This window comes from Paenibacillus sp. J31R120 (genome assembly GCF_056269225.1).
The window spans coordinates 57,672-115,342 of the sequence record NZ_JBWDNN010000010.1; the positions used below are offsets into that span (position 1 = coordinate 57,672).

The window sequence follows — 57,671 nt, forward strand, 5'->3', positions numbered from 1 at the left end:
CGTGATGGTGAAGTACCAGGAGATCGAACGGGATTTGCTTGCCATATAAGCGTGCATCTCATCCAGTCCGTTGTTTTTGGCGGCGGCGCGTCTGCCGAAATACCATCCTGCTATTCCGAACAGAAGCCCTCCGTATATGCCGAGATAAACCATCTACTTCTCCCCCTTTTCTTCAAATAGAAATACATCCTCGATTTGCATACGGAACGCTTTGGCGATTTTGAACGCGAGCTCCAGAGACGGGTTGTATTTCATCGTTTCGATTGCGATGACCGATTGTCGGGAGACACCGATGATTTCACCAAGCTGCTCCTGCGTCATGCCATGATCGGATCGCAATGACCGGATACGATTTTTAATAAGGAATCCCTCCAATCACCGAAGTTTCATGAAATGTAAAGCGAACTTTACGTAAAGTGTACTTTACATTCATACTCCATGTCAATCTTTTCCTGATTCAGGTTCTCATGCCGGATAAAAAACAAATAACGGGATACCTCGATTAGAGGCATCCCGTTGTTGATGAAGGCGATTAATCTGCCTTATTCGAGAATGTAGCATGAATGAGAACAACTTCCGCTTGCGATCCGATCCGAATCGGAGGTCCCCAGAAGCCGAAGCCGGAGGAGACGATGGAATGAAGCTGATCCTTTTGCAGGTAGCCCCAATCATTTTCGAATAATCGCTGGGTAACCAGATGCGCAGGCGCGATCTGTCCGCGATGGGTGTGGCCGGAGACGACCAGGTCGATGCCTTGCCGCTGCGCGATATCGAAGCCAATTGGCTGATGGTCCAGCAGCATCAAGGCATTCGAAGAATTGACGCCCTTGGTCAGCTCCGCGAGCTCAGCGCGCTCCTTGTCACTATAGTCTTTGCGGCCAATCAAGGTAAGCCAGTCCTCAATTTCCACGTATTCGTCGTACAGCACCGTCATGCCGCTTTCTTCCAGAAGATCGATCAACTCCTGCATCTCGCCGTTGAACCGGTCATGGTTCCCCAGCGATGCATAGACGCCATAAGGCGCCTTGATCCCGGCGAGTATCTCGCCGATCCCTTTCTTCTTGTAAGGCACGATATCGTCATCGATAATGTCCCCCGGGAATAGCACGATATCCGGCTGCAGCGCATTGATCTCCTCGACGAGCCGGATGGCGTGTTTTTTGCCAGACAAGTAGCCGAAGTGCATATCCGAAGCCATCGCGATTTTCAGCTCGCCGCTTTCGGGACCTGGCTTGTCGATGCTGATATCGTAAGAGCGAACGGTAGGCGTATACGCATTGTAGCTGCCATAGCCAATGAGCAGGAGCAACGCTGTGAGTGTGACGATGCCGGCCCACTTCTGTACATGATGGCGAGGAAGGGAGGTTAGTCTGGAGAGCCAGACGATCAGATGAACGACGGGCAGCATCAGCACAAGCAAGCTGAAGATAGCCAGCCAATAGGAGCCGATGATGTTCAGAATGGCCGAGCCGGCGAACACTCTGGCGAGAATAAAGGAAGCAGCCAGGAAGATAAGTGCGGCAATATAGAGCAGACGGAATCGCCGGGATACCGAAGGCCTCATCCAAGACCAGCCGCTCCAGCCTATGTAGAACACAATAAGTCCGTATAACAACAGAAAAACAATGCCGATTGCAATAAACATGGTGCCCTCCTTTAGGATGTTAGTCCCATTATATCATCCGGCATGCAAGAACTGAAAATTTGCCTGTCTCCAGAGGAGGCAGCGGTCTTCATGCATCGCAGCATGATACCGTGTTTGTGCCATTCACTTCTTCTCGCAAGTGGTTCACCTTCTATCCTGTTATAGCGGCTCCTTCATCGCAAGTCGTTAAAAATGAGCCAGTACAAGAGTCATTGTAAATGTTCAGCATACCGTACTTGAAATCAATCAGCATCAAAAAAGCCCAAGAAATCGCTGCCTGGCGAATTTCTCGGGCTTTTTCATTTGAAGTATTTAGGATGCTGTCTTATTGGACCTGCGCTTTGCCAAATGCGCTTCTGAAGTAAAGAATCGAGCATGCGATAGCGGCCAACACAACAACGGTCAATCCCCAGTAAATATTGCTGTAGGCGTGGGAGAGAGACAGGTTCTTCTGCCAGACCAGCGCGCTTGCCGCTATGGCCACGCCGAAGGCGCCGCTGAAAAATTGCAGGAGCTGGAACAGGCCAAGTCCCGAACCGATCTGGGACGGCTCCAGAATACGGGACATCTCGTTCGAGACGCTGCTGGATAGAATCGTAAAGCTTGTGCTGAGCAGCATATAGATGAACAGGATCGCCCAGTAAGACAACCCTTCGAACAGGGCGAACAGCACGACCGCAGCCAGCAGGAACAGCGGGATATAGCGGATGATGGTGCCGTTGCCGTTCGTATCAATATATTGGCCAACTCGTCTGGAGACGAACATCGCGAGCATAGCGCCCGGGAAGATGATCAGCCCTGCCTCAATAGCGCTTAGTCCATATTGCTTCACGAGAATTTGTGGCATAAGAAACAGCGTCGCAAAGCTGCACAGGTAAGCGGCGATGCCGACTCCGCCGAGGATCAAGTATGAACGGTTGCGGAAGAGCGACGGCAGTACGAACGGATTGGCTGCGGTGCGGATTCGCACAATAAACAAGATGATAGATATTAGACCGAGAGCCAGCGCGATAAAGGATTGGTTCGTCAGGAACAGAAGCAGACCTGTTGTACCAACGCCGATGAAGATGGCGCCAATCGCGTCGAAGGAGCCTTTTTTCATCTTTTCCTTCGGGATGTAAGCCGCAAATAAAGGGACAAGTACAATCGTGACAGCGGTCAGCACGAATAGAACATGCCAACCTAAGTATTCGACGACTGCGCCTCCAACTACAGGACCAAGACCGAGTCCTAAAGATACCGAGGACATAATCAGCGCCATTGCTTTCCCTCTGCGTTCAAGCGGAACATAACGCGAGATCAGCACCAGTGACAGCGCGGGGATCGAGCCTGCACCCGAAGCTTGAACAACGCGCGCGCCGATAAGCATAAGGAAGCTATTGCTGAACAAGCCTGCGATAGCGGCAAGACTGAGAGACAATATGCCGATGATGAAAAGTCTACGAATTGGAACGAAGTCAGCCAGTCGGCTGTACGTAATGGACGAGATCGCAAATACGATGGAGTACCCCGTTACAATCCATGATGTTGAGGATGCCGAAAGCTGAAAGGCTTCCGCTACATCCGGCAAAGCCAGATTAAACATCATCGTGTTCATGATGACGATGACAATAGTAATGCCGAGCAGTCCGAGTACAGCGCCTTCTTTCATAGCTCCTTGCTCAGCCGAATGATGAGTTTGCTTAGTCATGGGGTTTCACCTCTAATTCTTAAAGTTCGATTGTTATCGAACAATAGAATCATAGCACGCGTTATGGTATAATGCAATCATCTACATTATATTTTTGCAGGGGGCTATAGACATGAAAATATTAGTGCATCCCGACCGTGCAGATATCCATTTATCCTCTGTATTGTATGCCTTAAGCGATCCTCTCCGGCTTATGATCGTCTCTCAGCTTCGCGATGTATCGGAGAGAGCCTGCGGTGAATTTGAATTGCCTGTGGCCAAGTCCACACAATCTCACCATGTCCGTACGCTGAGGGAGGCTGGCATCATCTATGTACGCAGTGTCGGCACGCAACGGCTTATCTCGCTGCGTACTGTAGATCTGGAGGCGAGATTCCCAGGGTTGCTCTCTTCCATTCTGGAAGCTTATGAGAACTCGGGAGAGAAGGAGCGCATCATAAGCCCGGAGCATTCATCAGACTGATGAATAGCTTCTTATTATAGAAGCTTGTATAGAATCAACTTGAAGAAGCCGAATGGTTCATCTTATGGCGCAGTATTCTTGCCTGGCTAAGTCAGCCAGGCAGACTGCGTCTTTTTGTCGTGCTGAAGAAAGAACAGCGTCTCTTGCAGCTATTAGAGTCGTGAAAGTACTATTGAATAGTCGTATGGCGGGTAGCTCATAATGAGCAGAGGCGTTAGGATAGAGGGACGATTTTGCGGATGATGATAGCTGCCGGATAACCGAACAGAAAAGGGTGATCGCGCATGAGGGGACGGATAAGCGGTATCCCATGGCAAACGATTAGGGTCAGGCTGGTGCTTGGCCTTCTCTGTATAACCATTCCATTGATCGCGCTGCTGATCTACAACAATCGGTATAGCGTGAATGTCATTCACAACCAAGTAGCGAATTCGAACAAAAACCTGGTATCTGTCTTCATGAAACAGATCGATGACCAGCTCTCCGAAACGGAGCGTCATTTGATGGGTCTGATGCTGACGGAGCCCAATCTGCTGGCCATGGGGGAGGCGAGCCCGGAGGATGAATACATGATGGCGAAGAGCAGCGTGTCGCGCAGACTGACTTCGGATCTGATCGTCTATCCCTATATTGACGGTTTTTTTGTCTACTCGATCCCTAGACGGGAAAGTGTAGAAACCTTTCGTGACGAGATGAGCTACAAGGAGCTGACCAACATCAGGGCAACGGTAGAGCAGCTTGCTACCGGACTGGCTGAGCAGCCGACTCATCTGAACAACAAATGGCTGGTGCAGCAGATGAATGACGAGTTCTACATCCTGCGCTTGTTCGGGGACGGCAATCTCTATATAGGCGCCTGGGTGAAGGCGAAGTCGATGCTGAGGCCGCTTAGCGCTATGCATGCGGGAGATCGGGGCGCTTCTCTTATTGTAGGCGGAGAGGGGCAAATCATATCCAGCACGGAGGAGCTGGCACATGCGGGACTAGACTTTACCCGAGGGTTCGATAACCACTACTTGTCCGGGACGGATGAGGATTATCTGGTCGTTGGCGAATCCTCTGTGAAAGGCAGCTTCAATCTGGTTTCGGTGGTGCCGGACAGGCTCATTCTGGAGAATCTCCCTTACTTGGCAAAGGCTGCTTTGGTCGTAATCCTGATCGCTCTTGTTATGCTGCCGCTCAGCCTATGGTTTCTTCGCAAGGTGCTGCTGCTTCCGCTTCAGAAGATGACTAAAGCGATGCGGCGGATCGGAGAGGGCAATTTCAATACGAAAATTGAGGAATCTCCTCTACAGGACGAATTTCAGCTTGTGAACCGAACCTTCAATCATATGATTACGCAAATTGAGGAATTGAAAATTCATATCTACGAAGAGCAGATCAGCAAGCAACGCGCGGAGCTGAAGCATCTTCAATTACAAATCAACCCTCATTTTTTTATGAACTCATTAAATATTGTGTACAATCTGGCGCAGGTGAAGCAGTACAGCCTCATCCAAGAGATGACGATGTGTCTGGTCCACTATTTCCGCTATACGCTGCAAAGCAATCAATCTCTTGTGCTATTAAGAGACGAGTTGAAGCATGTCCGCAACTTCCTGCGCATCCAGCAGCTCAGATTCCCGCATCGTCTGGCGATTGAGATCGATGTGCTGGAATATTTGCAAGAGACGCAGGTTCCGCCACTTCTCTTGCAGACCTTTGTGGAAAATGTGGTGAAGCATGCGGTACGGATGGAGGGCACCAATACGGTGACGATTGAAGCGATGCTTAGCGGCTTGGAGGAAGAGCCGACGGTTATTCTGTCCGTCCGCGACAATGGCCCCGGATTTTCCGATGAGTCGCTGGAGTCGATCCGGTCAGGCAAGCAGCAAGTGGATGAGAAGGGCGAGCATATCGGATTGTGGAATGCCCGGGAGCGGCTGAGATTGCAGTACGGGGACCGCTCGTGGATGGATTGCTATAATGACGAACCGCATGGAGCTGTGGTGGAGATGGGCATACCGCTCAGAGCGGATTCGTCTCAGAAGGAGGAGAAGGACGATGTGTCAGCTTCTAATCGTAGATGATGAGCTCATCGCAGTGGAAGGGCTGAAGTCGGGTGTGCAATGGTCTGCTATCGGCATCAGCAAGGTATTCACTGCTCATAGCGCGGAGCAGGCGAAAATCATATTCGGACAGGAGAGGATTGATATCCTGCTGTGCGATATCGAGATGCCGCAGGCCACAGGACTTGAGCTGCTGGAATGGGTAAGACGGCATTATCCCCGGACGGAGACGATCTTCCTCACCTGCCATGCGGACTTCGGGTATGCCAAGCAAGCGATCCAGCTGGGAAGCCTGGATTATTTGCTGAAGCCGATTCCGTATCCGGATTTGGAGGAGACGATCAAACGGGCGATACGCAAGCTGGACCAGGACAACCGGAATAGCGAGTTCAGCCAATACGGGAAGTATTGGGTGCAGTATCAGCCGCTGCTTGTGGAGCGGTTTTGGCTGGACATCTTGAACCAGACCCTCCCCGGAGATGCGGAAGCGATCAGAAAGGCCGCGGAAGAGCGCAATATTCCCTATACGAATGAAATGCGTTTTCTGCCTGTGCTAATCCATGTTCGGAGATGGCATAAGAAGATTACGCTGCGCGATGAAAAAATTATGGAGTACGCCATCCGCAAGTCGGCGGAGGAACTGCTCCTGAATGAGCTGGAAAACGGTTTGCTGATTTCGCTTGGCGACGGCTATATGCTCGCCATGATGAATCTGGAGTCGCAAGCAGCGGTGAACGAAAAGCTGAGAGCAGGCTGCGAGCAATGGATTGAGGCTTGCAGGACCTACTTCTTCGCAGGCGTATCATGTTATATCGGAGAGACGGCCCATCCTGACCAGCTGGCTTACATGTTCCTTCGCCTGCGCAAGCTGGATGAGAACAATGTGGCTCATGATCAAGGGGTATTCTCCTTGCAGGACCCGCAAATCTTGTCCTCAGGAGGCATGCCGCCCGACATCGGAACCTGGTCCATTCTATTGAAGGAAGGCGCGCGCGAGCCGCTGCTGCTGGCGGTTGAAGATTATATGGAGGTGCAGGTCGCATCCGGCGGACTGGACTTCGACCGATTGAATCAATTCATACAAGACTTTCAGCAGATGGTCTATTATGTCCTGCAAGTAAAAGGCATCCAGGCGCATCAGCTATTTGGCGACAACGACTCCATTACGCTGCATGCTGCGGCGACGCGCACGTCGACCGATGCCTTGGACTGGATTCGCCATATCGTGGACAAGTCGATCCAGTTCGACAGTGCGCTCGACCAGACGCAGAGTGTAACGGAGAAGGCCAAGGCTTTCATTCATGAGCATCTCGCCGAGGATATTTCCAGGGACGATATTGCGAGTCATGTCTTTCTTAACCCGGATTATTTGACGCGGATATTCAAGAAAGAGACCGGTATGTCAGTATCCGATTATGTGCTGCAGCAAAGGCTTACCTTAGCGGCGGGTCTGCTGGCGCAAACGGAACTGTCGGTCAGCACGATTGCCAGCAAGGTCGGTTACGCCAACTTCTCGCATTTCTCCAGAATGTTCAAGAAGTATTTGAACCTGAGCCCGCTGGAATACCGAAGTCAGCAGCAAGCTGCTAGTCCCCGGCCCGCAAGTCGTGAAAGTGACAGTGGGAAGTCGTAAAGAGGGCAGAGTCATGACGGCTCGCGGTCGTACAATGAACACAGCACCAACCATTATACGAAAAGCGGGGGAGAACAAAATGAAAAACATCATGCGAGGGGCGACTCTGCTGCTGTTGTGCTTTGTCCTGGTTCTGTCGGCTTGCGGCAAGGGCAACAATGGAGCAGGCAACGGCAATCAGCCGGGCAGCAGCGCGAATACAGGGAGCAAACCGGACGAGAAGGTAGAGGAAATTATGGTAGCCTTCCCGCTCGTCAGCACCTCCCAGCAAGACTTGCAACTGGTAGAGGATGAGATTAATAAAATTTCCGAGGAGAAAATTAAAGTGCGGGTCAAGTTCCTGCCGATCAACGCAGGCGAATGGGCTCAGCGCATGAACCTGATCTTCAGCGGCGGCGAGACGCTCGATCTGACATTTGTCTCCGGATTAATGTACAGCAACATGGTTGCCAAAGGTCAGCTTATCGAACTGGATGAGCTGCTGAATAAGCATGGCGAAGGCATCAAACAAGCGTTCGACGAGAAGTATCTGAACGCAACCAAAATTAACGGCAAAATCTACAGCGTGCCGACCGTGCGCGACTTGGCGGGCAGCTATGGCCTCACGATGCGCAAGGATTTGGTAGACAAGTACAACATCGATATCGAAGCGATTCAGACATTGGACGATGTTGAGAACCTGTTCAAAACGATTAAGGCGAGCGAGCCTCATATTGTACCGCTCGTACCGGGCGGAGTCGGTCAGTCCTTCCGTGAGAACCATGTGTTCGTCGATCCGCTTGGCGACTTCATGGGCGTATTGCCTAATTACGATAACGATCTGAAGGTCGTTAATATGTACGAGATGCCGGAATACAAGGCATTTATCGATCGTATCCGCAAGTGGTATCTGGAAGGCTACATCCTGCCGGATGCGGCTACTAACAAGACAACAACGTTCGAGCTGATCAAGTCCGGCAAGGCCTTCTCTTATATGGCGCTGCAGAAACCAGGCTTCGCCGCGCAGGAGTCGAAGGCATCCGGCACGCAGATGGTTACGAAGGAATTGCTGCCGCCGGTAGCGACAACAAGCAACGTGACCAATGCGCTATGGGGCATTCCGGTAAACTCCAAGCATCAAGAGAAAGCAATGCAGTTCCTGAACCTGATGTATTCCGATGCTGATATCGTCAACCTATTCGACTGGGGGATTGAAGGCAAGCATTATGTGAAGGAGAAGGGCGAAGCCGACCATATCATCTCCTACCCTGCTGGTCAGGATGCTACGACAATCGGCTACAACATGCTGGGCTGGATGTTCGGCAACCAGTTCCTGTCGTATGTCATGAAAACTGATGATCCGGATATTTGGAAGAAGACGGCGGAATTCAATAGCTCCTCCAAGCCTTCCAAGGCGCTTGGCTTTGTATTCGATGCGTCTGCCGTGAAGACGGAAGTGGCGGCGGTGTCCAATGTCGTTACCCAATATAAGCTGCCGCTGGAGACGGGAAGCGTAGATCCGGACAAATTGCTGCCGGAATTCATCTCCAAGCTGAAGTCCGCCGGCATGGACAAGATTATCGCTGAGAAGCAAAAGCAATTGGATGAGTGGGCAAAAAACAACTCGGTTCAGTAATAGTGGGATGCCACACTTGCTGCCCGGCCAATGACGAGTTGGCCGGGCTTATTATTCCAGGCAGTCTCGGATAGAGAGGGAGAGAATAGGGTGAATACGACAACACGACGCAAGAGAGGAGCCCGGCTGCGCAGATTTATCCCGCTATACATTATGATGCTGCCGGGACTGGCTTATCTGATCATTAACAACTACTTGCCAATGTTCGGTCTGTCGATCGCGTTCAAGGACATCAATTATGCCAAGGGCATCTGGGCCAGCGATTGGATCGGTCTTAAAAATTTTGAATATTTGTTCAAAACGACCGACGCTTACATCATTACGAGAAATACGCTGCTCTACAATGCCGTATTTATTGTTCTCGGTTTGGCGATTGCGATCGCTATAGCGATTCTGCTTAACGAGATTAGAAGCAAGATGGCGAGGGGCTTCTATCAAAGCGTGATTTTGCTGCCTTACCTGATTTCCATTATTCTGGTCAGCTATCTCGTCTATGCCATGCTCAGCGTGGATGCGGGCTTTATTAACAAGACGATTCTGCCCATGTTTGGTCTTGACCCGATCTCCTGGTATTTGGAGCCGAAGTATTGGCCGTATATCTTAACCGTCGTCCATATCTGGAAGGGAGCGGGCTACTCCTGCATCATCTTCCTGGCGGCAATCTTAAGCATCGATCGCGAGTATTACGAGGCGGCGGAGCTGGACGGCGCGTCGAAGTGGATGCAAATTCGTAAAATTACGTTCCCGATGATCACGCCGATCATCACCATGCTGACGCTGCTTGGCATCGGACGCATTTTCTATTCCGACTTTGGCCTATTCTATCAAGTGCCTATGAATTCTGGCGCGCTGTATGAAACAACGAACGTCATCGACACCTATGTATTCCGCGGGCTGATGCAGCTTGGCGACATCGGCATGTCGGCGGCGGCAGGTTTCTATCAATCGCTGGTCGGCTTTATTCTGGTGCTGGTATCCAACTATATTGTGCGCAGGTTCGACAAGGATAATGCCTTGTTCTAGGGAGGGAGATTCATATGACGAAAGAATACCGGGGCTGGCGCTGGTCGGCGCACATCATATTAGGCTTGTTCGCGCTGGCGTGCATCTTGCCGTTTGTGCTGCTGTTCACCTCCTCTGTGACCGATTCGAAGGTGATTGTGACGGAAGGTTATACGTTCTTTCCTTCCAGTCTCAGCTTTGCCGCTTATGATTACCTGTGGCAAAACTCGAAAATGATCTTTAATGCTTACGGCATTACGATTCTGACGACGGTGATCGGCACGACGGCAAGCTTGCTGATGACCTCCATGCTCGCATACCCGCTGTCCCGCAAGGATATGCCCGGCGGTATGGTGCTGGCTTTTATCGTATTTTTTACGCTGCTGTTCAACGGGGGCCTTGTCCCTACTTATATGGTCTACACGCAATTATTTGATATTAAAAACACGCTGCTGGCTCAGATCGTGCCTTGGCTGCTGATGAACGGCTTTAATGTGCTGCTCATGCGCGCATTTTTCATGAACAGCGTTCCGAAGCCTGTTCTGGAGTCGGCGAGCATTGATGGTGCGGGCGAATTTACGATCTACTACAAGATTGTGCTTCAGCTGTCGCTGCCGATCATGGCGACGATTGGGCTGTTCCAGGCACTTGCTTACTGGAATGATTGGAACAATGGGCTTGTATTCGTGACCGACTCTGCACTGTTCAATCTGCAAAACGTGCTGAACCGGATTATGAGCGATATTGAGTTTCTGTCCAGCAATGCCAGCATGGGCTCCGGCAGCATTATTGCGCAGCTGCCTAGCGAGACGTTCCGCATGGCGATTGCGGTTATCGGCATTTTGCCGATCTTGATCGCGTATCCGTTTTTCCAGAAGTTTTTTGTCAAAGGTCTGACCATCGGCGCTGTTAAAGGCTAAGGAGGAGAACACGATATGATCGGATTATGGCATGCAATTGTAGAGACGCCATCGATGAAGATGAAGCTTCAGTTCAAAGTTTCGAAGAAAGCCGTCTATACGCTGGACATGGCGACGGAGCCGCTCGCTATTCCTATACAGATGGATACGCTGTCGGTCGAAGGCAACAGTCTGACAGCCAAGGCGAAGGCGTTCTGGATGCCAGGGGAGGAAATTGAGGTTCGCTTGGCGTTCAAGGAGGATGCCTTTGAGGGGGATATCTATATCCCTGCCATTGGCAAGCTGCCGCTTCAAGGCGCAAGAGGGCGCGGCCCGCATCTGTCGGAAGCGCTTATCGAGGAGATTGTTCCTTACCGGAAGGAGTCGGTACGAGAACGGTCCGACGAAGAGATTGAATTGGAGGTCGAATCTCTCCTGGGACGCATGACGCTGGAGGATAAGATCGGCCAGATGTTCCAGGTGCTGGCCTCGAACTTCTCGTTCGGCAACGCGGTTGCGACCGATCCGCCGGAGAAGCTTATTGCGGAGGGACGGGCAGGCTCCGTCCTCGGCGCATTCGATGTCAGCCGCGTGTTCAAGCTGCAGAAGATCGCCGTGGAGCAGTCGCCGCACGGCATTCCGCTGCTGTTCAACGCGGACATCATCCATGGCTCGCAGACGGTATTCCCTGTGCCGCTGGCGTGGTCGTGCAGCTGGGATACGGAGGCGATCAAGGAGGCTTGCGCCATTGCGGCGAAGGAAGCCAGCGCGTCGGGCACGGTCTACAATCACGGCCCGATGATCGATATCGGCCGCGATCCGCGCTGGGGCCGCGTAGTGGAAGGCGCGGGGGAGGACCCGTACCTGGGTGCGCTAATAGCGAAGGCGCAGGTCGAAGGCTTCCAAGGGGAATCATTGTTCCACGCGGAGACGATTGTCGCTTGCCTGAAGCACTTTATCGGATACGGCGCTTCCGAAGGGGGACGCGACTACAATACGGTGGACATGTCCGAAGCAACGCTGCGGAATGTCTATCTGCCGCCATTCCAAGCCGGACTTGAAGCGGGAGCCGCATCAGTCATGAACGCCTTCAACATCTATCAAGGCGTGCCGGTTGCAGCCAGCGAGGAGCTTCTGAAGCGGCTGCTCCGCGAGGAGCTTGGCTTCGACGGCGTGCTGATCTCGGACTATGGCGCAGTGGACGAGATCGTTCAGCACGGCTTTGCCGAGGATGAGCGAGAAGCGGCCAAGATGGCTGTGAATGCGACGATGGATATCGAGATGGCGACGCGCTCTTATGAGCATCTGGCGGAGCTGGTTCGCGAGGGCAGCGTGCCGGAGGAGACGGTTGATGCAGCTGCCCGCCGCATTCTGCGGCTGAAGTACAAGCTGGGGCTGATGGATGATCCGTTCCGCTATATCCGTCCGGAGAAGGAGCAAGAATACCACTTTCATGAGGATCATCTCCGGGCAAGCCGGGAGCTTGCTCAGAAGTCCATTGTGCTGCTCAAAAATGACGGTGTATTGCCGTTAGCGAAAAATAGCGGCAAGCTTGCGCTGGTTGGCCCGTTCGCTGACAGTAAGGACTTGCTGGGGCCATGGCAATTTTCCCGCTACGGTCATGAGACGGTGTCGCTCTACGAGGGACTTGTCGCTAGTGGAATCGGGGAAGATCGGCTTCTATACGCGCAGGGATGTGGCGTCAATGATCCGCTGGAAGAAGGGATTGAGAAGGCGCTTCAGGTTTGCGCACAAGCAGATATCGTCGTGCTGGCTCTTGGAGAGAGCAGCGATATGTCCGGGGAGGCGGCATCCCGTCTTAGCATTCACTTGCCGGAGGCGCAGCAGCGTCTTGCGGAAGCAGTAGTGGCGCTGGGCAAACCTGCGGTGCTGGTGCTGACGAACGGCAGGCCGCTAGTGCTTGATTGGTTTACTGCGAATGTCAGCGCCATCGTAGAGACATGGTTCCTCGGCTCGCAGGCCGGACTTGCTATTGCAGATGTCCTGACGGGAGCGTACAACCCGTCAGGCAAGCTGACGATGAGCTTCCCGGCGCATCAGGGACAGGTTCCGGTCTATTATAATCACTTCCTAACGGGCCGGCCGCTGACGGAAGCGAACCGGAACAGCAAATATATATCAAAGTATCTGGACGGACCGAACGATCCGCTGTATCCGTTTGGCTATGGCTTAAGCTACAGCCGATTTGAGTATTCCGAGCTGAGGCTGGACCGTTCCGCGATTACTGGGACCGAGAAGCTTACCGCTGCGGTTACGGTGACGAATAACGGCGATGCCGCCGGGGAAGAGACGGTACAGCTTTATATTCAGGACTGCCATGGCAGTATTGTGCGTCCAGTCAAGGAGCTAAAGGGCTTCCGCAAGCTTCAGCTTGCGCCGGGCGAGAGCGGGGAAGCGGTATTCGAGATCGGAGAAGCGGAGCTTGTGTACTGGTCCCCGGGCAAGGGATACGGGGCAGAGCCGGGCCGGTTCAACTTGTATATCGGCGGAAGCAGCCGGGATGCGCAAGCGGCGGAATTCGTATGGACGGACAGCAAGTCAAAGAGTTAAGGGGTCAATCAATATGCGGGGAGGAATTACGATGGGGAACAATCGCGACATGAAGGCGCTAATCAAAGAGATGACGTTGGAGGAGAAGGCGGGGCTATGCTCGGGCCTCGATACTTGGCATACGAAAGGAATTGAGAGGCTTGGCATCCCGTCCGTTATGGTGACGGACGGCCCGCATGGCTTGCGCAAGCAACGCGCGTCGTCTGACCATTTGGGCTTGTTCGACAGCGTTCCAGCGACATGCTTTCCGTCTGCGGTCGGTGTAGCCAGCTCTTGGAACCGCGACTTGATCGAACGGATGGGGCAAGCGCTTGGCGTGGAGTGCCAAGCGGAGAATGTAGCAGTGTTGTTAGGGCCGGGTGCGAACATCAAGCGCTCTCCGCTGTGCGGACGCAACTTCGAATATTTCTCCGAAGACCCGTACCTCTCCTCGGAAATGGCGGCTTATCATATCAAGGGCGTGCAAAGCGAGGGAGTCGGCACTTCGCTGAAGCATTTTGCCGTGAACAATCAGGAGCATCGCCGGATGACCTCTGATTCTATCGTGGATGAGCGGACGCTGCGGGAGATCTATCTGGCCAGCTTCGAGGGTGCGGTCAAGCAGTCCCAGCCGTGGACGGTCATGTGCTCATACAACAAGGTGAACGGCGAATTCGCTGCGGAGAATGAGACGCTGCTGACTGCGATATTGAAGGAAGAGTGGGGCCATGAAGGCTTTGTGGTCTCGGATTGGGGCGCGGTGAACAACCGGGTGAAGGGACTGGCTGCCGGTATGGAGCTGGAGATGCCGTCCAGCCATGGCGAGGGAGATCGCGCCATTATCGAAGCGGTCAAGGGCGGCACACTGCCGATGGAGAAGCTGGATCAAGCTGTAGAGCGGCTGCTTCGCGTAATCTTCAAGTCTGTCGACGGTCGGAAGCCCGACACGGTATTAGATCCTGCCGCCCATCATCAGCTGGCCCGCGAGGTGGCTCGCGAAAGCATGGTGCTGCTGAAAAACGAAGACGGCATTCTTCCGCTTAGACGGACCGGAACGCTGGCGGTCATCGGCGCTCTGGCGAAGGAGCCGCGCTATCAGGGCAGCGGCAGCTCCCAGATCAATCCGACACGTCTAGAGGATATTAGCGAGGAATTGGCTCGCTCGGCAGGCGTCGGCGTGAAGCTGACGTATGCTCAGGGTTACGAGCTTAATCAGGACGATACCTCCGAGGAGCTGACGAAGGAAGCACTGGAGCAGGCTTCCCAGGCGGATGTAGCCGTATTGTTCGCCGGATTGCCGAAGCGCTATGAATCGGAAGGGTTCGACCGCAAGCATCTGCGCATGCCAGCCAATCAAGTGGCTCTGATCGAAGCGGTGGCGGCGGTTCAGCCGAACCTTATCGTCGTGCTCAGCAACGGCGCGCCCGTAGAGATGCCTTGGCTTGGCAGCGCCAAAGCTGTGCTCGAAGCGTACCTGGGAGGCCAGGCGCTGGGCGGCGCTATCACCGATCTGCTATTCGGGGATGCCAATCCGTCCGGCAAGCTGGCGGAGACCTTCCCGGTAAGGCTGAGCGACAATCCTTCTTATTTGTTTTACCCGGGCGAGGGAGACAAGGTGGAATACAGGGAAGGGATCTTCGTGGGCTACCGCTATTATGACAAGAAGGACATCGAGACGTTGTTCCCGTTCGGACACGGGCTTAGCTATACGACATTCGAATATACTGAGCTTGCCCTCGACAAGCGCGAGCTGACCGATACAGAGAAGCTGACCGTGACGGTCAAGGTACGCAATACCGGCTCTGTGGCGGGCAAAGAAGTTGTGCAGCTGTATGTACGTGACGTTGAATCAGAAGTGATCCGTCCTGACAAGGAGCTGAAGGGCTTCGTCAAGGTGGAGCTGGCTCCGGGGGCAACGAAGACCGTTTCGTTCGAGCTGGATAAACGGAGCTTCGCCTTCTATGATGCAGATGCTAGTAACTGGAGAGTAGAGACGGGGGAGTTCGATATTCTCATCGGCCAATCTTCGAGAGAGATCGTGCAGTCGGAACGAGTGACCGTTCACTCCACAACGCCACAGTCGCTGGTCTTTCACCGCAACTCCACAGTATCGGATTTGATGCAATCGGAGAAGGGAAAAGCCTTTGTCCAGCAGTTTATGAGTATGCTTCCGTTTGCCGGGGCAGTCGGGGAAGAGCACAAGGAGATGCTCCAGGCGTTTATGTCGCATATGCCACTTCGGGGACTGATCTCCTTCAGCGGAGGTAAGTTTACGGAAGAGAGGCTGGCGGAAGTGATCAAGGGGTTAAATGCCGCTGAGAGCAACTGACATCAACTAGGAGATAGGAGGCTGGACAGATGAATATATCATTATTTCCGTTATACCCGCAGCCCCGCAAGCTTGAGCTGCGGGAAGGGAGCGGTTCCTTCTCGGCTGACTTTGCGCTAGAGAGCTTGAACGAAGAGGCAAGGAGAGCAGAGTCCGTCGTGCGCGTTAAGGATAGACTTGAGGCAGATGTAGCGCGCAGACAGGGCAGCGCAAGCGATATCGAGGGAGCGGAGTCGCTTGGATCCGTGCCCGCGACAATTTTGCATATTGCATGCCATCCGGAGCTGCATGCCCAAGGCTACACGATGGAGTGGAACGGCGAACGGTTGGAAATTGGCTATAGCGCAGTAGAAGGCTTGCACTATGCGGTCGTTACGTTGGAGCAGCTGATCACCCGCCAAGGGATCGCGTGCGCATGCTTCCGCATCGAGGACGAGCCGGACTTCCCGGTCAGGGGCCTTATGCTGGATATTGGACGCAACAAAATTCCGAAGATGGAGACGCTGTACCCCTTAATAGACCGGATGTCCGAGCTGAAAATGAACCATTTGCAGCTTTATATGGAAGGCTTCTGCTTCGACTATGAGTCGTTCCGGGATTCCTTCCCGGAGGCAACGCCGATTAGCGGAGCGGAGTTCCGCGAGCTGGATGCTTATGCGAAGGAGCGGTTCATCGATCTGGTGCCGAATCAGAACTGTCTCGGCCACATGGGGCCTTGGCTGGCGAAGCCGGAATTCGCCGACCTCGCGGAGCATCCGGGCGGGCAGGAAACGCCGGTCTCGATCAAGCTGCCGCCGCTTACGCTCAATCCGCTCGATAGTCGGTCGATCGATTTGGTCCGCACGATGTTCGGTGAGCTGCTGCCGCATTTTACATCAGAATACGTCAATGTGAATATGGATGAGCCATTTGGCCTTGGCAAAGGGCAAAGCAAAGAACGCGCCCAAGAGGTTGGAGTGGGCAAGGTATATATGGATTATGCAGAGCAAGTATTCGAGATCATTCGCAGCCATGGGAAACGCACGCTGATGTGGGGCGATATTCTGACCAAGCATGACGAGATTATTCCGCTGCTTCCGAAGGACGTTACTGTGCTGGACTGGAACTATGAGAGCCATACCTCGTTCGAGGCGAACGGCAAGCTGCTGCAGCGGCATGGCGTGCCGTATTACGTCTGCCCGGGCACTAGCACATGGTCGTCTATTACGGGACGGACGGACAATATGCTGACGAACATTGCCGATGCCGCCCGCAGCGGCAAGGCATACGGTGCTGCCGGTATGATTGTGACGGATTGGGGCGATTCCGGCCACTGGCAGCCGCTGGTCATGAGCTATCCAGCTTATGCTTATGCCGCAGGCACCGGTTGGCAGACGGAAGCCAACCTGGAGCAGCATGAGCAGATGGAGCGGTATGTGACGGACTGTATGCTGCAGGATGACTCCGGGCATGCGGGCAAGCTGATTCTCGAGCTTGGGCGTTACATCAACCTGGAGAACAGCACGCTGGAGAATATGACGTATACGAACCATTTGCTGAACCGAGGACTGTCGACGAAGGAGAAGCTGCTGTCGGAAACCGATATGATCATTAAGCTGCTCGTGGAGATTGGCGGCAGGGGCATACCGTTCCAGCTTGACTACCGCTATGACGATATGCTGGCATGGCTGAAGGAGCAGAAGGATGCGATTGGCGAGCTGCGGTTGAAGCTGGGAGACGCGGAGATGGTCTCGCAAGAGCTTGCGCATGCGATCTCCTTGATCGAGCATGGCTCCGGTTTGCATCGCTTTATCTTCGGCCTGGAGCTGCCGGATGGCGAAGCGGAGCTCGCATGGCTGCGCAAGCTCCATAGCGAGCTTGCTTCCATCATAGCAGAGTTCGACCGTCTATGGCTGATCCGCAACCGTAAGGGCGGCCTCGAAGTCAGCACCCGCAATCTTCATAAGCTGCTGAAGCAGTATGAGGAGCGGCTTGCGGAGCTGGAGAACGCGTAACTTTTTAACAATAGGAAACGGAATTATGCATCTTAGATAAAGCAAAAAGGGCTCCTTAATCGAGAGCCTTTTTGTGATGAGTTGGGCTTTTACGCTAATTCAATGTTGCCCAAGATGAAAAATATACCAAAAGCCTCTTGTTTTCATATTAGGAATTAGGTATTCTATGGGGGCTTTTAACTAACGATATGGGAGCGTGAAAAGTTTGAAGAAGGGCGTTTTTGCTGCTGTCATCAGTGCAGCCATGCTAGTAAGCATGGGAACCGGAGCATTGGCAGCAACCAAGCTGCAAGAGATTAAGGCATTCTTGAATCCGGAAATTAAAGTGAAGGTAGACGGCAAGCCAATCCAGCTGAGGGATGCTAATCAGAATGCCATTGTGCCGATTAATTATAACAACTCTAATTATTTTCCGATTCGGGCGATTTCTGATGCTTTGGGGATTGCAGTTGATTACGACACCGCAACTAAAACGATTATTTTGGGTGAAAAAGTCGATGGAACTGCAATAGCAAAGGGCTTTGATGATATGTACCATACCAAGGACCCTGCCCAAACGACTTACAAAGGCGTCAATTACAAGGAAGCGTATTTCAATAATGGCTCTGGAGACCGCAGCGGCAGCTTCATGCTGTATCCGAAGAAAGAGCATCAAAAGCTATATCTTCAAATAGCGGCTGTCGGTGAGGATCTGGAGAATATCGAGATCAAGGACAGCGACAACGATATTATCTTGAAGCAAACAAAGGTAATCAAAGTCGCAGACGGACTTGTCACCATCGAAGCTGATATCGGCGGAGTGAGCTCGCTGTTCGTGAATTTCAAGATTAAATCTGATGGAGCTGTATTTGTGCCTTTGAACACTTCTTATTACAAGTAAAATCTTTTATACGTCTCTAATAGTATGGACCTCATAGAGGCGAAATTACGGCACAGCTTGCTTGTCTGAAGTGGGACAATGCGAGTTGTGTCTTTTTTATTATATTTTGATATTTTTAGAACTGATTCCAATTAATTTCATCTAATTACTTTGTCAAGGTGCTTAACATTTGAAGGTCATTGATAGTAGTATGACATATGAGCATATGAGGTTGATTATTGTTTGTTCCCTTATTTTTGTTTTTTTATGTCGGACGTATTTTAGATGGAGCTTCTTTAAATCGGATCAATCCATTAGCCGTGAAGAAAGATCGTTATTATATCCAGAATTGCAGACATGTCCAGTATAAGCACTTCAGCGCAAGCTGCAGTTAAGGATGCCGGAAGAGCAGGAATCATCAAAGGGAAAGATGACGGCTTTTTTGATCTGAAGGGCAATGCAACACGTGCAGAGGCGCTTACGGTCATTCTAAATGTTTTGAATCTTCATTCGGATTTGAAGCAACTGCTGGATAGTCTGAAATAAATATTATCCTCAAACAGCACCAAGCAACCCGCAAGAAAGGTATTGCACCAATGCCTTTCTTGCGGGTTATATGTTTTGAGAACATATCGGCTTCCAACTGTATTTTAATTAGTCAATCGTCTTTTTTTCACGGCGTACTACTTTCGTAGGACTACAAGCATAGACTTCTTTTTATATAATGCAAAGTATTGTCGAAAGCAGGAGATTCTTTGTAGAAAGGAAGGAATGTATGAGATCTGTAGTTCGAATTAAGAAATTAGTTGCATGTCTGTTAGTACTAGTGCTGATGACGACGAGTATAACGACATCGGCATTTGCGATGGCGCCGGAAGGAGGTCGCAGCGATAATAGTCCATACAATACCGAACTGCTGCGCCTATTGGAGGAGGAATATGGTGCCGAGCAGGCACCTGCAATACTGGAGATGATTCAGAAGCTTGGTCTGATCGACACGAGCGGTCAGTTGCTGAGCCACCCTATTTTTTTGAACGGCAATAGCTATACGCTGGAAGAGATGAAACGATTATTAGCGGATGAGAGTACCGATTTGACACAAATCGCCGAAGTGGATGGCGAACCAATCACGCTTGCCGCACTAATACAAATGATAGCGATTGAGGAGCAGCTCTCAACGCTGTTGTCTGCCGGAGATAACTTGAGCTACGACCATCTGGACAGTCTCGACTCGCTGTTGTCGCAAGTTGAAGGAGAAGGCGGTTTACGTTTTGTCGACGAAAATGGCAACCCGGTAGTGGGAGCGAAAGGGGTTGCGTCGACAACCGGCAATGATTATGGAGACGAAACGGTTGTATCGGTAACGAAGCTGGAAGAAAAGAAAGACGTTTCATACACAGAAGAAGTCAGTTTCACGTTTCAGCTGAACAGAGCGCATTCGGAAAAGGTATCCTTTTCCTATGAGCTGATGGAGAGTACGCTTCGTATTCAACCGCGGAACAATCAGGTTATTAAAGGAACGATCGAATTTCAAGCGGGCGAAACGACCAAAACGGTTAAATTTTCAAATCTATGGGCTCAACGAAATTTTGTTCAACCGTATTGCCCAAGCGGAAGAGCTGATTTCAGCAGTACTCTGAGCAGTTATCAGAATTATGTTTGGGTGAGTTATGGGCGAGCGGATTATTTGCATTTCTACGACTTCAATAATTTGGATCGAATAGACTTTGACAATCTGGAGACGACCCGGGATTATGTGCCGTTTACCCATGCGTATGAAGGAGGCGGCTACCTTTCCTTTACATTAGGTACAGGACAAGGGCTCTATAAAAGCGATTCACTGAATGGTACCGGCTTCGCAGCATGCTACTATCGGGCTGATCGGAATGCTTCGATGAATGAGCCGTCTATGCTGGAGGTCAAGGCGAAGGAAGGCTCCTATACAACAGGGCAGGTTGTGCCCATTCAAGTGCTTTATAGCAATATCATTTCACGCGAGCAGCCGAGAGATCTGGCGACCATGCCAAGATTGTCGCTTGCTGGAGGCGGCGTTGCTTATCCGGACGTCATGCCTTTTGCTGACTTTAAGAGACCGGAAGTTTACAATTTGGCATATCCAAGCCAGTCTCTCATAGGCGGCTATATGGCTGTTGTTGGCAAGGGGATGACGCCTGATGATCTAAAGGTGGTTGGTGCTTTGGATGAAACATCGGCTGTACTCCTAGGGCCTAATGCCTTTGAATATCGCAAAATCGGTGCGATTCCATGGGATGCGGAATTTACCAATACGCCTAATATTGTGGTCAGTCCTGCGCGGGGAGATGCTTTTCAGTCGCTGATGCTGGACAAAGCCAATTATACGATTGGACAGACATTGAAAGCGACGCTCGAGCTCAGTACCGCCAACGGAGAAGCTGATTGGCTGATTGATGGGGTAACGACTTCTGAGGACATTGCCAAGCGAATAAAAATTTCGATTGGCAACAGAGAGAATGGCTTATTTAATTTGCATTGGAAGCTTGGTGAGGATGGGCTTCCTTTGTCTCCTCCTGTACTGGAAGGGGAATTGCAGATTACGCAAGGCGTATATGATGCGTTAAAGGACGGGGATGCAGCGACAGACGGCAAGCAGCTCCGGGCGAAAGTTTACTACAATCGCAATATGACACCAGGTGCGATCAATACTGGAAATTCGCAGGATTTCGGGATGCTGGGAAGTCAGGCGGTCAACTTCCAAGTGACAAAGCCGAAATATATTGCTTCCGGGGATTTAGCCATTACTTATCCTGCATCGTGGCCATCCGGCACGCCGTATGTAGTCAATTTGATTGATGCAACGGCAACAAAGCTGGACTTCACGTATCCTTTGGATGCTACGTACGCGACGCCTGATCAGTTCGAATGGCGCAGCAGCGACACCTCGATTGCAGAGATTATGGCCGATGGAATGATTGCTCCCAAGTCGGCAGGCGAGGTTGTTTTCACCTTGGCGGCCAAGAACAATGGAGAAGTTGCTGAAGCTACAGTAAATTCGCAGCCGTTTACGATTAGCGCTGACGGCTCTGCGGCAGTGGTTGTTCCGAGCTTTGCCAATCGTGTGTATGTTAACAAACATAAGGATGCCAATGTGATCTGGTCTACCAACGTGATGGAGCGTTATAAAGAATTGGCTGGAGCGAATGGCGCGGTACAGGCTGCCAACTTCAAGGTTGAATTTTACGAAGGATTTTTTGACGAGGCTCAGCTTGCTGCCCGGCAGCCGGCTCAGTCCTGGGAAGCTCCGGCTACCGCTGAATTGATCAATGCCACAAGCTTTATCATTCCGGGGCAATATATGAGGGACATTTCAAGCAACAATGTGCCTAGCTATACGGTTCGCATTCGTACAGCCAATCCGGAAAATAAGCTGTCTACGCTTTCCGCAATTTCTTATATCGTCGTGAAGTCGGAAGCGGCGATCGTCACGCTTGACAAGTCGATGGGGCAGTTTGTGCTCGATTCGGTCGGCAAGCTGCCAATTACATGGACGCTGGACAATTTCGATCCGATTAACAAAGGGGAATTTGAATTCCAGATTACGAAAAACGGAATGGTGATTCCGGAAAGCCGTATTGTGTTTGATAAGGCGACAGGTCAGTTTAGCGATGCGCAAACCTCGGCAACAGGCGGAAGCTATAGCCTGAACATTGATCCGGTGACCGAAAGCAAGCGAATCAAGGATGTCTATGCGATTACTCTAGCTGTGAAGAACAGCATGGATTCAACATGGTCGTATGATTCGTTATTTTTGCAAGTGTACAAAAGCGACGCCTTGCAATTGCAGATAGACGGTCAGCCTATGTCATCGTATACGATGAGCAATATCGACCGCATCAAGCAGATGACGAGCGATCAGATTCTCGCATTGAAGCGCAATATTACGCTGAACAATGAGCTGGGGATTAATAACAAGGATTATGAGGATCTGGGCGAGATTACAGACCAGATCGCTTGGAAGTCCGGCAACAATCAAGCGGGCGCAATCTATCACCGCAGCAATGGCTATATTGAGGATATTGAAAGATTCAACAATTCTTCGTATCAGCCGAAGCAAAAGTTTTTATTGGCCGGCTTGAATGACGGCAATACCAGAATTACAGCAACGCATGCCCGCACAGGGATCAGCGCGGAGCTGGATGTAACGGTGGAGACGCTAAAGGACAAATTGTATGTATTCCAATTCTATCCGAAGTCGGAGACAATCTTGACGTATACGAACGGCGATGGCGCTGAACAAACCGTGACCAGCGATGCGAACGGAGAGCTGGCGCTGTTTGAGGAAAGCGGCATAGCGAGCGATGTTTATGTCACTTCAGTCTTTGACGGCACGACCTATACAGGGGTATTGAGTCAGGACAGACTGCTGACGAAGGAAGGAAATCCGGCGCTAATGGAGCTGTACCCGATCAATATCTTGCAGCTTCGCCAATTGTCGAAGGTCGAAGTATTCTTTAAAATGCCCGACGGTAAGCCATATACCGGAAAAGTGACGTACCGCGGCGGTGTATATAAGAACGGATATTATGCCGAAGCGACAGAAATTGGCGGTACGGGCGTGACAGAAACTTTGGCAGGGGACGGCAAGCTGGAAGTTATATTCGATACGACAGACTTTTATTCTCTTGCCGCCGGGGAGCAGAATGCGGCGAATTTATCCGCCAAGGACAAGCTTGAATTTATAATAGAAGCTCAATTTGAAGATGATCGCTATAATCCGAGCCTATTAACATTTGACGGGGATGCAAGCCCGGTTGACCGCATCACTATCGGCGATAAAATCGCCCGCATGATCGGCAATGAAAGCCAGCAGCCAACGCCAGTAATCGTCAATCAATATGTGAGCAATGGCGATCCTAGATCCAAAATGGATATTCGGGATTACATAGGCAAATTTGGACCCAATAATGACTTCCCGCATATTGATTTGACGACAGAACTCTTATGGTGGGGCGAAGAAGTGAATGAGGAAGCCTACGCGGAATTGGAAACTACAAAAGGTTTGCTGCCGCAAGGTCAGTCTTACCAGACGGTCAAATATCCGTTCTCGGATATATGGCTAACGCGCCATGTGCAAATATTGAACAAAGATACGATCTGGCTTGAAAAAGCGCGATCAGAATCGGTTCTTTTCAAGCTTTACGACAAGCCGGGCAGTTTCCGCAAAAGCTTCCCGGGAAGGTCAAAGCCCGTCAATATGATCGGTGTAGCTGATGTAAGCAGAACGGATCTGCGCTCCAGCATTCAGAAGCTGAAAGACGACATGAACAGTACAACTGGAAGCACCACGGGTCCGAGCAATAACGATAAAGTAGTTCTGGAAACACTGAGCTTATTAGGAAATATGAAAATGGATGTTGGTCCGCTTTCGATGAGAGTGTACCCGACGGATGACCCGATGGTTTTCAAAATGATTATGTCGGCTTCTCTTAATAAAATGGCATCGACGCAAGGCAGCAGCGATGTTGAGTTTTTCCAATCTACTAATAATTTTGCGCCTGGCGCCGGAGATTTGTATAAAATTGCGATGGGCAGCTTTATGGAGGAACAAAGACGCCAATTCTCGCAAATTAATAAAAGCGGGCATTCCGGAAGCAGCATCCCATTCAATGTAGGCGGATACTACATTGGAGAAATTAAATACAATGTGAATACGGATGCTTGGGAGGCCGTTGTACATGGCGGCGGGTTCAATGCAGGAGGGGGCTTCGAGTATTCGTGGGTGTGGAATGTTCAGGCCGGCATTGTGCCGGTCACCTTCTCCTTAACGATTGGCGGCGGCGTCGAGGTTGGATTCAGAGCCTCCGTATTATTCGATGAATTGCCAGGCCAACCGTGGAGCAATCCTGGGCAGGACAGTGTTAACGATTATTTGACCTCACTGCGCATAATTGCCTATATTGAAGCATTCGGCGGAATTGGTTTTGACTATTCGATTATCGCAGCCAAGATTGGCGTGTTCGGTAGAATAACACTGGAAAACACCAGCACTTGGCTGAATCGAGATTATTTGCAAAACAGCAATGATCGGGTGCTGTATGGCAATAAGCTGACGCTGGAGAGTGTCGTTGGCATACGCGTCGTGCTTAAGTTTTTATTTATTTCGATTAAGCATGACTTTGCTTCTTTACGCTATAGTCATACATGGCTGTCGAAAAACTGGAACAAAATTCAGGACTATTGGAAAGAAAATGGTGTCGTTCCGCTTACTGCAGCCAATGCAGAAGTAGCTATTCTCGCGTATATGAACGCAATTGGCGAAGATCCGATGCAGGTTCTCAGCTCGCAGACGATGGAGGATCGCAGCTACCTGAGTGAATATGCCCGCGCATGGCAAGCGTCAAGCAGCGCGAAGAGAAGAACGATGGCTGCAGCGTCTAGCGGATCGGAGGTGCTGCAATCCAATGCGTATCCGTATTCCAATCCGCAGGTTGCGGCGGATGGCTCACTGTTCGTATACCTTTCCGACAACAACAGTACGAATATTGAGGATACGGTTGCAGCTTGGGCGGTTCGCAACAGTCAGGGCGGTTACGATCATCGTGGAGAGATTGTTGCCGATGCTGCGCTTAAGGGCTATGGAGATACAGGGCTGCAGCTCGCAGGCGAAGGTAACCTGATCGCCGCGGTCTGGGTAAGGCAAAAGGATACCATTAAGAAGGAAGCCGGAGAAGAGCTGACTGGCGCCGACATGTTGCTGATGAACAACAGCGCTGAAATTATGGCGTCCATCTATGACGGAACGAAATGGACGACACAGCGGCTGACGAACAATCAAAGCCCTGATGTAGCGCCGATTGTCTCCGTTGGCAATGGCAAGGTCGTCGTCGCTTACCGCAGCGTATATTCATCCAATGTCGACAATCCGCTTGATTTCTCTGAATCGGATAGCATTGTCTATACGGTATATGACACAGCCAGCGGAATGTGGAGCGATGCCGAGACACTGTATAACGGTACGAATGGTACAGTGATGGGGATATCCGCAGAAACGCTGACTGACGGGACAACGGCTGTTGTGTACGCGGTCAATAAAGGCAATGTGAATCAAATACCGGCAGAGCAATACGTAGCCGGCACGGACAATGAAATTGTGTATGCAGTCATTGATACGGAGCGGGATACGGCGGCCCAGACGTCTGCTTGGAAGACGAAAGGCATCTTGAAAAATTTACAGGTTACAAATGATCGCAACGCGAATGAGAATCCGCAATTAACGAGCGCGGTCTTCGCAGATGGAGTTGAACGCTTTATTATTGCTTGGCATGCGACAAGCGGTGAAGGAGACAGCGTTGCGGAAGATATTCGGATGCTTGCCGTTAATCAGGACGGCGAGGTCCATTCGGAGTTTGTCGATAGTCTGAGCGCTGTGAAGTCCTACAATGATATTAGAATCAATCCGAACTTCACATTTGTGAAAATGCCGAAGGCACACAAGCAGATTGACCGTATGTCGTTAATCTGGAAAGAAACGCAGGTCGATACGAATGCTGCGGAAGTGATGAGCCGCGATGTATTGAAGGCAGTGAAGCTCGGCTTAGACAGCGGAGAATTGTACCTGTCGGGTGTCATGGAGCTGGGAGCCATGCCGGATTATACAGGAATTGATACGATATCCGCTTATATCGGCAACAGCTCGGGTACGGAAATTAAAGTATTATTGCTGGGCACGACATATACAACCGATACCGAGGTTGTTGGTACCATTACGCCGAAGGAGGAAGGCGAAGCGGGAGGAGAAGAGATTCCTGTTACGGTATCCAAGACGGTTAGTGCGATGTATACGGCAAGCGAAACGTACCATAACCAATTCAATGCGGATTATGTTGTATATAATCCAGGTGAGGTTGTAGCTGGCTATGACTTGCCGATTCAGTTCCATATTATTAATCAAGGCTTATCTGCCATTCAGTCGGTAGATATTACGGTTAGCGGGGACCTAACGAGCTATGGCAGTATGTCACTGGTGCCGAACAGCGGACAAAATGTAATTGCTTATCACACCGTTCCATCGCCGATTGCAGATGCTCCGTATCAGGTCGAGGTTACCTTTGCCGATGGCGAAAAATTATCGACAGCAGGTACGCTGCGGCTGGATATGCCGGATACTGGAATTTCAAAAATCAAGGTGATGAAGGAAGAGGACGGAAAGCGCATATTGTCCATTCCAGTCTATAATAAAAATGGAACAACTTTGGGAAATAAGGGACGGGTCGTTAAGCTCGCGCTTTATGAAGACAACAAGTATACGGACGATTCGTTGATCGGAAAAGTGATCGAGCTATCGGATTCTGACGATTTGAATTTGATTGATCAAGGGGCCTATGTGGAGAACGTAGAGTTCGATGTCGGCGCTTATTTGACGAAGCATGGTCTCCAGGAAATACCGAGTAATGGGATTACCGTTTATTTGCGCACATGGGTTGAGGATGCTCAAGGCGAAATATTGAAGGAGTTTGATGAGTCTGACAATGAAGCGAAGATAACGCTTGATAATCTAGCGGTCAAATACAATGAAAATCATGTATTGCTGACGCTGGAGCAGACGAATACGGCTTCTCATACGAGCGTGAACGTAATGATGCAGAACATGAATATGGCTCCCGTAGCTTCCGGTAATGCGCTCATTCATCTGTTGGATGCTGAAGGGAATATATTGGAGACCAAGTATGTGGCAAGCGATGCGGCCGGTTTATTGACTTTTGCCGCCGAGGAGAAGAAAACCGTTGCTGTACAATTCAGTCAGACCGGCGAATCTGTCCAAGGCATATTCTTCCATGAAAGTGCAAATCAGTTGGATGCTACATTAAGCACAGTCAAGCTAAGCGGCATTGCCATAGATTTTGACCCGCACGAAACCAGCTATGCGTTGAGGGCTAACGATCTGAAGCAGACTCATCTTATTGCGGTGGCATCTAATAGCGAGTCAACTGTAACTGTGGTGGATAGAGATGGCGAGGTTATGGCTACGAATAAAGGCTTCGTCTCGATCGATCAGCCGTTATTGTTATCAGCAGCGGGAAGCGTGAATGAATGGCAGGTTGAGGTTGAGCCGGCCAGTGCCGCAGCGCAGAAAAAGACGTATCAGTTTGCAGTTACGAATACAGAGTCCTCCAAGCCGCAACTCGAATTGGCAGTGAAGGGGAAGAAAGGGGACAACGGAACATACAGCGGCAATGTTGAAGTGGCGTTATCTCCATATACAGTGGATGGCTTCAACATCGACAAAGCGTTGTATAAAGTGAACGACGGCAATTGGAAAGAGATCGTCTATGACGGTAAAGCTGAGCAAAGCCTGGAAACTTTAACGGCAGAGGGTGTTTATAAGGTTGCTGCTAAAGTGGTGTTGGCATCGGGGATGATGTATGATCTAGCGCCGGTTGTATTTGAGATTAAAGAAGATGTGAAACCGACACCAACACCAACACCGACACCAACACCGACGCCAACAGCGACACCGACGCCGACGCCAACAGCGACACCGACGCCGACGCCAACAGCGACACCGACGCCGACGCCAACAGCGACACCGACGCCGACGCCAACAGCGACGCCGACGCCGACGCCAACAGCGACACCGACGCCGACGCCAACAGCGACACCGACGCCGACGCCAACAGCGACACCGACGCCGACGCCGACGCCAACGCCAACAGCGACACCGACGCCAACGCCAACAACGAAGCCGACGCCAACGCCGACAGCGAAGCCGACGCCAACGCCGACAGCGAAGCCAACGCCAACGCCGACAGCGAAGCCGACGCCAACGCCGACAGCGAAGCCAACGCCAACGCCGACAGCGAAGCCAACGCCGACGCCAACGCCGACGCCAACGCCGACGCCAACGCCAACGCCGAAACCAACAGCGACGCCGAAGCCGACACCAACGTCGACACCGACGCCGGAGCCGACGGGAACACCGGAGCCGACAGTAATATCCATTTTCAAAAGTGATCTAATCAATTGGAAAGAATTGCTGCAATCCATGCAAGATCGACTTCGTTCAGCGAGTACGAGTGGGAAGAAGTTTTCGGATACTAACCAGCATTGGGCGCAGCATATGATTGATTGGTTTGCAAGGCTAGGGGTTATTAACGGGTATGCCGATGGCAGTTTTAAGCCGAACCATGCGATTTCAAGGGCAGAGTTTTCTAAAATGATTGTCAGACTATTTATGCTTAAGTCTGATAACGAAAGTGCTTCGGAATTTACAGACGTACATGGGCATTGGGCAGAAAACGATATAGCTATACTGGCGAAGAATGATATCGTTCAAGGGTATCAAGACGGAAGCTTCCAGCCAGATGCAACGATTACGCGTGAGGAAATGATCACGATGATCATGAGACTCGTCAACGATTCTGCGTTGCCGCAGAAAGGAAATGCAGAGTTTGAGGATTGGTCGATTGTATCAAGTTACGCGCAGCGTTCTCTTATTCTGGCAGCAAAGGCAGGAATCATTGAAGGCTACAAGGGCGAGCTTCGTCCTGAAGCAGAGGCATCCCGATCTGAGACAGCGGCAATGCTGTGGAAGCTACTCATGCTGAATTCGGATTTGAAAGACATTTTAAAGCAGTGAATATAATAATAAGGGCTCAAAGTCATTGGAAAATGACCTTGAGCCCATATTTTATTTTATTAAAAGCATGTTCCGAATCTAGCGCTAGCGGAAGCTCTATGGGAGCTAAAATTTATCAGACATGATGTTCTAACAGATTTATAAAAATTGGAAATAAAAAACTTGTTTATTTGGCACTTAAAAATAGTGCTGAATAAGCAGTTTTTTTGTTATTATATAAGAATTATCAGATATTATGAAAGCGCATTCAATTTTCATTCAAATATAAGAAAGCATAAGTGATCAGCCCATAGCTGTTCTTATATTTCTCCGGAATGAAACGTATGATCGCCATAAGGACGGCGACAGTCACCTTGTTATGCAGTGTTTTATACATCGGGGGGAATAGAATGAAGAAATCGGCCTATTTGCGCTTACTGCTTCAACTTGCAGTCGTCATCATCGTCAGTATTAGCTTGCTGGCATTATTACTGTATAACTATACGTCCAACCTGTTGAAAGAAGAAATTGTTGGAGCCAATAACGAGCTGCTGCTGCAAACAAGCAAAATTGTCGATCAGTCCTTACATGAAGTACAGCAGATGACCACTTCGCTCAGCTTGAATTCAAGTATCCTTAAATCTGCCGTGCTGCCTTGGAATCTTGAAGATGAATATCGTTTTTTGCTTGAAACCTCTCAGACGTTTGAGACAAGGCTGACTTCTTCAAATTATATTCATTCCATCTATTTATATAGCGCAAATAATAAAAAGCTTATATCCAGCTCGGGCATCACTAGCTTGAGCGAGTTTTCCAATCGAGAAACATTAGAGCGCTTTCTTCATTCTAAGCTTACTTCTTCCTGGGAGGCTACCCGGCTAGTTTCGCGTGATAACGGCGAGGAGCATTTGATTAGTTATATGGTCAGCACGCCGCTGCGCAATCAAAAGAAGCTTGGCGTATTAATGATCAACTTGAAGGAAGATGTTCTTTATAATGCCGTAGTGAACACCAATAATAGAAAGCTTGGCAATGTGGCTATTTTGAACAGTGATGGAGAAGTGCTGTCCTATAAAGATAAAAGTGTGTTGCTGGATCGCTTTGATTGGGTAGATATGTCGGCTTTCAGTGATGAAAAGAATGGCTATTTTGTGCAAAATATCGATGGCATGGATATGTTCATTACGTATTTGCGTTCGCCGTTTAATGATTGGATCTATGTAACGCTTAATCCTTATAATGATTTATTTAAGCGCTCCTATGATGTTATTATTATGACCCTTATTATTTCGGCTACCGGGCTCATCGTGGGGCTGCTGCTCGCTTTTATTATATCTAATCGTCATTATCGTCCGATACGAAGCATGGTACAAGCTCTAGCCATCAATACGGAAGGACGGCAGAAGCATCAGGATGAATTTAGTTATATTCGCACTTCTATTGATGCTATTCAGTTAGAAAATACAACATTCCGTCAAAAATTTCAAAGCCAGGAGCTGCTGCTGCGCGATCATTTGCTCACGAATTTGTTGTCGGGCAAATTGTCAGATGAAGCTGAAACGAGAGATCAGCTGCATTATTACGATATGAATTTGGGCGAAGCTAACTATATTGTGCTTGTTTTAAGGGTTCATCTAGTAACCGATCATGTTGCGCTGCAAGTGGATGAGAAGATGAAGAACTGGATTTATTTCCAGATTAGAACGATTTGCGAGCAGTTGATTGCCGAGGCATACAAAGGGGCATATATAAGTGCTTATCATAAGCATGATGTGCTTATTTTGCATCATGAGGATTGGCTAAGCGAAGAGAGGCAAGTGGAGGAAATGAAGCGGTTTGCCGCCAAAATACAGCAACAGGCTGCTGAGGATATCGAACTGCTTGAATTCATCACGATTGGAATAGGCGGCAAATATGAGCGGCTGACCGATATCCATCTCTCTTACGAGGAAGCTGTGGAAGTGTTGAATTATGAGAAGGTTTCGGGTATGGGCAGTATTTTATCGATCCATGATCTAAATGTGAATCGTGCCAACCGCAACTCTTTTATTAATTACCAGCAATATATTGAGCGTCTGACCGGCGAATTGAAGTCGGGTAATTTTGATAAAGCGGTAGCAACCAAAGGGATTATACTTGAGCAGGTGCAGCAGGACGAGCAATCCGGCATGTATTTGAAACATGTTATTTTGTCGCATCTTTTCAATGCCTTAGTTAAATTGCGAATAGAGCTTTCACTGCCTGAAGAGGAAATGGAGAGCAGCTCATGGCATTATGAATTTATGAAGCTGCGGACGACGGAAGAAATTAGCAGGTACCTGCTGCACATTATGGAGGGTATCTCTAGAAGCCTCGAGTCTAGAAGCAGTTCGAAGCATTCTGAGGTGATGATGAAGCTCGTTGCCTATATTCGGGAGCATTATCAAGAGCCGCTCAGTCTGCAGCTTGTATCGGATATGATTTATATGAACAGCAATTACGTATCAAAGCTGTTTAAGGATACGACGGGTATGACGTTTATTGATTATTTAACAGAAATTCGCTTTAAAGAAGCTTGCCGCTTATTAACGGAAACGGACTATACTATTAATGAAGTTGCGGAATTGTCTGGTTTTAGCAATAAACAAAGCTTGAATCGGACTCTTAAGAAATTAACGGGCATGACACCGACTGAGTATCGCAATAAAGAAATTGAAAAACGTCTATAAATGCCTTGAATTAAACACTCGACAATCCTAAGTCATTGACGCCGTTAGGCGTTTTTTTTCTCAGTTAAAATCGCCAAATAGCCGCTTTATTGTAATAAATGAAGCTATTCTGATCAAATGATACTGCATTAATTCGATAAATTAAGCCTAATCGTAGCGATTGATTCTTGTTGAAAAAACGATATGCACCGTATGATGAAAGGGCTTTCACAAACCAATAAGAAAGGAGGCTAACTCATTTGGAGGCCCCTACATCAAGAATGAGCGTGCAGGTAAAGAGTAGAAGAATGGAAGGCATCAGACGAGTTATGCGTTATCGTAATTTGTATTTGATGCTGCTTCCGGCAATCGCCTATTACATTATTTTTCATTACTATCCTATGTACGGCGCAACGATTGCTTTTAAACAATTCAGCATTCTAAAAGGGATCAATGGTAGCCCCTGGGTAGGTCTAAAGCATTTTGAGGTGCTGCTGCAGCTAGACAAGTTTTGGGAAGTGTTTTGGAACACGATTGTCATTAGCTTGTACAGACTGGTCTTTGGTTTTCCATTGCCATTGTTCATTGCTCTTCTTCTTAACGAAGTTCGCAAGATGGTTTTTAAGAGAACGGTTCAAACGATTATTTATTTGCCTCACTTTATTTCATGGGTCATTATGGGCGGCTTGCTTATTAATTTGCTGTCGACAGACACAGGCATCGTCAATCAGGTGATACGTTCGCTCGGCGGATCAAGCATAGGGTTTTTAAGTGATGAATCCTATTTCCGTTCTACATTAGTTGGCTCTATGATTTGGAAGGAATTTGGCTGGAACACTATTATCTATATGGCAGCTCTAGCAGGTGTAAATCCTTCTCTTTATGAAGCGGCCAGGATGGATGGCGCTAACCGGATGCAGCGCATCTGGCATGTGACATTGCCGAGTATCCGCACAACGATTATCATTTTGCTTATTTTGCGTATCGGAGGCTTAATGGAGGCCGGGTTTGAACAAATCTTTGTATTGTATCATTCTGGCGTATATCGCGTAGCGGATATTATAGACACTTACGTATATCGAACGGGATTGGCAGATGGCAAGTTCAGTTTAGCGGCAGCACTTGGACTGTTTAAGTCGATTATTAACTTTGTACTGCTCGTTATAGCTAATCAGCTTGCTCGTATGAAAGGTGATCAAGGCATATTCTAATTAGAAGCATGAGGACGCGGCTAATTAGCGCAAGGAGGAAAACAGATTATGGAAAATTCTGGACTAGGCGCAAAACTATTTCAGGCATGCAATTATACTTTTCTAGGTTTGATTACATTATTGACGCTGTTTCCTTTCTGGGACTCATTAATTGTATCGATTACCCCAATAAGTGAAAGCATGCAATCCAGCGTACACTTATTTCCGAAAACGGTTACATTTGAAGCTTATGAGTATATTTTGGGGATGAAGCAACTTTGGAGCTCGTACGGTGTCAGTATTTTTGTTACGGTAGCAGGTACCATTTTGAGTATGATTGTTACTACACTCGCAGCATATGTGCTGTCCAAGAACTACTTGCCCGGCGGCAGAGCGATTATGTTTTTAATTGTATTTACGATGATGTTCAGTGGAGGTATTATCCCAACATACCTCGTTGTGAAGCAGCTTGGCATGATGAATACAGTGTGGGCTCTCATGATGCCGCTAATGGTGCAAACCTATAATCTTATCATTATGCGATCATTTATGGCTTCTGTGCCGGAAAGCTTAGAAGAAGCAGCGCGCATTGACGGCTGCGGCGATTTCCGAATTTTAGTGCGGGTCGTATTGCCGCTCTCGATGCCTGCAATTGCAACAGTATCGCTTTTTTATGCGGTTGCCAAATGGAATGAATTTTTCACAGCAGTTATGTATATCACAGATAAAGATGTATGGCCGCTTCAATTATTTATGCGAGCGATGCTCATTGATAATGAAGCCGTGTATCAATCTGGCGGTGATAGCCCGTTTCTATTGGGGCAATCTATAAAAATGGCATCGATTATGGTGTCTACCATTCCTGTTATGCTGATTTATCCGTTTTTTCAACGTTACTTCGTTCAAGGTGCAACACTAGGTGCGGTAAAAGAATAGCTTCATGACAGGACAAGATCTGACAACAAAGGGGGAAGTTATATGAAAAATAACAATAAAAGCAGATTCGTATCGATTCTTTGTCTCATTCTCATCGTTGCCATGGTTGTAGGCTGTTCGAATAATAGTGGTGGGAAATCGCCGCAATCAAGCTCCGGCACTGACGGAGAAGGCGGCAAACCAGTAAAGATCGTATATTTAACACCAGGTGATTCAGCAGCCAAGCCTATTCAGGCAGATGACCGTATTATTGCGGAAATCAACAAGCGATTAGGCATTGAACTAGAAATTAAATTTGTACCGGAAGGCGGCTTTGAAAAAGTAAATGTAGCGATGGCTACAGGTGATTTTCCTGACTTGGTTACCGCACAATACCCGTCTTCATCTTTGAGCCAATGGATGGAAGAAGGCTTGCTTGTCCCATTGAATGATTACTTGCCGCAAATGCCGACTGTAAGAGAAAAGCTGGAAGGCCAATTTTCTTGGACTGCAGTTGACGGTAAATTTTATGGCTATCCGTTCATCGAGGAAAAATCAAACGTAAGTATGACTTATCGTGCGGATTGGTTGGAAACATTGAAAATTGCTCCTCCAAAAACATTAGATGAGTTCTATGAAGCACTAAAAGCGATTGTTAACGGCGATCCAGATCAAAATGGTAAAAAAGATACGTATGGTTTGACAGGTACCAAAGAAAATGGCTTTAACACCTCCTTTAACTTTGTATTCTACGCTTATGGACTTCCTTATGGAGACTGGATTTTGGACAATGGCGGCAAGGTAGCCCCTGTGTTCGAGCATCCTGCATTCAAGTCGGGAGTTGAATATATTCAGAAGCTGTGGAAAGAGAAGCTAATCGATCCTGAGTTTTTGCTTAATGATACACAGCAGCGCGAACAAAAGTTTTTCCAAAGTAAAGCGGGATTCAGTGTAGCTAATTTGTTCCGTCATGTTAATCGTCTTGAAACAAGCTTGAAGGAATTAACGCCAACTGGAAAATTGGGCTTTATCAATCCGCCGGCAGGACCTGAAGGCAAGCATGGTATGGTAGGAAACCCTAAGGGCGGCTTGTTTACAGCTATTACAACGAAGGCAAAAGATCCTGAAAAGGCAGCACAATTTTTGGAGTTTATGCTTTCGCCTGAAGGCAGAGAACTGCTAGAGCTTGGTATTGAAGGCGTCCATTATACGAAGGATGGCGACAACGTTAATTACAATGAAGAAGAACGTGCAAAAGACAGCTTCGCTTCCAACGGCTGGTCGCACCCGCTTGCATGGGGCAACGTAGTATGGCCGCTTACCAGAAACTACTTGCCGTATACAGAGCCTCAAGCTGATCGTGCCAAGGAATCTGTCGAGATTGCTACAAGCAATTTGGTGCCGAATCTCGTTAATGTAACAACACCTGAAGAAATTGAAATGGGCGCAGTATTTGGAAAAGGTATTTTGAGCGAGCTGGCTAATCAATACTACTTCGACATGATCGCTGGTAAGATTGATATTGATAAAGGTCTGGCTGAGCTGTCTAAAAAATGGCGCGAGCAGGGCGGAGATAAAGTATTAGCTGCAGTTAACGCAGCATACGAAGCGCAGCAAAAATAGCCACTCGAAGATTGGAAGGAGTGTGGAGTATGGCAACTAGAGAGAATACAAGACCTAATATGATCTTTGTATTGTGTGATGATATGGGGGCTTGGGCCATGGGCTGCGCTGGCAACAGCGATATTCGAACGCCTAACCTTGACAGACTGGCAGCAGAAGGAATTCGTTTTTCGAATTTCTTCTGCACCTCTCCTGTTTGCTCACCGGCGCGCGCCTCGTTATTTACCGGGCGCATACCATCACAGCATGGCGTACATGATTGGATTTGCGAGGGCAGTATGGGCGACAAAGCGATCCAGTATTTGCAGGGGCAGCCTGCCTATACTGAAATGCTTGCTGATCATGGCTATGTATGCGCAATAAGCGGCAAGTGGCATTTGGGCGACAGCATAAACCCGCAAAAGGGGTTCAGTCATTGGTATGTCCACCAATTTGGCGGCGGCAGTTACTATAACGCTCCAATGATACGGGACGGTCAACCCGTGAATGAGCCTGGTTATGTAACGGATCTAATTACAGATGATGCGATCGATTTCCTGGCCAAACAAAGCGCGGAGCAGCCATTTTATTTGAGCGTGCATTACACAGCGCCGCATACGCCTTGGATTAATAACCATCCGCAGCATTTGGTTGACTCTTATGCAGGCAGCACATTCGAATCCTGTCCGCAGGAGCCGCTCCATCCGTGGCACATCAAAACGGAGCCTTATTGGGATGACCGTAATACGAATCTGCAAGGATATTTCGCAGCAATTACTGCAATGGATGAAAACATAGGCCGCATAATAGATCAAATAGAGAGAATGGATATGCGTGAGAACACGATGATTTGCTTTATGAGCGATAACGGCTATAACTGCGGTCATCATGGCATTTGGGGAAAAGGCAACGGAACCTACCCGCAGAACATGTATGATAGCTCCGTGAAAGTACCGGCGATATTCTCGCATCCAGGCAGCATACCGCAAGGCATAGTAAATGATGAGCTCGTCAGCGGCTATGATTTTATGCCAACCCTATTGGAATATGCTGGCTTGCCGCCGCATGGCGATAACAAGCTTCCAGGCTTAAGCTTCCTGCCATACTTGCTTGGTGAAGACAAGGCGGAGCATAAGCATGTTGTCATCTTTGATGAGTATGGGCCGGTTCGAATGATCCGCAGCAAAGAGTGGAAATATGTGCACCGTTATCCCTATGGACCGCATGAGCTTTACTGCCTGTTGGATGATCCGGATGAGAAGCATAATTTGATCGATGAGCCTGAGCATCTGGAAAGGCTCGAGGAAATGCGCGCAGGACTTGAAGATTGGTTTTTGCAATATGTCGATCCTGCTATTGACGGTGTGAGACAGCAGGTGTACGGCTCTGGACAATCTAACCTGGTAGGCCCAGCTGGCAAAGGAAAAGTCGCTTACTACGACTTGTAGCAGCATCTCTTTCGATTGCTCTGAAAATGGTCGTGCTTGCTTTGGAGCTCGCTCCAAGCAAAGAGCAAGGCAGCCCGCAGGCGTCGGTGTATTCAAGCTCCAGAACGGAGCCAATCTGTCAGCCGGCGGCGACAATGAGATCACTCCAGTTGGTGCATGGGCTACAGCTGAAGCTGTAACACTAGCGCGAAGTAAGGATGAGGATAGCCAGTGGCCTTGGGGTGCTGGCTATTTGCTATGAGCCAGCACCTGTATATGCGGTAATACTGCGGACAGCTATCTCCATTTCAGATAGCACGCTCAAGCTATAGGGAGTTTATGCCGGCCTCTCGATCGCATCGAGCATTTTTGTGAAAATCGGGATCGGCATTGAAGAGTTGTCCGGAGATTGTGAGCTGAATACGACAACTAGGTTCGATTCTGGTGCGACTAAAATATATTGACCCGCAAATCCCATTGCATGGAAGTAAGATTCCCCTTTGTGTGAGCCCACCCACCAATGATAGCCGTAAGTTCCGAAAGGGGGGCTCCCGTCAGAATGGATGGAGGTTGACTTCTCTACCCATTGCTCTGGTACGATCTGCTTATTCTCCCACTTGCCGCCCTGCAAATATAGATAACCAAGCTTGGCCTGTTCTCTCGCGGTCATTTGCAAGCCGAATCCTCCCGAATTAGAACCGTCGGGGCTGCTTGGCCAATCCAGCTCACGCGTAATACCAAGAGGCTCGAATAAAACCTCCTTGGCAAAATCCGCCTCGCTCTTGCCGGTTGCCATTTTAAGAATCGAGGCCAAAATTTGCGAGCCGCCAGTATTGTAATTAAATCTCTCTCCTGGCGCGCTAGCCATTTCCCGTTGCAGAACGAAGGTGCTCCAGTCGGGCGCATTAAACATTGGATACACAAAATAGTTCCACTCGGGAGTCCACTCCGGCCAATCGAAACCGGAGGTCATCGATAACAGATGGGCAATCGTGATGCTCTTTTTGAGCGGGTCCGTTTCTTGTGCGGCCAATTCCGGATAATAATCGAATATGGGCTTGTCGATAGACTCGATTTTTCCTTGATCGATGGCAATGCCAATCAGAATCGATGTGATACTTTTGGTTACAGAATTCACGGGATACACTTTGCCGGGATTATTCTCTTTGTAATACTCGCCGACAATATAGCCATCTTTAACGACAACGGCAGAATAAATCGGTCTGTTTTTGATGTCCTCAAAAATCTCATCCAGCTTTGCGGAATCGAAGCCGTGGTCTTGCGGAAGCGCCGTCTGCCACTGTTGGTCATAAGCGGACTGTTCCGTCTGCTTCACTTCGCCAGCTGTTCGAGTACAACCGCTTAGAATCAGCAAAGCAGAAAGCATGATGAGCCAGCTGGCCCAAGCGATGTTTTTTCTTACATTCATTTTTATAGACCTCACTTTCGGATGGGAATGACTCTCATTTTATCCGACAGAAAGGAGCAAATCTTTTCATTTTTTGCTAGGTTCTTAACAATTTTTGCTATATAATTATGATAAAAAAAGTTGGGTGGTCGTGTTGCGCAACTTATTGATTGAGAAGGAGCACCATGCCCATATTCACCGGGTCGCCGATTACATTGAGACGCATTTGACAGCCGACTTGTCCTTGGAAGAGTTATCCAAGCTGTCGGCTTTTTCTCCCTATCATTTTCATCGTATCTTCAAAGCGGTCATGAATGAAAATTTGCATCGCTTTATTACGAGGCTGCGCGTCGAGAAGGCATCTAAGCTGCTTACCTTTCACCCCGAGCGGACTATATCCGATATTGCGATGGAGAGCGGCTTGCAGTCCTCCGCCCATTTTTCCCGAACGTTCCGCACTTATACCGGCTTGTCCCCTACGGAATACCGCAGACGGTATCATCTGCAGGCAATTACCTCGCGTTTCTGGAGCCAAAGCGTACCAGAAGGCGAGCATGAGGAGCGTCTGCAGCTGCTGGAGCGGAAGTACTCACAACTGCGCATAAGGATCGAGCACTTCCCGGATCGGCAAGCGGTATGCGTCCGCTATCAAGGAACAGTCAACACTGGGAAGAACAATGAGGATGTTGCGAAAGCCTACGAGAAAGCGGGGCAGTGGCTGATGGCGAGAGATTTGCATAGGCGAGATACGATGTACATTGGCCTGGTTCATAACGACCCCTATGTTACGCCTGCTTCAAGACACCGCTTCTCAGCTTGCGTAACGACCGATGCAGTATGTGGTGTCGGCGAGGAAGTTGAGCCGATTGTCATACCTGGCGGCAAGTATGCTGTCATTTGGCTGGAGGAGCGGGACGACGTTACACGTGATCTAATCTATTTGGCGCATACCCAGTGGTTGCCGGTCAGTCCCTATTTGTGGGATAGTTCACGGCATTCGATGGTGATCAACTTGTGGAAGCCGCTTTCAGACTCGCAGGTTCTGTTCGGGCTTGATTTCTGTATTCCGGTACGGCCGAAGTAGGAAGAAGAAAGAAAGAATTATTTAGCCAAGCTCACAACTAGTCCGAATAAATGTCCAAGTCCCCTCATATGCATAGTATCAGCCAGTAAAATACTATGTGTGCAGAGGGGATGATTTCATGCGTCGCATGACATGGACCGCGGCAATTATTGTGTGCTTCTCACTACTATTGTCTGCTTGCGGTACGAAGGACGCCGAGTCCGTGGTGAAGGAGCTCGACAAAGTAGTGAGCAGCATGGAGAGCTATCAGGGAAGCGGGACGATGACGCTTCATACCGGCCAGCAGCCGCTGGAGTATCAAGTGGAGGTTTCCTATCAGAATCCGCACTATTACCGGATTAAGCTGACGAACGAAGAAAAGGATATTACGCAAATCGTGCTCCGCAACGACGACGGTGTGTTCGTACTGACGCCGAAGCTGAATAAGGTATTCCGGTTCCAAAGCGACTGGCCGCAAAACCAGGGACAGGTCTACCTGTATCAAACCCTCATTCAAAGCATTATTGTTGACAACTCCAGACAGTTCGCCGTGAACGACGAAGCGTATGTATTTGATGTGATGGCGAATTACAATAATGGCTCATTGGCCCGTCAAAAGATTTGGCTGAACAAAGACGACCTCAGCCCGGTTCAAGTGGAAGTGAGCGACACGAACGCTTCGGTTATGGTCGACGTGAAGTTCGATACGTTCAAATTCGGCGAGAAATTCGACAAGAGCGTATTCGAGACGCAAGCCAATATGGCCGCCACACCTCCGGCAACGGACAATTCCGGCGAGACAGGCAGCGGCGGCGATCAGCCGACGATTACGACACCGGAGCAGGAGACGGATGAAGCAACAGCGCCTGATGAGAATGCAAACCCTGACAAGGAAGGCACAGACGACGAGGAAGCCAGCAACCCGGACGAGAGCGCGTCCACAGGTAATGTTGGAGAAGGTTCCCTTCCATTCACAGCGCTGGCGCCATCGCATCTCCCTGAAGGCGTTGCCTTCAAGGATAGCATGGATATCGATTATGGCGGCAACAAAGGCATAATCACAAGATATGACGGTGCATACAACTTTACAATCATTCAGACACAGCCGAAAGATATCGCAACTTCACTGGTGCCGGGCGTTCTGATTGATCTGGGCACGACGGTAGGCGAGCTGACGACAAGCGAAGATAATTCGCTTCAGACGTTGACCTGGACGTATCAAGGCAATCTGTTCCGTCTCTCCAGCGCCGATCTGCCGGATGTCGAGATGAGGAAAATCGCGCAATCGGTTCAAGGAGAAATGGATAAATAACCTGCAGTCTGCCAAGCGACGCACGAATTTCCAAGAGGTACTAGCCATTTCTGGTGCTCATTTCATTGACAGTCCCAGCAGCAACGTTTAACATTATTTTATTAATGTTTGCTGCTCGGACTGTTTTCGTTTTTGGCATTGAGGAGAAGGTGAGCGACTTGGAATCGTATTATCGCCCGACTTGGGCAGAGATATCATTGGATGCGCTTCGGCATAACATACAGGCTGTACGGGAGGCTATACCGGCCGGATGCAAGCTGATGGCGTCGGTGAAAGCGAATGCGTACGGTCACGGAGCGGTCGAAATAGCGGAGGCGGCTGAACGCTTCGGCGTAGATTTTTTGGGCGTCGCGTTTCTGGACGAGGCGCTTCAACTGCGCAGGGCCGGCATTCAGTCGCCTATTCTTGTGCTGGGATTCGTACCTGCGGATGCGCTGGCGATCGCGCGCGAGCATAACATTACGATCAGCTTGTTCCGGGATGATGTGCGGGAGGCTGCTGGGCAATTGCCAGGTCACAAGGATGGCCGCAGGCTGAAGGCCCATGTGAAGATTGACTCCGGCATGGGTCGCCTTGGCTTGCTGGGACAGGATGAGGCGCTTGCTTTCATTGAGCGGTCGCTGAATACGCCTGGGCTTGAGATCGAAGGAATGTTCACGCACTATGCCAAGGCGGATGAGGCGGATAAGTCCTATACGAAGCTGCAATATGAGCGCTTTCAATCCATTGTGGACGGTGTCAAGGAGCGAGGCTGGAGAATTCCGATCGTGCATGCCGCCAATAGTGCCGCAGGCATCGATACACCGCAATGGGCAGGCGATATGGTACGGCTCGGAATAGGCATGTACGGCTTGTACCCTTCTGAAGAAGTGAACAAGGAGCGAGTCGGGCTGAAGCCGGTGCTTGCGCTGAAGACGCAGATCGTCTGGACAAAGACAGCGCCGCCAGGTTGGGGAATTAGCTATGGCACACGGTATTTTACGGAAAAAGAAGAGCTTATTGGCACTTTGCCGATCGGATACGCAGACGGCTACAGCCGGATGCTGGGCGGCAAGGCGCATGGATTGGTACGCGGCGTGAAGACGCCCATTCTAGGCACAATCTGCATGGATCAATGTATGATTGCGCTGGACCCTGTTCGGAATCATTCCGGTGCGGCTCCTGTGGTAGCAGGAGAAGAAGTGGTGCTGATCGGGACGCAAGGGAATGCCTCCATTACAGCGGAAGAAGTGGCGGACCAGCTTGGCACAATTAATTATGAAGTGGTTTGTATGCTTGCTGCGCGCGTCCCGCGGGTCTATACGGAGAATGGAGCGGTTGTGAAGTCGCGCAACGATTTGGCATAAGGTGAGAATGGCTGGAATATCCAATTGAATTATTTATCATGTCGTGCAGGGAATGCGCCTGCGAAGATCGAATGTATCTAAGCAGCCCTCATATGGGCAGAATGCGCATATAGCATAATTGATATACGATAGGCATACAAATGATGAAGTATAGTAATGGCAAGAATTTGTCATAATGTGTAATAGGGTTTTTTGGAAAAGTCTTGGGGGTGCGAGTTCGGTGGCCAATGTGCATAATACGAAAAGGATCATGATCAGCTTGCCCGATCAATTGCTCGAGGAGGTCGATGGTATCGTAGCCAAGGAGAACTCCAATCGCAGCGAGTTTATTCGGCAAGCTATGAAGCTGTATTTGGTGGAGCGCAAAAAGCGCCAGATCCGTGAATCCATGCAGCGCGGATATATGGAAATGGCAAAAATCAACCTGAATATGGCCTCGGAAGCGTTTCAAGCGGAGGAAGAAGCCGACCATACGTTAGGCCGTCTCGTAAGCGGGGTGTAGAGCTTGATCGTAAAACGCGGAGATGTATTTTTTGCCGATTTGTCCCCAGTCGTCGGCTCGGAGCAGGGCGGAGTCCGTCCCGTTCTCGTCATTCAAAATGACATTGGCAACCGATTCAGCCCTACTGTAATCGTAGCTGCCATTACAGCTCAAATCCAGAAAGCAAAGCTGCCAACGCATGTCGAAATGGATGCGGCAACTCATGGCTTCGACCGGGATTCGGTCGTGCTGCTGGAGCAAATCCGCACAATCGACAAGCAGCGCTTAACGGATAAAATCACGCATCTGGACGATGAGACGATGCGCAAAGTGGATGACGCTTTGTTGATCAGCGTAGGCCTGATCGACTTCTAAAATAACAAAGGCCGGCTGTCTGAATGGGACAGCAAATCGGCTTGTTTTCCGATCAGAAGGATCGGGCACAAAATTAAGGGTAGACAATTTGAGGATGAGTTTGCTATTATAGGCTCAAATTCATGTTTGAACGAATAGTAGAGCAATCTATTGCGAAGAACGCAATCAGTTAGCCGGCAGCGGCTGCTGAATGCGTTCTTTTTTTTGTTGCTCGGAGGAGGGGTAGCGATGAGAAGAGGAAGGAGCTTATGGCTCAGTCTGACGGCAGCGATGCTGTCGGCGGCGCTAGTGTACGGACTGTACGTGCTGCAGCAAGATCAATTGGAACAACAGGAGACGGTAGCTGTCATCGTGCCCAAGCGATTCATAGCAGCCGGCGAGCGGCTCCAGCGGAGCGATCTGGAATTGTCGCGGTTGCCGGTTGCCGCTTATACGAGCGACATGTTCTCAGAGTTAGATATGGCCTCGGGGATGGAAGCGGCCATGCCGCTCGGCAAAGGCGAGGCGCTTCTCTCCTGGAAGCTGAATGAGCATTACCTGCATCCACGAATGGGAGAGTCGACCTTTCAAATTCCGAAGGAGTACATTCGCTCCATCTCGAACGGAATTCGCGCTGGCGACCGGGTTCTCCTCTATGCATCAGGCGCAGAGGAGGAGTCGCTGCGCATCTTCCCGGAATCGGTCGTTGTCGCATCGGTGAAGAGCTCGGCCAATGTGGAGGTCGACAGTCTGGAACAATCGCATCTGATGTCGCTTGCCGAAGGCAACAAGGATGGCATGTATGTGGCGAGGCGCGATGCCAATGCGATGATCGAATATGTGAATCTTAATTTGACGGAGGCGCAGTGGCTTCAGATCGATCGACTGTGCAAGAGCGGAAGCGTCAAAGTTGTGATTGCGTACAGCCCGGAGTCTTATGACCGGATCAAGGACGGGCGTGAAGCGGAAGGAAAGGGTGAGGATGGTGAGCGGGAATAATGGTGCGGCTCCGGTAGTCGCTTTTATTGGCACAACCCCTAATATCGGGACGACATCGGCGGCCTTCGCGACTGCCTACAGGCTTGCGGAACTAGGCGGCATAGAGGTCGGATATCTGTGCCTGAACCTCAAGAGCGCGAAGCTTCATCGCTTTCTGGGGAAGGATGAGCCGGACGTGACGCTCGACAGACTACAGCCGGAGCTTCGTTCGGCCTCCTTGACGCCGGATATGCTCCGCAGTGCGGATTACGCGGTGGGGGGACGAGCTAATCTGCATGTCCTGTTCGGCAATTTAAACCGAGAGGGAGCGGAGTTTGTCGGGGCGGAGGAGATTGAACATCTGCTGGACGTAGCGGAGAAAACATACGGATTGGTCGTACTGGATGTTGGCGCTTATTGGGATAATGCAGCCACGATATGCAGCATTCGGCGAGCGGACTCGCGTGTGTTGGTGACGACCCCTGCGCTGTCGCACTTTCAGGAAGACGGCAGGCGCTGGATCGGAAGCGTCTCGCCGCTTTTCCAAGTCCAGCCGAATCAGTACGATTGTGTCATTGTTCACTATCCATGGAGAAGGGGAGGTTATCGTATGAACGACATATGCAAGGAGCTGGGAACCGCACCGATAGGAGAATTCAGAATGAACGATTCGCTGTTCGCCAGTCTGGACAGAGGCGGTTACGATGAATGGCTGAGAGAGGACCCGGGGGGCAGGATGGCGATGAGGAAGCCGGCAGCCAAGCTGCTGGAGCGCCATGGCGTACGGAGCGCATTCCCGTCAATGGTTAGACAGCCATGGTACCGCAGGCTTAATGTGCATCGGAACGGAGTAGGCTCCTCATGAAAGGCGTGCAGGACAGATTCTCTATTGCGGAGTTTGCAGCGAAAGTGCAAAGCGAGGAAGCCAGGCGGGAAGAGAATAGCGCGCAGGAGCGGACGGATAAGGGGGCGGATGATTTCGATAGGCTTGCTGAGGAAATCAGGTCCTATCTGAGCGCGCCAAGAGGCATGACGGAAGAAGAGCGAAGGAAGTATAGTGAGACGCTCAATCGGGCCGTGCTCGGATTTCCGCATGAACGCGAGCAAGTGCTAGCCTTGATTGAGGATCGGCTCATTCGCCTGCGCATTCATACGCTGCCAGGGTGGAAGCATCCCTATGCGACGCTTGCGGAAGCGTTATTTGCAGAAGTGGTAGGGCTGAATGTGCTGGAGCTGGTGCTGGCAAGCCGCGACGGTCTGGAAGAGCTGCAGGTAATCGGGACAAGAATCTACGAGGTGCGTGGCGGCATGGCTTCGTTATCACCTTATAGCTTCGGCACCGTGCATGATGTCGAGCGTATCCAGCAAAACCTGGTGTTGTACAACAATGACCGGATTAATCCACGGAAGCGATGGGCGGAGGTCATGCTTCAGGACGGCTCGCGCGTGACGATGACCGGCTTCGGGTTTACGTCCAGTCCAACGCTGACTATCCGCTTCTATACCGTCCGCCATTTCCGGCTTGATGCTTTGGCTGCTGAACCGTATCAGTCGCTTAGCGAATATATGGTACGGCTGTTGCTGGCTTCACTAAAGGCTAGATACAATCTGGTCATTATCGGTCCGACCAACTCCGGCAAGACCAATCTCATGAAGGCGCTTATTGCCGAGCTGCCAGATGAAGAGCGGATCATTACCATTGAAGGCCGGTACGAGATGATGCTTGGCCGGGATTTTCCGAATAAGAATATTATTGAATACGAAGCTGCGGAAGATGACAAGGCTCATCATTCAGCACAGGCCTTCAAGCTAGCCCTGCGCCAATCGCCCCAGCGCATTATCCATGCGGAGATCAGGGACGAAGATGCCAACATTTATGTGCGGGCATGTACGCGGGGACATACCGGCAGCATGACGACCGTTCATGCCAATCGGCTGGAGGATGTGCCGGAGGCTATTACCGATATGTGCATGCTGGATGGCAGGAGCATGAATCCCGAACGGCTGACGAAACGAATTGCGGAGTATGTTACTGAGCTTGGTGTTGAGATGAAGCTGATCGGCGGCCGCAGAGTGGTGTCCCGCATTGGTGAGATGGGATGGCGGGACAGTGAAGTGCATATTCGGGATTGGGCGGTCTACGATGAGGCGAGGAATGATTGGCTCTATCCGAATCCGCCATCGGATCGTGCTGGCGCATGGCTCGGCAAGGGGGATGAGGATGGCTGATCTGGTGCTATTAACAGGAGGTTTGCTGCTTTTTGTTCTATTATATATAGTCTTTCGCGTACTGCTGGATTCTGTCGATGACAAGCGGCAGCTTCGCAGCCGGCTGACCTATGAATCGCCTTACAGCTTGCGCAGCATGCTGGCAGGCCGGATCCAACCGTATGCCAAGCTTATAACACATATAGCGGAGCTGCTGGAGACGCTCAGAATGAAGCTGCGGGCAGATACCTTTCTCGGAATCTCGACGTTGCTGCTTGTTGGAGGTGTTGCGGTGGGAGGCCTATTTTTTCAGACGTTGAAGGGCGGACTTCTATTCGGAATGATCGTTGGATTGGCACCTTACATCTGGCTGAGAGGTTTGCTGATTCATCGGAGAATGGGAGCCCAACTTGATTTTTTGCCCGCTGTGGAGCTGTTCTATCAATGTTACTTAGTAACCGGAGAACGCCATGTCCGCATTGCCTTGCAGCGAACAATCGAGGAGAAGAGGTTGCTTGGACCGATGCAAGCTGTATTCGAGCAGTTGTACCGCAACCTCTCGGTCAGAGGCGATGACGAGGCAAGCTTGCGGATACTGGGGGCTTCGCTCGGACATTTATGGTCGGATTATTTTGTGCAAATTTTACGTGTCGCGCTGTCGGAGGGTGTCCCGGTTACGGAGAGCTTAAGGGAGCTGCTGGGCGATATGAGGAAGGCCCGCCGGGCGAATGAACAGGAGCGGCACCGCTTGCTAGAGATCAGGGTAGCCAACTTCACGCCGATTCTGTTCCTGGCCTTGTTCATCGGCATCAATCTGCGTTACAACCAAGCGAATGCTTACTTCTATTATTTGCAGGACCCGCAAGGACGAGACATGCTCCTGAACGCGCTTCTTCTTATATTCGGATCATTTCTTATGGGCCTCTGGCTCTCACGCAAAAAAATGTAAGGGTGATGGCATTGTACGATTGGATTGCCGGATGGATTGGGGCAGGGGCTATTCTGGGACAGTTCCTCTTCGCAGGAGCGGGGATGTATATGCTGCTTAGGCTGCTGCCGGAACGCTCGTTTAGATGGAAGAGACTTTCCTTTCTGAGGCTGCATAGCTCTGCACCTCCAGATCGCTTGCTTCGCCTATGCGGCATTAAGAGGGAGCAAGCCGCTTATCAGGAAAGGGAGCTTCTTCTCGCGGGTTGCGGCATAACGTTCGATCCCGCATGGTACATGCTCTATCGTCAGCTTGCCATGACTATAGGGATGGCGACAGGGACTCTGTCTATTGTATTGCTTCGAAGCGAACTGACGTCGATCTGGCTGCAGGCTTTGGTCGCCTTGCCGTTATTGCTTGCGGGAGCGCTGTATGTGGACGGGGCTTGGCTGCGTGCTGCGCAGAAGATGAGATCCTTGCAATTTACGAAGGAAATCTATGTGGTCAGCAATCAATTGCTTTATTTTGCGGATTCCCATCTGAATATCCATGCCAAGCTGATGAGATGCATGCCTTATACAAAAGCGATGCGCGGAGATATGGAGCGCCTGCTTGCGGAATGGTATCACGATCCCGCCCTTGCCTTACGGCAATTCAAGCTGAGGGTCGGCACGGATGACGGGATGAGCTTCGTCGAGACGATCGATGCGATTCGGCAGCATGAGAGCAGCCAGTATTATGAACTGCTCCGTATTCGGATATCGGACTACAAGGAGAAGCTTGAGCTTGCGAAGGATAGCCGTAAGGAATCGACATCTTACGTGCTGTTCATCATTGCAGGAATTCCAATCTTGTATACGTTCCAGGTCTTTATTTATCCATGGGTACGAGAAGGGCAGAAGCTGTTTCAGTCGTTGGGATAGGCGAAAGCGACAAGGGTAGTTCAAGATTAGCAACGGGAGGAGGTGACAGGGATGCGCAATATTTTGATGACGGTCATGATGCTCGTTGTTGTAGTTGTTCTGTTCAATACGATTATCGCGCAGGATTCGACGGGTACAAGAAGCCAAATCCAATCACAGGGCAACGCAGCAAATACGAGAATCAATACCTTGCTGCCGTAGATCGGTGTGAGCGCAGCATAGCGACGAATGTGGAGGTGCGAGGAGAGAATGAGAGCGATACTAATGACGCTTCTTCTGATCATTACGGCGGTTGTTGTGTATACAGCCGTTGCAGAGGGCGACGACGGATTGAATAAGGGCGTCGGCCAGACAGGCGGCGCAATGGGAGAGTATATCAAGGGGATGAGCCCTTGAAGCAATTGCTGCTATTCATTCTGTTCGCCGCTATGTTGTGTTGGATCATGTTCTCCCCTATTTATAAGCATGTTGTTATTGTGAGGCAGGCTGTGCTTCAGCAAGAGGTGGATTATTTGCTGGAGGTCGGCGCAAGCGGGACGAACGGCTATATTAGTCCTGCCATGCAGCGGGATTCCATGCGGAGACTGGCAAGCTTCGGGCTGCGGGAGCAGGATATTCGTTATCAGTATGCGACGACTACCGGTGCGTCGGCTACTGATGCCAGCCATCCCGTTCCAAGAGGAACGGGCATCTCGCTTACGATCAGCTATCCGTATGAAAATTTATTTGTTATTGATTCGCTAATCGGTATTCAGCCCATAGCTCCCCATGAGCGGATGAGCGCATTCGGCATGAAGATGAGCGAGTACGTTCCGTAACAGAAGGAGGCGTATCCTTGTACAAGCTCGTTCTTATTCTTGCGATGATGTCGCTATGGATTACGGTTCATCTGATGCAGGTCGAGGAAGAGATGGCGATGAAGACGTTGTCCCAGGGCAAGCGCGCGATCAACCGCGCGGCACATGCGGCAGCGCAGCAAGTGGATAAGACGGCATTAAGCGAAGGAATCGTACGGATAGACGAATCCGCAGCTTCCCGGGAAGCCGCGTTTTATTTGCAGCGAAACTTGCAATTGGATGCCAGCGGCAAGCCGCTGCCAAATTCATTCCTCCGCCATCCGGTGCAGGTGCTGGTATTTGATGTAATTAACTCAGAGGAGACGTTCCCCTATCAGTATTGGAATCCACACTATAACTTTGAAGTAGAACTAAGAAGTCCAGGAGTAGTCATCATTGCAAAAGTGGTTTATCCCAGAGCATCCACCGTTATGGAGCCGCTCGAATGGGAAATAAGGGGGGCTGCGGAGCTGATTGCAGGTTGACGTTAATATGGAAAATTGGTGTAATAGGAGGGGGACTAAAGAAGGGAAGAATCCAGTATGAATCGTGAATTGAAAAATCGGCTCCATCGTGACTATTTGAAGGTATACCGCATATCGGAGCTTATCGGCAACGGCATCTTTTTGCTGTTGATCGTGGCGTATCTGATTATTGCGCTGTGGAAGGATTGGACGCTTATTCCGGTATGGATTAGCGCCGGTGTATTGGTATTGTCCCTTGTGCTGTTTACTTGGCTCATTCCATCGGTGAAATATGCCAGATTCCGTTATGAGCTGTTCGAGGAAGAGCTGGAGATTGAGAAGGGTTTAATCTTTATTAGCAATGTGCTTGTGCCGATGGTGCGTGTGCAGCATGTCGAGATCGGCAGCGGACCTCTTATGAGGAAGTACGGGCTTGCTTCTGTGTCAGTTGTGACCGCGGCGACGACGCATCAGATCGTCGGAATTAAACGCGAGGAAGCGGAATCGCTGAAACGGAGAATCGGACAATTGGCAAGGGTGGAAGAAGCCGATGAATGATCGCCGCATGCTGCATCCTACATACATATTGTTTGGTGTATTATCCGTTATTAAAGGTTTTCTGCCGGTGATGGTCATTGTGCTGCTCCGCAAACCGGATTGGTCCAATTTGGGCTGGTATTGGTATGCGGGAGTAGGCGGCTTTCTTGTGCTTATGGCGCTTATTGCGTTTTTGCAATGGAAGAAATTCGGCTTCTGGCTGGAGGAGGATCGGATCATTATCCGTTCGGGCTTGTTCTTCCGGCAAGAGAAGACGATCTATTATACGCGGATTCATTCCGTCAATATCGAGCAGCCGCTTATTCAGCGCATTCTGGGCGTCGTGCAGCTCAAGATTGAGACGCCGGGCGGGAATAACAAGGCGGACGGCACTTTGGAGACGCTGTCCAAGGATGAAGCGAACCGTATCAAGCAATTGCTGCGAAGTTATTCCGAGGCGGGCGCTGTTCAAGCCAAGAACGTTATCGATCGAGAGGTTGCGGTCGTTGGAAATGAGGGTGATGGGCAAGAGGATTTTGCAGCTGTTTCGGCAGCGGTAGATCAGCAACTAGCGCCATCGGCTACACTGTCGTCCATGTCCAACGAAGGCACAGCTGGTCCATCGGTTGGAGCAGCTGCAAGTAACGCGTATCGGCAAGAGGAAGCGGGGCCATCCGTTACGCTTGACGCAGGCAAGCTTTTCCAAGCAGCTGCAACGTCACTGAATTTCGGCCTTGCGATTGCGTTCATCGCAGGTCTTTATTCCTTCGCAGATGACTTTCTGAACCTGATTTTTCCGGAGCACTTCTTCGAGCAGGTCGTGGAAGACTCTGTGAATCAAATGTCGAATGCGTTCTTTATTGCCGGGCTTGCCATTTTTGTCATCTTGTTTGCGTGGGTTCTGTCGATCCTGCTTTATATTTTAAAGTACAGCGGTTTTACGATGCGCCGGGACGGCAAGCAGCTGTCGCTTACCTACGGGCTGCTGGAAAAGAAGAGTATCCTGTTCGATCCCAAAAACGTGCAGGCGGTTATCGTGAACGAAAGCTGGCTCAGACAGATTTGGGGCTACGGGGAAGTCAAGCTGCAAGTGGTGTCGTCCGACAAGCAAGAGCAGCTGATGCTGCATCCGTTCATTAAAGTGTCGGAGGTACAAGCGCTCATCGATCAATTCGTACCGGGCATGAAGCTGCCTGAGCCGAGGGAGCTTGCGCCATCGCCGCGGAAGGCGTTGATCTATTACATCCGTATTCCGCTGCTGATTGCTGTTGTTTTGACCGGGGCATGCATTGCCTACTTGGGTGCGATAGGCGCATGGTCTCTTCTGCTCATTCCGATTGTGTTATGGTGGCGGATCAGCTGCCACAAGGCAGCCGGCTTGCTGCTGGAGGACGGTCAGCTGACATTAAGAAGGCGAACGCTGCAGCGCATCACGTATTATGTCCGCCGGCCGCGTATTGTCACGATGTCCGTGAAGCGGTCTGATGCCCAGCGGCGGAAGGGAATCGCTGCAATCTCGGTTCATGTGCTGGGCAGCCCCTTCAGCTATAAGGTGCCGGGAATGGATCATAGCGATGTCCAGCCTGTATGGAGCTGGTATAGCCGAAGCGGCAAAACCTTATAATAAAGATACTTATTCCAAGCATAAGCAATGGCGAATAGGATATGCGCTGCATGTCCGCCGTTGCTTTTTTGCTGTGTATAACAGGCTTTATATAATTGGAAATATTTTTTTTCAAGAAGCAAATGAACGAATGGAGAACCTCCGTCGTCTAATCACTAAAAGGGCGGAGGCGAGAAGGGAGTGCACACGGTGACCGATGAAACCAGACTGATACAGCAAGCCGTGAGAGGCGATACCCGATCGTTGTCGGAGCTATTGCGCAAGCACTATTCTTTTCTCTATCAATACACCCTTAAATTAACGATGGATAAGAGCCGGGCGGAGGATATTACACAGGACACCATGCTGAAGGCGATTGAAAAAATCGGGACGTACCGGGCGCAGTCCAAATTTTCGACCTGGCTAATTGCCATTGCATCCAGACTTGCGATCGATCGGGGAAGAAGAAGCGTCAGGGAACGCAAATGGATCGAAGAGGAAGGCGCGCTAAGGGCGCTTCGATATGAGACACTCAGCCGAATGAACGATTGGCCAGAAGCGCTTCAGGCGATAGGCGAGCTGGATGAGAAGCTTCGGATGGCCGTATTGCTGAAGTACTATTACGGTTATTCGCAGGAAGAGATTGCGGAGATGGTGGATGCGCCTGTAGGTACGGTCAAGTCGAGAATACATGCAGGGATGAAACAGCTCAGGAAGGAGTTGTCAGGCCATGAAGAAGAACAAAGCTCATGACGAGGATCAGCAATGGTTCATGGAGCATATCGGAGCGGAGCTTCAAAAGATGGATGATGCGTATGAGCGCAGCGAACCCGAGCTTGGACCGTTCGAGTCGTTCGTCGCTTCCCATAAGCAGGCGCTGCGCAAGAAGCTGTGGCGCGATCTGGCTTTATTCTGGCTCGTCGCGGCGATGCTTCTGCTGGGCATGCTCTGGATTCTTGAGCGCGACTGGATCTGGTTCGCAGCGCTGCAGTTGCTTGTAGCGATCAGTGCAATCGGTTATATCGGCTTCGTACATGTGTGGAAGGGGAGAAAGCAATGGAAGAACAATTGAAGCAATCGGTGCTGTTCTGGCTGCTCATTGCCCTCCTTATGATTACACAATCCACCTGGCTCTTCCTGGATGCCCGCAAGAGAGGCAGTATGCCATGGTTTTGGGGGCTATGGGGATTGATTCAATGCCCGTTCCCTCTCCTGTTCTATTGGCTGACCGTTCGACTCAGAGTCTGGGACAAGCTGCGGGCTTCTGCACGAAATAAAAAATAAAGGGGTGCGTCTGATGAAAGAGACATTGGAATTATCGCAACTGATGGGACTTATTGTACCGCTTATCCTTCTTCAGCTCCTATTGATGATCATTGCACTTGTGTTTTGCGTAAAAACAGAAGAGACCAGAGGTCCGAAGATGATGTGGGTGCTCATCATCATATTGGGCCAATTGATTGGCCCGATCGCGTTCTTCCTGTTCGGAAGGAGAAATTCATAATGGCAGAATTGATGCAAGTCAAAGGCTTAACCAAATCATTTGGCACCATGCAAGCGGTGAAATCGATCGATTTCAGCATACAGGAGGGCAGATGTGTTGCGCTGTTAGGTCCCAATGGGGCAGGAAAGACGACGACCATCCGAATGCTGACAGGGCTGCTTGCTCCTACGGCAGGTGAAGTGCGGTTTCATTCGCTGGCGCCCGGAGAGGATCGGCGGAACTTAATAGGTTACCTGCCTCAGATGCCCGCATTTCATAATTGGATGAGCGGCATGGAATATGTGGTCTATGCCGGCCGTCTATGCGGACTCAGCGCTTCCGACGCCAAGAAGCGGGCAATTGAGATGCTGGAGCGGGTAGGTCTTGCGGATGCAGCCAAGCGGAAGCTGGGCGGATATTCCGGCGGCATGAAGCAACGGCTAGGACTAGCGCAGGCGCTTGTCCATCAACCGAAGCTGCTCGTCATGGATGAGCCGGTATCAGCGCTGGACCCGCTCGGACGCCGGGAAGTGCTGCGCCTGCTCAAGGAGTTGAAGTCGGAGATGACTGTTCTGTTCTCCACGCATGTGCTGCATGATGCCGAAGAGCTATGCGATGACGTTGTCATTATTCGCGCAGGCGAAGTGGCCCTGCAAGGGTCGCTGTCGTCGATTCGCAGCCAGCATCGCCAGCCGGTTATCGAGCTGAAGCTGGATGAGGACAATGCGCGAGGGATGGATTGGGCGAGAGCATTCGTAGAGAAATCGCTAAACGGAGAGGTACGTTATAGCTGGCTAAGCGAAGCGGAGATGCGCGGCAACCGGCTTCATATGACCGCCATTCATATGGACGAGGCGCGGCAGGCACTGCTAGAGGAGCTGACAAGGCATTCGGTTCCATTCAGCCGACTTGAGGTTGGTTATTCGTCTCTGGAGGATTTATTTATGAAGGTGGTGGGCGAATGAACAGCATGAACGAAACTTACAGCGGGACACAACACGGAACGGGAGTGTTGAAATCCGTCAAACGAAGCTCAGGCGGAGCGGTATTCTTGACTCTGCTGGGCAAGGAATGTCTGGAGCTGCTGAGAAGCTTTAAGCTGATATGGGTGCCGATCGTCTTTGCCGTACTCGGTATTATGCAGCCAGTGCTCAGTTACTATATGCCAATAATCATTGAAAAGGCGGGCAACATGCCTGAAGGCACGGTGATCGAAATTCCCCCTGCCGTCGGCTCTCAAGTGCTTGCCGATACGCTGTCCCAATTCGGAGTAATGGGTATCTTGATTCTGGCGTTGGCTTGCATGGGCATTGTCTCCGGCGAGCGGAATAACGGAGCGTCCGCTCTTGTGCTGGTCAAACCTGTATCGTATGCCTCTTACATCCTGTCCAAGTGGCTGAGCATGATGCTGCTCGCTTGGGGATCGCTGCTCCTTGGTTATGGGGCGGCATGGTACTACACATGGCTTTTAATTGAGTATGTGGACGTAGTTCCTTTCTTGCTTAGTTTTATCCTGTACGGCCTTTGGTTTTCCTTTGTACTGACTGTGACACTACTGTTCAGCACGGCACTTCGGAGCGCGGCAGGGGCTGCTTTTTCGTCGCTTGGGGCAGCCATTCTGCTGAGTGTGCTGGCAGGCTTGATTCCGAAGTATATGGCATGGAGCCCGGGAGCTCTGACCGGACTGGCCTATCAGGCTGCGACAAGTTCGGGCTGGCTTCAGATGGAGCCTGCGTCGTGGTGGGCGATCATAACCTCACTGATTGCGATTGCCGCTTTGCTGGCGGCTTCTGTTGTCCTTCTCAAGCGGGCGCCTGCACGCGACTAGCTGCTAGCAAACGTCATTATTCCGTAAAATGTAACGTGATAGAGACAAGCATCTCGCGTTATAATGGAGGAATAAGGATGCCGCGCGCATCCTGACAGAATGAAAGGAGCTGGCACGCGATGAACCTGATTGTTGAACAGAATGCGGCACGTTGGTACAAAGAGCAGATGGATTTAAGCGAAGGGGATAGCGTACGTATCTTCGTACGGCTGGGAGGCTGCGGAAGCGTGCACCCCGGATTGTCGCTTGGCATCACGAAGGATGAACCCAGAAATGCGGTTCTTAGCCAGCAGGTAGAGGGCATCTTCTTTTACATGGAAGAGGATAATGTCTGGTATGTAGAGAACAAGGAGCTTCGCATCTCCTTTGACGAAAAGTATGAAGAAGTGAAGATGGTCGTCGCTTAAAGGTTGAACGGCGGGATATATATGGCGGGCAAGCAACGGATTTCCGTATGCGAGCCCGCTTTTTTGTTTAGGATTTAGATGAAGTGCCTTCCTGGCTTAACTCCTCGAATGATTTGACTTTCCCATGCGATGGACGCTGTCGGTGCTTGCGCTGGTGCCAAGCATTTTCTCTGCGGTTTTTGGATGTGGACATACGAGCATTCACCTCCTTCTCGTTAGAATGGCGTAAAGCGTCTCATCTCATGCGCTGCGCTGCCGGCTAAGGCTAATTGGAAAGAACAAACAGCCAATGTTCACGGTTCTGTCATATTGAGAAGCAGTATGGCTAACACTGAGAATTATTATCTCCAAAAGGTTGACGTATGAAATGGTGCATGGCATAATAGCTTTGTGCTTATGATAATCATTATCACCGCATGTGAGCGGAGATTATCGGAAGCTTATTTTTATGACTAAGCGTGATAATCACTATCTCATTTTATTCCATAAACGGATGACAGATCTGAGGATAAGACATGAAAGTATGGATGTTAGTCACAGCGCTTGTGCTTTTGTCGGTCACATCGCTATTTATCGGAGCAGAAAATCTATCCATCACCGACCTGTTCAGCATGACGGAGAAGCAGTGGCAGGTGTTCACCATCAGCCGGATTCCAAGGCTGGTCAGTCTTCTTATTGCAGGGATTAGCATGAGTATCGCCGGTCTCATCATGCAGCAGCTTAGCCGCAACAAATTCGTATCGCCTACAACGGCGGGCACGGATGATGCTGCGAAGCTGGGGATATTGGTGGCGCTGCTTGTTTTCGCCTCTGCGACGACGATGCAGAAGATGCTAATCGCTTTTGCTTTTGCGCTGGCAGGCACTTATGTGTTCATGAAGTTTCTGGACCGGATCAAATTCAAGGATACCATTTTTATTCCGCTGGTCGGCTTGATGTTCGGCGGCATTATTAATTCGATCACTACTTTTTTTGCATACAAAAACGATATGATCCAGAATGTGACGTCTTGGCTTCAAGGCAGTACATCGGCGATGATGACAGGCCGCTACGAGCTCTTGTATATCAGCATTCCGCTGCTGATCTTCGCCTATCTGTACGCGAACAAATTTACAATTGCGGGTATGGGGGAAGAGTTTTCGGTCAATCTGGGCCTTAATCACAAATTCGTGGTCAACGTCGGTCTCATTATCGTGGCGCTGGTATCGGTTGTCGTCATTCTGACGATCGGCATCATTCCGTTCCTCGGCCTCATTATTCCGAATATCGTAACGCTTTATGTAGGGGACAATCTGAAGAAAAGCCTGGTACATACAGCTTTACTCGGGGCGGTATTTTTGCTGGTATGCGATATCGTGGGCAGGCTGATTATTTATCCATACGAAATACCAATCGGGCTTACTGTCGGCGTGATCGGAAGTATCGTATTCCTGTATCTGCTGATGAGGAGAAGAGCCTATGAAGCTTAAACTGACATTGCTCGCCGCTTTGGCCCTTGGCGTCATTGCCGCCTTCTTATTCGTAGATCTGCCGCATAACTGGGATTACGCACTGGAACGCAGAATCAAGAAGGTGCTTGCGATTACGCTTACCGGCGGCGCAATTGCTTTTGCCACATTAATTTTCCAGACGATTACGAACAACCGGATATTGACCCCGAACGTTATCGGTTTGGATTCTTTATATATGCTTATCCAGACTGTCGTTATTTTTGCCTTTGGCGTCGTCAGTCTGCCTAGCACGAACAAAATGCTCAACTTTGGATTTACAGTCGGTATCATGCTGATTTTTGTCGGCATCCTTTATAAGTTGATCTTTAAAAGGGAAGGCCGCAGCAATTTGTTTTTCCTGCTGCTGATCGGGCTTGTCATGGGCACGATGTTCGGCAGTATGACCACCTTCATGCAGGTATTGATTGACCCTAATGATTTCCTGGTTGTGCAAGGCAAGATGTTCGCCAGCTTCAATAATGTCAATTCCGACTTGCTGGTGTTGTCCATCATTCTCCTAGCGCTTGTTGCTCTGTATGCCCTTAGGTTTTCGAAATATCTGGACGCGATGTCGCTGGGCAGAGAGCATGCGGTTAATCTCGGCATTCCGTACAACTTCGTGGTGATGAACCTGCTTGTTATCGTTGCTATTCTGATTGCAGTATCGACTGCGCTGGTCGGCCCTATTACATTCCTTGGCCTTCTTGTTGTTAACGTAGGCTATCAGTTCATGAAAACCTACCGGCACAGCATTCTTGTGCCAAGCACGATGTTGATCAGCATTATCGCATTGGTCGGAGGCCAGATGATTGTCGAGCGTGTCTTTACCTTCGAGACGACGGTCAGCGTCATTATCAACTTTATCGGCGGAATTTACTTC

Annotated in this window: 48 protein-coding genes (2 of these 48 cut by a window edge); 42 read left to right on the forward strand and 6 right to left on the reverse strand. The window is 50.1% G+C overall.

Features of this window, described 5'->3' with window-relative positions; all coding sequences use genetic code 11:
• The 4 genes from AC0YNW_RS25500 to AC0YNW_RS25515 all read right to left on the reverse strand — a co-directional run.
• Positions 1-153 carry the 5' portion of a hypothetical protein gene (locus AC0YNW_RS25500; protein WP_475834305.1) on the reverse strand. It extends 342 nt beyond the left edge of the window, so only the first 153 of its 495 coding nucleotides appear in the window; the start codon lies at positions 151-153; its stop codon lies beyond the left edge, outside the window.
• Entirely contained in the window at positions 154-360 is a 207-nt protein-coding gene (locus AC0YNW_RS25505) for a helix-turn-helix transcriptional regulator (RefSeq protein WP_387479886.1), read from the reverse strand.
• 172 nt (positions 361-532) lie between these two features.
• Complete coding sequence (locus tag AC0YNW_RS25510; protein ID WP_475834306.1) at positions 533-1,645, reverse strand: metallophosphoesterase; 1,113 nt, start codon at positions 1,643-1,645, stop codon at positions 533-535.
• A gap of 325 nt (positions 1,646-1,970) precedes the next feature.
• Entirely contained in the window at positions 1,971-3,335 is a 1,365-nt protein-coding gene (locus AC0YNW_RS25515; protein ID WP_475834307.1) for an MFS transporter, read from the reverse strand.
• A 112-nt stretch (positions 3,336-3,447) separates the two neighbouring features.
• Between AC0YNW_RS25515 and AC0YNW_RS25520 the strand changes: the two genes are divergently transcribed.
• The 17 genes from AC0YNW_RS25520 to AC0YNW_RS25600 all read left to right on the forward strand — a co-directional run bounded on the left by AC0YNW_RS25520 (position 3,448) and on the right by AC0YNW_RS25600 (position 37,163).
• Positions 3,448-3,798: an ArsR/SmtB family transcription factor gene (locus tag AC0YNW_RS25520; RefSeq protein ID WP_475834308.1), complete on the forward strand. Its 351-nt coding sequence runs from the start codon at positions 3,448-3,450 to the stop codon at positions 3,796-3,798.
• A gap of 284 nt (positions 3,799-4,082) precedes the next feature.
• Positions 4,083-5,867, forward strand: coding sequence for a sensor histidine kinase (locus AC0YNW_RS25525; RefSeq protein WP_475834309.1), 1,785 nt, complete (start codon positions 4,083-4,085; stop codon positions 5,865-5,867).
• Complete coding sequence (locus tag AC0YNW_RS25530; protein WP_475834310.1) at positions 5,842-7,479, forward strand: helix-turn-helix domain-containing protein; 1,638 nt, start codon at positions 5,842-5,844, stop codon at positions 7,477-7,479. Before AC0YNW_RS25525 ends, AC0YNW_RS25530 begins: the two co-directional genes overlap by 26 nt.
• A 13-nt stretch (positions 7,480-7,492) precedes the next feature.
• Positions 7,493-9,094: an ABC transporter substrate-binding protein gene (locus tag AC0YNW_RS25535; protein ID WP_475834311.1), complete on the forward strand. Its 1,602-nt coding sequence runs from the start codon at positions 7,493-7,495 to the stop codon at positions 9,092-9,094.
• Positions 9,095-9,247: 153 nt separating this feature from the next.
• Positions 9,248-10,117, forward strand: coding sequence for an ABC transporter permease (locus AC0YNW_RS25540; protein ID WP_475834401.1), 870 nt, complete (start codon positions 9,248-9,250; stop codon positions 10,115-10,117).
• Between the two features lie 14 nt (positions 10,118-10,131).
• Positions 10,132-11,016, forward strand: a complete 885-nt coding sequence (locus tag AC0YNW_RS25545; protein WP_387479825.1) for a carbohydrate ABC transporter permease — start codon at positions 10,132-10,134, stop codon at positions 11,014-11,016.
• Positions 11,017-11,031: 15 nt separating this feature from the next.
• The gene (gene bglX, locus AC0YNW_RS25550; RefSeq protein ID WP_475834312.1) at positions 11,032-13,566 is read left to right on the forward strand and encodes a beta-glucosidase BglX; all 2,535 of its coding nucleotides are present in this window, start codon (positions 11,032-11,034) and stop codon (positions 13,564-13,566) included.
• 31 nt (positions 13,567-13,597) lie between these two features.
• Positions 13,598-15,874 (forward strand): beta-glucosidase, encoded by a 2,277-nt coding sequence (locus AC0YNW_RS25555; protein WP_475834313.1) that lies wholly within the window; start codon positions 13,598-13,600, stop codon positions 15,872-15,874.
• 29 nt (positions 15,875-15,903) lie between these two features.
• The gene (locus AC0YNW_RS25560) at positions 15,904-17,868 is read left to right on the forward strand and encodes a beta-N-acetylhexosaminidase (protein WP_475834314.1); all 1,965 of its coding nucleotides are present in this window, start codon (positions 15,904-15,906) and stop codon (positions 17,866-17,868) included.
• 196 nt (positions 17,869-18,064) lie between these two features.
• Positions 18,065-18,748, forward strand: coding sequence for a stalk domain-containing protein (locus tag AC0YNW_RS25565; protein ID WP_475834315.1), 684 nt, complete (start codon positions 18,065-18,067; stop codon positions 18,746-18,748).
• A gap of 336 nt (positions 18,749-19,084) precedes the next feature.
• Positions 19,085-19,273, forward strand: coding sequence for an S-layer homology domain-containing protein (locus tag AC0YNW_RS25570; protein WP_475834316.1), 189 nt, complete (start codon positions 19,085-19,087; stop codon positions 19,271-19,273).
• A gap of 229 nt (positions 19,274-19,502) precedes the next feature.
• Positions 19,503-29,342 carry an S-layer homology domain-containing protein gene (locus AC0YNW_RS25575; RefSeq protein WP_475834317.1) on the forward strand — a complete coding sequence of 3,280 codons (9,840 nt, stop codon included), beginning with the start codon at positions 19,503-19,505 and terminating at the stop codon, positions 29,340-29,342.
• A gap of 389 nt (positions 29,343-29,731) precedes the next feature.
• A complete protein-coding gene (locus tag AC0YNW_RS25580) occupies positions 29,732-32,029 on the forward strand; it encodes a helix-turn-helix domain-containing protein (RefSeq protein ID WP_475834318.1) in 2,298 nt (765 codons plus the stop codon).
• Positions 32,030-32,268: 239 nt separating this feature from the next.
• Positions 32,269-33,219 (forward strand): ABC transporter permease, encoded by a 951-nt coding sequence (locus AC0YNW_RS25585; protein WP_475834319.1) that lies wholly within the window; start codon positions 32,269-32,271, stop codon positions 33,217-33,219.
• Between the two features lie 48 nt (positions 33,220-33,267).
• A complete protein-coding gene (locus AC0YNW_RS25590; protein WP_475834320.1) occupies positions 33,268-34,134 on the forward strand; it encodes a carbohydrate ABC transporter permease in 867 nt (288 codons plus the stop codon).
• A gap of 42 nt (positions 34,135-34,176) precedes the next feature.
• A complete protein-coding gene (locus AC0YNW_RS25595; protein ID WP_475834321.1) occupies positions 34,177-35,736 on the forward strand; it encodes an extracellular solute-binding protein in 1,560 nt (519 codons plus the stop codon).
• Between the two features lie 29 nt (positions 35,737-35,765).
• Entirely contained in the window at positions 35,766-37,163 is a 1,398-nt protein-coding gene (locus AC0YNW_RS25600) for a sulfatase family protein (RefSeq protein WP_475834322.1), read from the forward strand.
• A gap of 316 nt (positions 37,164-37,479) precedes the next feature.
• Here the strand turns inward: AC0YNW_RS25600 and AC0YNW_RS25605 are convergent, their stop codons facing one another.
• Positions 37,480-38,571 (reverse strand): serine hydrolase domain-containing protein, encoded by a 1,092-nt coding sequence (locus AC0YNW_RS25605; RefSeq protein WP_475834323.1) that lies wholly within the window; start codon positions 38,569-38,571, stop codon positions 37,480-37,482.
• Positions 38,572-38,704: 133 nt separating this feature from the next.
• On the opposite strand from AC0YNW_RS25605, the gene AC0YNW_RS25610 reads away from it, so the two are divergent.
• The 23 genes from AC0YNW_RS25610 (at position 38,705) to AC0YNW_RS25720 (ending at position 55,301) form a co-directional block, all read left to right on the forward strand.
• Positions 38,705-39,634, forward strand: coding sequence for an AraC family transcriptional regulator (locus AC0YNW_RS25610; RefSeq protein ID WP_475834324.1), 930 nt, complete (start codon positions 38,705-38,707; stop codon positions 39,632-39,634).
• Between the two features lie 118 nt (positions 39,635-39,752).
• Positions 39,753-40,925: a LolA family protein gene (locus AC0YNW_RS25615; protein WP_475834325.1), complete on the forward strand. Its 1,173-nt coding sequence runs from the start codon at positions 39,753-39,755 to the stop codon at positions 40,923-40,925.
• A 158-nt stretch (positions 40,926-41,083) separates the two neighbouring features.
• Positions 41,084-42,271, forward strand: coding sequence for an alanine racemase (alr, locus tag AC0YNW_RS25620; RefSeq protein ID WP_475834326.1), 1,188 nt, complete (start codon positions 41,084-41,086; stop codon positions 42,269-42,271).
• A 220-nt stretch (positions 42,272-42,491) separates the two neighbouring features.
• Positions 42,492-42,773 (forward strand): CopG family ribbon-helix-helix protein, encoded by a 282-nt coding sequence (locus AC0YNW_RS25625; protein WP_116048851.1) that lies wholly within the window; start codon positions 42,492-42,494, stop codon positions 42,771-42,773.
• Positions 42,774-42,776: 3 nt separating this feature from the next.
• The gene (locus tag AC0YNW_RS25630) at positions 42,777-43,127 is read left to right on the forward strand and encodes a type II toxin-antitoxin system PemK/MazF family toxin (RefSeq protein ID WP_087569551.1); all 351 of its coding nucleotides are present in this window, start codon (positions 42,777-42,779) and stop codon (positions 43,125-43,127) included.
• A 228-nt stretch (positions 43,128-43,355) separates the two neighbouring features.
• Positions 43,356-44,105 carry an SAF domain-containing protein gene (locus AC0YNW_RS25635; RefSeq protein WP_475834327.1) on the forward strand — a complete coding sequence of 250 codons (750 nt, stop codon included), beginning with the start codon at positions 43,356-43,358 and terminating at the stop codon, positions 44,103-44,105.
• Positions 44,089-44,949 (forward strand): CpaE/TadZ family protein, encoded by an 861-nt coding sequence (locus AC0YNW_RS25640; RefSeq protein ID WP_475834328.1) that lies wholly within the window; start codon positions 44,089-44,091, stop codon positions 44,947-44,949. The genes AC0YNW_RS25635 and AC0YNW_RS25640 overlap by 17 nt, the downstream gene beginning before the upstream one ends.
• Positions 44,946-46,313: an ATPase, T2SS/T4P/T4SS family gene (locus AC0YNW_RS25645; RefSeq protein WP_475834329.1), complete on the forward strand. Its 1,368-nt coding sequence runs from the start codon at positions 44,946-44,948 to the stop codon at positions 46,311-46,313. Before AC0YNW_RS25640 ends, AC0YNW_RS25645 begins: the two co-directional genes overlap by 4 nt.
• On the forward strand, positions 46,306-47,241 hold the full coding sequence (locus AC0YNW_RS25650) for a type II secretion system F family protein (protein ID WP_475834330.1): 936 nt from the start codon (positions 46,306-46,308) through the stop codon (positions 47,239-47,241). The genes AC0YNW_RS25645 and AC0YNW_RS25650 overlap by 8 nt, the downstream gene beginning before the upstream one ends.
• Positions 47,242-47,246: 5 nt before the next feature.
• Positions 47,247-48,143 (forward strand): hypothetical protein, encoded by an 897-nt coding sequence (locus AC0YNW_RS25655; protein ID WP_475834331.1) that lies wholly within the window; start codon positions 47,247-47,249, stop codon positions 48,141-48,143.
• Between the two features lie 51 nt (positions 48,144-48,194).
• Positions 48,195-48,344 carry a hypothetical protein gene (locus AC0YNW_RS25660; RefSeq protein WP_387479804.1) on the forward strand — a complete coding sequence of 50 codons (150 nt, stop codon included), beginning with the start codon at positions 48,195-48,197 and terminating at the stop codon, positions 48,342-48,344.
• A 48-nt stretch (positions 48,345-48,392) separates the two neighbouring features.
• Positions 48,393-48,539 carry a hypothetical protein gene (locus AC0YNW_RS25665; RefSeq protein ID WP_475834332.1) on the forward strand — a complete coding sequence of 49 codons (147 nt, stop codon included), beginning with the start codon at positions 48,393-48,395 and terminating at the stop codon, positions 48,537-48,539.
• Entirely contained in the window at positions 48,536-48,961 is a 426-nt protein-coding gene (locus AC0YNW_RS25670) for a hypothetical protein (RefSeq protein ID WP_475834333.1), read from the forward strand. The genes AC0YNW_RS25665 and AC0YNW_RS25670 overlap by 4 nt, the downstream gene beginning before the upstream one ends.
• A 17-nt stretch (positions 48,962-48,978) precedes the next feature.
• On the forward strand, positions 48,979-49,464 hold the full coding sequence (locus tag AC0YNW_RS25675) for a hypothetical protein (protein WP_475834334.1): 486 nt from the start codon (positions 48,979-48,981) through the stop codon (positions 49,462-49,464).
• A 57-nt stretch (positions 49,465-49,521) separates the two neighbouring features.
• Entirely contained in the window at positions 49,522-50,001 is a 480-nt protein-coding gene (locus AC0YNW_RS25680; protein WP_387479800.1) for a PH domain-containing protein, read from the forward strand.
• Complete coding sequence (locus AC0YNW_RS25685) at positions 49,994-51,604, forward strand: PH domain-containing protein (RefSeq protein WP_475834335.1); 1,611 nt, start codon at positions 49,994-49,996, stop codon at positions 51,602-51,604. The genes AC0YNW_RS25680 and AC0YNW_RS25685 overlap by 8 nt, the downstream gene beginning before the upstream one ends.
• Positions 51,605-51,793: 189 nt before the next feature.
• A complete protein-coding gene (gene sigY / locus AC0YNW_RS25690; RefSeq protein WP_475834336.1) occupies positions 51,794-52,336 on the forward strand; it encodes an RNA polymerase sigma factor SigY in 543 nt (180 codons plus the stop codon).
• On the forward strand, positions 52,314-52,655 hold the full coding sequence (locus AC0YNW_RS25695) for a YxlC family protein (RefSeq protein ID WP_475834337.1): 342 nt from the start codon (positions 52,314-52,316) through the stop codon (positions 52,653-52,655). Before sigY ends, AC0YNW_RS25695 begins: the two co-directional genes overlap by 23 nt.
• Complete coding sequence (locus AC0YNW_RS25700; protein ID WP_475834338.1) at positions 52,640-52,867, forward strand: sigmaY antisigma factor component; 228 nt, start codon at positions 52,640-52,642, stop codon at positions 52,865-52,867. Before AC0YNW_RS25695 ends, AC0YNW_RS25700 begins: the two co-directional genes overlap by 16 nt.
• A 13-nt stretch (positions 52,868-52,880) precedes the next feature.
• On the forward strand, positions 52,881-53,087 hold the full coding sequence (locus AC0YNW_RS25705; RefSeq protein WP_475834339.1) for a PLD nuclease N-terminal domain-containing protein: 207 nt from the start codon (positions 52,881-52,883) through the stop codon (positions 53,085-53,087).
• Positions 53,087-54,031 carry an ABC transporter ATP-binding protein gene (locus AC0YNW_RS25710; protein ID WP_475834340.1) on the forward strand — a complete coding sequence of 315 codons (945 nt, stop codon included), beginning with the start codon at positions 53,087-53,089 and terminating at the stop codon, positions 54,029-54,031. Before AC0YNW_RS25705 ends, AC0YNW_RS25710 begins: the two co-directional genes overlap by 1 nt.
• Positions 54,028-54,894: an ABC transporter permease gene (locus tag AC0YNW_RS25715; protein WP_475834341.1), complete on the forward strand. Its 867-nt coding sequence runs from the start codon at positions 54,028-54,030 to the stop codon at positions 54,892-54,894. Before AC0YNW_RS25710 ends, AC0YNW_RS25715 begins: the two co-directional genes overlap by 4 nt.
• A gap of 119 nt (positions 54,895-55,013) precedes the next feature.
• Positions 55,014-55,301: a HesB/YadR/YfhF family protein gene (locus AC0YNW_RS25720; protein ID WP_387479792.1), complete on the forward strand. Its 288-nt coding sequence runs from the start codon at positions 55,014-55,016 to the stop codon at positions 55,299-55,301.
• Between the two features lie 67 nt (positions 55,302-55,368).
• On the opposite strand, the gene AC0YNW_RS25725 is transcribed toward AC0YNW_RS25720, so the two are convergent.
• A complete protein-coding gene (locus AC0YNW_RS25725) occupies positions 55,369-55,494 on the reverse strand; it encodes a DUF6254 family protein (RefSeq protein ID WP_475834342.1) in 126 nt (41 codons plus the stop codon).
• Between the two features lie 322 nt (positions 55,495-55,816).
• Between AC0YNW_RS25725 and AC0YNW_RS25730 the strand changes: the two genes are divergently transcribed.
• Positions 55,817-56,770, forward strand: coding sequence for an ABC transporter permease (locus AC0YNW_RS25730; protein ID WP_475834343.1), 954 nt, complete (start codon positions 55,817-55,819; stop codon positions 56,768-56,770).
• A protein-coding gene (locus tag AC0YNW_RS25735; protein WP_475834344.1) for an iron chelate uptake ABC transporter family permease subunit crosses the window boundary here: on the forward strand, positions 56,760-57,671 show its 5' portion. 33 nt of this gene lie beyond the right edge of the window; only the first 912 of its 945 coding nucleotides appear in the window; it begins with the start codon at positions 56,760-56,762; its stop codon lies off the right edge, out of view. Before AC0YNW_RS25730 ends, AC0YNW_RS25735 begins: the two co-directional genes overlap by 11 nt.

What these genes read in the sequence shown, in the direction of transcription:
- AC0YNW_RS25510 (WP_475834306.1), bottom strand. Translation starts at nt 1,645, where the DNA reads ATGTTTATTGCAATCGGCATTGTTTTTCTGTTGTTATACGGACTTATT.
- AC0YNW_RS25515 (WP_475834307.1), bottom strand. Translation starts at nt 3,335, where the DNA reads ATGACTAAGCAAACTCATCATTCGGCTGAGCAAGGAGCTATGAAAGAA.
- AC0YNW_RS25520 (WP_475834308.1), top strand. Translation starts at nt 3,448, where the DNA reads ATGAAAATATTAGTGCATCCCGACCGTGCAGATATCCATTTATCCTCT.
- AC0YNW_RS25525 (WP_475834309.1), top strand. Translation starts at nt 4,083, where the DNA reads ATGAGGGGACGGATAAGCGGTATCCCATGGCAAACGATTAGGGTCAGG.
- AC0YNW_RS25530 (WP_475834310.1), top strand. Translation starts at nt 5,842, where the DNA reads ATGTGTCAGCTTCTAATCGTAGATGATGAGCTCATCGCAGTGGAAGGG.
- AC0YNW_RS25535 (WP_475834311.1), top strand. Translation starts at nt 7,493, where the DNA reads ATGACGGCTCGCGGTCGTACAATGAACACAGCACCAACCATTATACGA.
- AC0YNW_RS25540 (WP_475834401.1), top strand. Translation starts at nt 9,248, where the DNA reads ATGATGCTGCCGGGACTGGCTTATCTGATCATTAACAACTACTTGCCA.
- AC0YNW_RS25545 (WP_387479825.1), top strand. Translation starts at nt 10,132, where the DNA reads ATGACGAAAGAATACCGGGGCTGGCGCTGGTCGGCGCACATCATATTA.
- bglX (WP_475834312.1), top strand. Translation starts at nt 11,032, where the DNA reads ATGATCGGATTATGGCATGCAATTGTAGAGACGCCATCGATGAAGATG.
- AC0YNW_RS25555 (WP_475834313.1), top strand. Translation starts at nt 13,598, where the DNA reads ATGGGGAACAATCGCGACATGAAGGCGCTAATCAAAGAGATGACGTTG.
- AC0YNW_RS25560 (WP_475834314.1), top strand. Translation starts at nt 15,904, where the DNA reads ATGAATATATCATTATTTCCGTTATACCCGCAGCCCCGCAAGCTTGAG.
- AC0YNW_RS25570 (WP_475834316.1), top strand. Translation starts at nt 19,085, where the DNA reads ATGTCCAGTATAAGCACTTCAGCGCAAGCTGCAGTTAAGGATGCCGGA.
- AC0YNW_RS25575 (WP_475834317.1), top strand. Translation starts at nt 19,503, where the DNA reads ATGAGATCTGTAGTTCGAATTAAGAAATTAGTTGCATGTCTGTTAGTA.
- AC0YNW_RS25580 (WP_475834318.1), top strand. Translation starts at nt 29,732, where the DNA reads ATGAAGAAATCGGCCTATTTGCGCTTACTGCTTCAACTTGCAGTCGTC.
- AC0YNW_RS25590 (WP_475834320.1), top strand. Translation starts at nt 33,268, where the DNA reads ATGGAAAATTCTGGACTAGGCGCAAAACTATTTCAGGCATGCAATTAT.
- AC0YNW_RS25595 (WP_475834321.1), top strand. Translation starts at nt 34,177, where the DNA reads ATGAAAAATAACAATAAAAGCAGATTCGTATCGATTCTTTGTCTCATT.
- AC0YNW_RS25600 (WP_475834322.1), top strand. Translation starts at nt 35,766, where the DNA reads ATGGCAACTAGAGAGAATACAAGACCTAATATGATCTTTGTATTGTGT.
- AC0YNW_RS25605 (WP_475834323.1), bottom strand. Translation starts at nt 38,571, where the DNA reads ATGAATGTAAGAAAAAACATCGCTTGGGCCAGCTGGCTCATCATGCTT.
- AC0YNW_RS25615 (WP_475834325.1), top strand. Translation starts at nt 39,753, where the DNA reads ATGCGTCGCATGACATGGACCGCGGCAATTATTGTGTGCTTCTCACTA.
- AC0YNW_RS25635 (WP_475834327.1), top strand. Translation starts at nt 43,356, where the DNA reads ATGAGAAGAGGAAGGAGCTTATGGCTCAGTCTGACGGCAGCGATGCTG.
- AC0YNW_RS25640 (WP_475834328.1), top strand. Translation starts at nt 44,089, where the DNA reads ATGGTGAGCGGGAATAATGGTGCGGCTCCGGTAGTCGCTTTTATTGGC.
- AC0YNW_RS25645 (WP_475834329.1), top strand. Translation starts at nt 44,946, where the DNA reads ATGAAAGGCGTGCAGGACAGATTCTCTATTGCGGAGTTTGCAGCGAAA.
- AC0YNW_RS25650 (WP_475834330.1), top strand. Translation starts at nt 46,306, where the DNA reads ATGGCTGATCTGGTGCTATTAACAGGAGGTTTGCTGCTTTTTGTTCTA.
- AC0YNW_RS25655 (WP_475834331.1), top strand. Translation starts at nt 47,247, where the DNA reads ATGGCATTGTACGATTGGATTGCCGGATGGATTGGGGCAGGGGCTATT.
- AC0YNW_RS25660 (WP_387479804.1), top strand. Translation starts at nt 48,195, where the DNA reads ATGCGCAATATTTTGATGACGGTCATGATGCTCGTTGTTGTAGTTGTT.
- AC0YNW_RS25665 (WP_475834332.1), top strand. Translation starts at nt 48,393, where the DNA reads ATGAGAGCGATACTAATGACGCTTCTTCTGATCATTACGGCGGTTGTT.
- AC0YNW_RS25680 (WP_387479800.1), top strand. Translation starts at nt 49,522, where the DNA reads ATGAATCGTGAATTGAAAAATCGGCTCCATCGTGACTATTTGAAGGTA.
- AC0YNW_RS25685 (WP_475834335.1), top strand. Translation starts at nt 49,994, where the DNA reads ATGAATGATCGCCGCATGCTGCATCCTACATACATATTGTTTGGTGTA.
- AC0YNW_RS25695 (WP_475834337.1), top strand. Translation starts at nt 52,314, where the DNA reads ATGAAGAAGAACAAAGCTCATGACGAGGATCAGCAATGGTTCATGGAG.
- AC0YNW_RS25700 (WP_475834338.1), top strand. Translation starts at nt 52,640, where the DNA reads ATGGAAGAACAATTGAAGCAATCGGTGCTGTTCTGGCTGCTCATTGCC.
- AC0YNW_RS25705 (WP_475834339.1), top strand. Translation starts at nt 52,881, where the DNA reads ATGAAAGAGACATTGGAATTATCGCAACTGATGGGACTTATTGTACCG.
- AC0YNW_RS25710 (WP_475834340.1), top strand. Translation starts at nt 53,087, where the DNA reads ATGGCAGAATTGATGCAAGTCAAAGGCTTAACCAAATCATTTGGCACC.
- AC0YNW_RS25715 (WP_475834341.1), top strand. Translation starts at nt 54,028, where the DNA reads ATGAACAGCATGAACGAAACTTACAGCGGGACACAACACGGAACGGGA.
- AC0YNW_RS25720 (WP_387479792.1), top strand. Translation starts at nt 55,014, where the DNA reads ATGAACCTGATTGTTGAACAGAATGCGGCACGTTGGTACAAAGAGCAG.
- AC0YNW_RS25725 (WP_475834342.1), bottom strand. Translation starts at nt 55,494, where the DNA reads ATGTCCACATCCAAAAACCGCAGAGAAAATGCTTGGCACCAGCGCAAG.
- AC0YNW_RS25730 (WP_475834343.1), top strand. Translation starts at nt 55,817, where the DNA reads ATGAAAGTATGGATGTTAGTCACAGCGCTTGTGCTTTTGTCGGTCACA.